This window comes from Serratia sp. NPDC078593 (assembly GCF_050268245.1).
Taxonomy (GTDB): Bacteria; Pseudomonadota; Gammaproteobacteria; order Enterobacterales; family Enterobacteriaceae; genus JBNNGK01.
Genome location: NZ_JBNNGK010000008.1, coordinates 57,672 through 114,700 on the forward strand (window position 1 = coordinate 57,672; position 57,029 = coordinate 114,700).

A 57,029-nucleotide genomic window follows, 5' to 3' on the forward strand; every position below is an offset into this window, starting at 1 on the left:
TAGCTGGGGTGGAGATCCAGTAACCGCCTGATGCAGCCATCCCGCCCATCGAAACAACGATGGGTTTGCCTGCCGCACGCACTGCCGCCAGTTCTGTGCGAATGACTTCCGATGCGCTTACGCTGCCGCCAGGGCTGTTCACACGCAAAACGACGGCTTTAATTTTCGGATCCAGACGGGCCTGACGCAATTGCGCAGCGGTGGTATCACCGCCAACCGTGCCAGGCGTTTGCGTACCGTCCATGATCGCGCCATTGGCAAACACGACCGCAATTTGCCCCCCCTGTTCCGGCGTAGGTTTCGGCTGGTAATCATAAATGCTGATGGCATTGAAATCGTTCGTTTGTTTATCCCAACCAAAAGCGTTAACCAGCTGATTTTCTATTGCCGGGCGCGAGGCCAGCTCATCGACCAGTTTGTTATCGAGCGCATATTTCGCCGTGTCGCCGCCGGTAGCTTGTAGACCGCTTAGCACACCCGCTGCGCCAGGGAATAGCTGTTGCGGGGTGATTTGACGGTTAGCCGCCACGGTGGTCAGATAGTTTTGCCACAGGTTACCTATCCAACGGCTATCGGCTTCACGCGCCGCAGGTGACATGTCGTCACGGATCATTGGCTCAACGGCAGATTTATACGTCCCGACCCGGAAGATATTGGTGGTCACTTTCAGCTTATCAAGCAAAGTCTTGTAATACAGATTGTTTGTTGCAAAACCGTGCAGATCGACGCTGCCTTGTGGCGACAGGTAAATCTTGTTGGCGTAACTGGCCAGATAATATTGCGTCTGGTTATAGCTGTCTCCGATGGCATAGATCGGTTTGCCACTGTCACGAAATTCACGCAGCGCTTTACCAATGTATTGTAGCGAGGGCTGGTCAGCCCCTGCGAAATCATTCAATTGCAACACCATGCCGGTAATGTTTTTATCGTCCCGGGCTTTGCGAATGCTGTCGACTAGGTCGAACAGTGAGTTCTCCTGTAGTTCGCTGGCAGACGCGCCAAGAAACTCACGGCTGCGTTGTAATAAACGGTTTTGCGTGTTGGGTTGATCAACCACCACACCGCTTAAGTTAACCAGTAATGCTCCGCGTGGTGCTTCCGTCGGCGTGCTGCTCTGGAAGGAAAAGTAGAGGCCAGCACCGACTAAAATCAACAAGATGACGATAAGGTTAAGAATAAATTCTCTGATAAAGTTCAGCAGACGCCATGTCCACCTGAAAATGTCGGCAAGGGTACGCCACAAAGTATGCATGTTTTCTCCAAACATGAGCCGAGGATGTCCCGCTATCGTAATGAGCAGCCGACAAAATGTCAGCTTTAAATCATCGTTCACAGTCGTTATTGTGCAAGCTGTAACAGATGATTTAGCTATGTTACCGTGATTGTAATGAAAACCGTTATCAGGAGTTTACTATGGATGCGCTGGATCTTTTACTGAACCGTCGTTCGGCCTCACGCCTTGCCGCGCCTGCGCCAACCGGTGAAGTACGGCAGAATATCATCAATGCTGGCCTGCGGGCGCCGGATCACGGGGCGTTGCAGCCGTGGCGTTTTGTGATGATTGAAGAGCAGGGCTTAGCGCGTTTCAGTCAATTGTTACAAGCTGCTGCGAAGCATGATGAATTGGATGAGACTGCGGTAGAAAAAGCCAAACAGGCGCCGTTTCGTGCACCGCTTGTCATCACCGTCATTGCCCATTGCAGCGAACATCCCAAAGTGCCACGCTGGGAACAGATAGTGTCGGCGGGTTGCGCGGTGCAGGCGATGCAAATGGCAGCCTTGGCGCAAGGATTCAACGGCATCTGGCGCACCGGTTCTTGGACTGAACACCCGCTGGTACGGGAGGCATTTGGGTGTCGTGAACAAGATGAAATTGTGGGTTTTCTGTATCTCGGCACGCCACAGTTAAAAGCATCTACGCGCGTTATAGCGCCTGACAGCACTCCATTCGTGAGCTATTTCTGATTTCCTGATGGGCAGAAAATGCGCTATAACCCGCAGTTCTGTACCGTTTTTGAGCAGGTCGTGAGTATATCGACGACCCGCTCTTATCAATTCCTTCGGCAAGCGCTACCCTAGAGCCAACAAGTTGATATTGCCGCTGACGGCAGATGATGTTCATCGTGATGAGCAGCCATCGGCGACGATGCGCCACGTATACACAGGTAATATCAACGATGACGGGTATATATTTTCTTGAAGGCTGTTAACCGAAGGAAGTGGACTATGACATCGCCAGCGATCCGTTTAACCCAGTACAGCCATGGTGCTGGCTGCGGCTGCAAAATCTCACCTCAGGTTCTTGAAACTATTTTGCACAGCGAGCAAGCAAAATTTGTCGATCCGCAGTTGCTGGTCGGTAATGAAACCCGCGACGATGCAGCCGTCTATGACATTGGCAACGGTGTTGGCATCATCAGTACCACCGATTTCTTCATGCCTATCGTCGATAGCCCATTTGATTTTGGCCGTATTGCCGCGGCCAATGCTATCAGTGATGTATATGCGATGGGGGGCAAGCCCATCATGGCGATAGCGATTTTGGGGTGGCCGATCGCCGCGCTGGCACCAGAGATAGCGCAGCAGGTGATTGATGGCGGTCGTTATGCTTGCCAACAGGCTGGCATCGCGTTGGCCGGTGGTCATTCGATTGATGCACCAGAGCCGATCTTCGGTCTGGCTGTGACCGGTGTGGTGAGCACCGATCGCGTGAAGAAAAACAGCGCCGCGCAAGCGGGCAGCAAACTTTTTCTGACCAAACCGCTGGGGATTGGCGTGTTGACGACCGCCGAGAAAAAAAGCCTGCTGCGTGCGGAACACTTTGGCGTGGCGACAGACATCATGTGCCAGTTGAATAAGCCGGGTGCGGAATTTGCCAATGTTGCTGGCGTGACGGCAATGACGGACGTGACCGGTTTTGGCCTGCTGGGCCACCTGAGTGAAATGTGTCAGGGGTCAGCATTGCAGGCGACAGTGTGGTTTGACAAGGTGCCGAAACTGCCGGAGGTTGAACGTTATATCGCTGAAGGATGTGTGCCGGGAGGAACCGCACGTAACTTCGAAAGCTACGGGCATCTGATTGGGCCGATGAGCGATATACAGCGACAGCTATTATGTGATCCGCAAACGTCGGGCGGATTGCTACTGGCGGTGCAGCCGGAAGGCGAAGAGGCGGTGCAGGCCATCGCTACCAGCCATGGTATATCGCTTGAGGCCATTGGCGAACTGCATCGTGCCGTTGCCGGTAAGCCGATGATTGAGGTCGTGTAGTGGCATTGTCACAGCAACGGGCAGACACTCATGCTTATCGCCACCTTTTTCTCAATGATATTCCGTTGATTGACGTGCGCGCGCCCATCGAGTTTAACAACGGCGCCTTTCCGCAGGCGATTAATTTACCGTTGATGAATGACAGTGAACGTCAAGCGGTTGGCACCTGTTATAAACAACACGGTCAGCAGCAGGCGATAGCGCTAGGGCACAATTTGGTTAGCGGAAAAATCCGACAACAGCGTACCGAAGCTTGGCTGGCAGCGTGCGCTAGCAAACCTGAGGGGTATCTGTATTGTTTTCGTGGCGGACTGCGATCGCAATTGGTGCAGCAATGGTTACGGCAGGCGGGCGTCGAGTATCCTCGGGTGATCGGGGGATACAAAGCCCTGCGCCATTATTTATTGAACATCCTCGAGTACAGCGCAGAATTGCCGATGGTGATTGTGGGTGGTAATACCGGCTGCGGTAAAACGCTGATGGTAAACGAGCTGGCCGCGGGGGTGGATCTGGAAGGTTTAGCCTGCCATCGCGGCTCATCATTTGGCCGAACCTTGGCCGGTCAGCGTGCACAGATTGATTTTGAGAATCGTCTGGCAGTGTTGTTGCTAAAAAAACAGCATGGTGGCTGTCGTCAATGGATACTGGAGGACGAAAGCCGGATTATTGGCTCTAACAACGTGCCGCTGCCGATCTTCAATGGCATGCAACAGGCGCCCGTGGTGGTCATTGACGATCCGTTTGACGTTCGCGTCGCACGTCTGCAAGCAGAATATATTGACCAGATGCGTTTGGAATTTGAACGCGCGTTTGGCGATGAGGCCGGTTGGCAGCATTACGATGAATATTTGCATCACGGCCTGTTTGCCATTCGCCGCCGCTTGGGAATGGAGCGTTACCAGCTATTGAATCAGCGGCTGGAATGGGCGCTGCAGTTCCAGCGTGCCAGCGGCAATAGTGATGCACATCAGGAATGGTTGGTGCCGTTATTGCAGTATTATTACGATCCGATGTATCACTATCAATTGGAAAAAAAATCTCAACGGATTGTGTTCCGTGGAGATTATGCTGAAGTAAGAGAATTTCTAATGACGTACAGCCAGAATAACGGTGAATAATGCGACTGTTCATAGCCGAAAAACCGAGTTTGGCGCGCGCCATTGCTGATGTATTACCCAAGCCGCATCGTCGCGGGGAAGGGTTTATTGCCTGTGGTAGCAACGATGTGGTTACCTGGTGTGTGGGGCACCTGTTAGAGCAGGCGCAGCCTGATGCGTACGATAGCCGCTATGCCCGTTGGTCACTGGCGGATCTTCCTATCATTCCTGAAAAGTGGCAGTTAAAACCACGTCCTTCCGTCAGTAAACAGTTAAATGCAATAAAAAAACTGCTGCAAGAGGCCGATGAAGTAGTACACGCAGGTGACCCGGATCGCGAGGGACAATTGCTGGTAGATGAGGTACTGGATTATTTGTCGCTGAAGGCTGAAAAGCGGCAGTCGGTGAGGCGTTGCCTGATCAACGATCTTAATCCGCAGGCGGTGGAGCGTGCCGTTGAACGCTTACGCGACAACCGTGATTTCATTCCGTTATGCGTGTCAGCGTTGGCACGCTCACGTGCCGACTGGCTGTACGGCATCAATATGACGCGCGCTTACACGCTGTTGGGGCGTAATGCTGGTTACGATGGTGTGTTATCGGTTGGACGAGTGCAAACGCCCGTATTGGGCTTAGTGGTGCGTCGTGACGAAGATATTGAAAATTTTGTGCCGAAAGACTTCTTTGAAGTAAAAGCGCATATCGTTACGCCGAAGGATGAACGTTTTGTCGCACTGTGGCAGCCAAGCGATTCGTGCGAGCCGTATCAGGATGAGGATGGCCGCCTGTTACACCGTGCGCTGGCAGAACATGTGGTCACACGTATCGAAGGCCAACCGGCGCGTGTAACCTCTTATAATGATAAACGGGAATCAGATACGGCACCGCTGCCGTTTTCGCTTTCGACCTTGCAGATTGAAGCGGCTAAGCGCTTTAATCTCAGCGCGCAACAGGTGTTGGATATTTGCCAGCGACTTTACGAAACCCACAAGCTAATCACTTATCCTCGCTCGGATTGCCGCTATCTGCCTGAAGAGCATTTTGCCGGCCGTCACGCGGTGCTGAATGCGATTAGTGTGCATCAACCGGATTTGTATCCGCAGCCGGTGATTGATAGTGAGCGTCGTAATCGCTGTTGGGATGATAAGAAAGTGGATGCGCACCATGCGATTATTCCCACCGCCCGCGCCAGCAAAGCGAGTCTCACTGGTGATGAGTTAAAAGTGTATGGTTTAGTCGCGCGTCAATATCTCATGCAATTTTGCCCGGATGCCATGTTCCGTAAATGTGTTATTGAGCTGGATATTGCCGGTGGGAAATTTATCGCCAAGGCACGGTTCTTGGCGGAGGCCGGATGGCGTACGTTGCTGGGTAGTAAAGAGCGTGATGAGGAAAATGAGGGTGCGCCACTGCCGGTAGTGGCTAAAGACGACCAACTGTTGTGTGAGCGTGGTGAGGTGGTTGCACGGCAGACTCAACCACCGCGCCCTTTTACCGATGCCAGCCTGCTGTCAGCCATGACCGGCATTGCACGCTTTGTGCAAGATAAATCTTTAAAGAAAATACTGCGAGCGACCGATGGTTTGGGCACTGAAGCCACGCGCGCGGGGATTATCGAATTATTGTTTAAGCGAGCATTTTTATACAAAAAAGGGCGTTATATTCATTCCAGTGAAACCGGTAGGGCATTAATTCATTCACTGCCGGATTTGGCGGCGCGCCCCGATATGACGGCCCATTGGGAAGCGACGCTTACGCAAATCAGCGAGAAAGCCTGCCGTTATCAGGATTTCATGCAACCGCTGGTGGGAACCCTGCAGGAGTTGATTTATCAGGCAAAACAAAGCCGTGCGAGTATGGCATTTCGTGGTTTACCGCCGCCACCAAACGCGCGGGGGAAAAAGCGTCATAAACGTGTCGGTAAGGCGCGGGAGGAGAGTGAATGAAACAGGGTTGGTTGATGCTGGTTGCTGGCGTATTGGTATGCTCGGCTGCGGCCAATGCGCACCGTAGTGATGTCGATGTGGTGTTGCCGGTGTCGCCGGAAATTTGGGGAGCGGCAAAAGGCACTGCTGCGGTCGCCCCGCAACCGTGTCAGCGCTGTTGTACTTATCAAAGCCAGACCTATTCGGAAGGTGCGGTGTTGAAAGTGGAAGGGGAGATACTACAGTGTACGCGCGATAGCACCGTAGTTGGCACCAATCCGCTGGTTTGGAAGCGTTTGCCTAAGTGACAATGTCACTGATTGGCGATGTCGCCAATCAGTGTTTCAGCGGTTGCGGTAGGCGGCTAATAACGGGACGTCGGCGGGAGCCAGCGAATACCGTTCTGCTTGTTCGGGCGTTACCCAGACAAACGCGGTGTGGCAATGGCAGCGTAATTCACCTTCGAAAGCGTCAATCTGCCACGCATGTAAACGAATTATTTTCTCTGTAAGTTGCCACTGATTGCTGGCGACGTATGCTCCAACCTGAGCGTTAATACCTAGCTCTTCCGCCAGTTCGCGTGTTAACGCTTGCGGCTGAGTTTCACCAGGTTCAACTTTGCCACCAGGAAACTCCCATAGACCCGCCTGATCGCTATTCGTGTCCCGCTGTGCCAATAAAATTTTGCCGTCCCGCTCAATAATAGCGGCGACTACGTCGATGATTTTCATGTTTTTACGGGTGTGAACCCCCCGGTTAATACCGGGGGTGGGGGTTACAGGGTGAACTCAGCCCATACCGGGGCGTGGTCGGACGGTTTTTCCATGCCACGGATTTGATAGTCGATACCGGTTGCCACACAGCGGGCTGCCAACGGTGTGCTAGCCAACAGCAGGTCGATACGCAGGCCGCGATTATCATCAAAGCCTTTAGAGCGGTAGTCGAACCACGAGAATTCATCATTGCGTTCTGGATTGGCGTGGCGGTAAGTGTCTACCAAGCCCCAATTCAGTAAGCGTTCCATCCATTCGCGTTCTTCAGGTAGGAATGAGCATTTACCGGTACGCAACCAACGCTTGCGATTGTCTTCACCGATTCCGATGTCGTAATCCGATGGGCTGATATTCATATCCCCCATGATAAGCACCGGGTTATCTACGGATAGCTGTTGTTCCAGGTAGTTCTGTAGATCCTGATAAAAGCGGGTTTTTGCGGGGAATTTGATCGGATGATCACGGCTTTCACCCTGCGGGAAATAGCCGTTAATCACCGTCAGCGTACCCTGCGGGGTGGCCAAATCGGCCATGATGATACGGCGCTGAGCGTCCTCCTCATCGGTAGGGAATCCACGGCGTACGGCGAGAGGAGCGGCTTTGGTGAGTAAAGCAACGCCGTAGTGGCCTTTTTGCCCGTGATAAAAGACGTGATAACCGTGTTTGCTTACGTCTTCTAGTGGAAACATATCATCGTGAACTTTAGTTTCCTGCAAACCGATTACGTCGGGCTGGTGTTGTTCGATGATGGCGGCCAGTTGATGTGGACGTGCACGCAGTCCGTTGATATTAAAGGAGACAAACTTCATGAGCGATGCCGTTTTCACAAGAAAAATGTGTGAAGATAGTAGCAGAGTTTAGCAAAAAAAGTAACGCAGGCCAGCGACCTTTGCCGCTGGCGTCGGCACGTTATTTCGCCCAACGGTCGTAGTTTTTAACTTGGTAATCGTCGAATTGCTGCAACAATGTTTGTGGTGAATCACTCAGATGCAGGGTGCTGAGATAGTCGTGGCGCATGAAACCCTGATCGGCAACGTGTTGAAGAAAGGCGTTCAGAGGGTGGTAGAAGCCGTTGACGTCTAATAACCCGACAGGTTTGCTATGATAGCCGATTTGCCCCCATGTCCAGATTTCAAACAACTCTTCCATGGTGCCGATGCCGCCGGGTAAGGCGATAAATCCATCGGCCATCGCCGCCATACGTGCTTTGCGGGTATGCATATCCGGCACGACTTCCAGTGATGTCAACCCACGATGCGCCGTTTCAGCTTCGACCAGCCGTTCTGGGATGATGCCTACCACTTCACCACCGGCTTCAAGCACCGCATCGGCCACGATCCCCATCAAACCTTTTTTTCCGCCGCCGTAGATTAAACGGCGACCTTGGGTTGCTAACGTATGCCCAAGCTTACGGGCATTCTCGGCATAATCGGAAGTAACGCCTTCGCTAGCGCCGCAAAAAACGCAAATGTTACTACGCATGTACAGTTCCTTACTGCATCAAAGAAGCATTTTGTATAGCTAATTGTGCTCAGGAGTTCAAGTTTATGGGGCGGAAAGACGGTTCGACGTTAGCGGTTATCATCCCACTCTGATAAGGCTCGAAATGATGCAATAAGTGATATTTTTTCTGAGAGGGATATTGCAAAGATGGTGGTGGGGGAAGGATGACTCGTCGCGGTGCGCCTCGCCCTGCGGGCCGCGCTAAGGCGCGTTGTTTCGCGTAGCTCAACACGAACCTTGTCGAAGGTTCTCGTCCTTCCCCGATGCGGAGAAAAATGATGCTGAGAGTCTTATATTTGCTACGGGGGTAATGCAAAGATGGTGGTGGGGGAAGGATGACTCGTCGCGATGCGCCTCGCCCTGCGGGCCGCGCTAAAGCGCGTTGTTTCGCGTAGCTCAACACGAACCTTATCGAAGGTTCTTGTCCTTCCCCGATGCGGAGAAAAATGATGCTGAGAGTCTTATATTTGCTGCGGGGGATATTGTAAAGGATGGTGGTGGGGGAAGGATTCGAACCTTCGAAGTCTGTGACGGCAGATTTACAGTCTGCTCCCTTTGGCCGCTCGGGAACCCCACCATGATATTCATGGATTTGCTGATTTTATTCGTAATCTCTTTCCGTATGCGGAAAGTTGGTGGTGGGGGAAGGATTCGAACCTTCGAAGTCTGTGACGGCAGATTTACAGTCTGCTCCCTTTGGCCGCTCGGGAACCCCACCACGATAATTCGTGGATTTAACGAATTTTAACGTTCAGGAAGCTGACCGGCTTCCTTTGCTATCGAGGCTGCGTAAACGCTGTCTCGGTAAGCGGGGCGCATCATATCAAATGAAACGCGAGTGTAAAGCATTGAAATGAAAAAAATGAATCGTTTGTCGGTTTTTTATTCGTGGCGGTGTTTCCGTGAGCAAAAACACCGCCGCGCTGATGCCTAATTACAGAATAACGGTGCGATTACCGTAAACAAAGACCCTTTGCGCTAATACGCGATACAACGCACGGCTGAGTACATTTTTCTCAACGTCTCGGCCAGCACGCATCATATCATCTGCGGAATAGGTGTGATCGACATGGATCACGTCCTGCATGATGATTGGGCCTTCATCTAAACTATCATTGACATAGTGTGCGGTCGCACCAATGATTTTTACCCCACGTTCATAGGCTTGATGATACGGCCGTGCGCCGATAAAGGCGGGTAAAAATGAATGGTGAATGTTGATTACTTGATTAGGATAATGCTGCACAAATGCTGGCGTCAGTACGCGCATATATTTGGCTAGCACCACGTAATCCGGTTGATATTGATCGATTTGTTCGATGAGTTTCTGGTCGTGCTGTTCACGCGTGAGCCCTTCGTGGCTCACTAGATGGAATGGAATATCGAAGCGTTCGACCAGCGTTTTCAGCGTATCGTGGTTGCCAATAACCGCCGCGATTTCTACCTCTAGGCCACCGTAGGCGCTTTTCATTAGCAAATCGCCCAGACAGTGGGCTTCTTTCGTCACCAGCACCACAATCCGGCGACGCCCCGTGCTGTGCAACTCACGTACAGACCCTTCAGGCAGCGCGCCATCTAAGTCGGCCAACAGCGTGGTATCGTTGAAAATCCCTTCAAGCTCGGTTCGCATAAAGAAGCGGCCAGTAAGATGATCAACGAACTCATTATTCTGCACGATATTAAGCTGATGCTTATAGCAGATGTTAGTAATCTTGGCGATCAGCCCCTTGGCGTCAGGGCAGATGGTGCGTAGAACTTTTTTTTGTATATTTTGGTGCGGCATGGGCGTGATGATCCTGTCTGATACGGAACGCCTGATCTGGCAGGCGAGAATGAACGTCTAGCAACGAGCTCATCGCCCGCAGCATTTTTTATATTTTTTGCCAGAACCACAGGGGCAGAGAGCATTTCTGCCACGTTGTGGTTTAGTACCGTCGATATAGTACCAGCGTTGTTCAACTCGAAGAAAGCGTGAGCGTTCGTGCATCGCTTTGGCTTCTCCATGAGTGCCATCTATAAAGCGTGCGACGAATTCAACAAAGCCTTCATCAGGTGCATTACTGCTGGTTTCTTCTGTTACCGTTAAGCCGAGCCATTCTGTGTTGGCAAAGCTGGCGACAATAGCGCTCCGCCATTCATCAGCATGGCAATCCGGATGCCAAGTGGCAATCAGATAATCCACATGATGTTTGACGTAGGCGGTATAACGGGATCGCATCAGCGTGCCAGGCGTTGGCGCATGTTTGATACCGCTAATATACGTTTCGCAGCATGCGCTATACTCCAGCCCGCTGCCGCAAGGGCATAATTCAGACAAGTTAACTCCAAAAAATTGAGGACAATGTGAATACTGACCAAAGCAACGCTAAATTTAGCGCATATGTTACCTAACAATATTCGAGCGTGACAATGTACCTTGATGTAATAAGTGGAACAATTCACCGAATCAAAGGAGCGAACTTTACATGCGACAAATCAAAGTCGGGCTGGCGTTGGGTGCAGGTTCGGCCAAAGGATGGGCGCATATTGGCGTCATTAATGCATTGAAGAGAATGGGCATCGAGGCCGATATTGTTGCGGGCTGTTCCGTCGGCTCGCTGGTCGGTGCGGCGTATGCAAGCCATCGCTTGCCAGCGATGGAAAAATGGGTGCGCTCTTTTAGCTATTGGGATGTGATTCGCTTGATGGATCTTTCCTGGCAGCGTGGGGGATTGCTTCGCGGTGAACGGGTATTTAATGCTGTCGGCCAACTATTGAATATCAATGATATTGCTGAGTGTTCGCTAAAATTCGGTGCGGTAGCCACCAATTTGAGTACGGGGCGCGAGTTGTGGATAACTAACGGGGATATTCATCGGGCGATACGCGCGTCTTGCAGTATGCCAGGGTTGTTAGCGCCAGTGTGGTTCGATGGTTATTGGCTGGTTGATGGTGCCGTGGTCAATCCAGTACCGATTTCATTGACCCGAGCAATGGGTGCCGATATCGTTATCGCAGTTGACTTACAGCATGACGCCCACTTGATGCAGCAAGATTTACTGTCGGTACGCAGTGAATCCGACGAACCCGCGACGTTATCGATACCCAACTGGCGCGGTAGGCTGCGCGAGCGCATCGGCAAGATGACGCGGAAGAAATCAAATGTGGCTCCCACTGCTATGGAGATAATGAGCACCTCGATTCAAGTATTGGAAAACCGATTAAAGCGTTTTCGAATGGCAGGTGACCCGCCAGATGTTCTGATTCAACCCTATTGTCCGCAAATATCCACGTTGGATTTTCATCGCGCTGCCGAAGCTATTGAGGCGGGACGATTGGCGGTAGAAAAACAGCGTGATGTACTGTTACCACTGATAAAAAATAAATGAATAGCGATATTTAGCGCTAAAACGTGTTTTGTGACCATTTTCTAGCAAGCGTAAGTGCTCATTTTGAGCCACTATTACATCATGACAAGGGAAGAGGCTCGGCTAATGGCATTACCACTGACAGACAAGCACATTTTGATTGTTGAAGACGAACGGGTATTTCGTTCAGTGCTTGTTGGCTACCTGAGATCGTTGGGCGCAGAAACCCATGAGGCGACCAATGGTTTACAGGCGTTGAGTGCCGTTGATGACATCAACCCGGATCTGATTTTGTGCGATTTAGCGATGCCGGAAATGGATGGTATCGAGTTCGTAGAGCACTTGCGTTTGCAGGGGCTCAAGACCCCGGTACTGGTTATCTCTGCCACCGATAAAATGGCAGATATCGCCCAAATGCTACGGTTAGGAGTACAAGATGTTTTGCTCAAACCGTTGACCGATCTTAATCGTTTACGTGAGGCCGTATTTGCCTGTTTATATCCCAATATGTTTACTTCGCCCGCGCTTGAAGAAGTCGAGTTGCTACACGATTGGGATGCGTTGAGTAAGAATCCTTCGGAAGCGGCCAGATTGCTCAAGCAACTCCAACCGCCAGTGCAGCAAACTATTGCCAATTGTCGAATTAATTACCGTCAATTGACAACGGGCGAGAATCCGGGGTTGGTGCTGGATATTGCCGCGTTATCAGAAAAAGACTTGGCCTTTTATTGTTTGGATGTTACCCGGGCTGGCGACAATGGCGTATTAGCGGCATTATTATTGCGCGCATTATTCAATGGCTTATTGCAAGATCATTTAGCTAATCAGCGGCATCGACTGCCGCAAATGACCACATTGTTAAAACAAGTTAATCAATTATTGCGTCAAGGTAAGTTGGAGGGACAGTTCCCGCTATTGGTCGGTTATTATCACGCCGAATATAAAAACCTGATATTGGTTTCAGCCGGTTTACATGCCAACATTAATACCGGTGATAATCAAATCCATCTTAGCAACGGGGTGCCGTTAGGCACGCTGGGTGCTACCTACATGAACCAAATCAGCCAGCGCTGCACGGCGTGGCAGTGCCAGATATGGGGCGCTGGGGGACAATTACGTTTGATGCTCAGTGCCGAATAGGTATCTATTGTCAGTAAATAGTCGTCTCAAATGAGTCATTGTAAAATGATATTTCAAGGCGAATAATGGCGATTAGGTAATAGTCCTAAAGTGTTTCTATTTCAGCACGGTGTAATATTCCTTAGTATTTAACTGGTATACTCCATGAGTTTGTATGTCTGCTTATGCTCATAATTTGAGCGCGCTTCAAGTGAGGAAATAATGTCTGCTTTAAATCGTAAAGTCAGAAAAGCGGTGATCCCGGTTGCGGGATTGGGAACTCGGATGTTGCCAGCGACAAAAGCTATTCCTAAAGAGATGCTGCCGTTGGTAGATAAGCCACTGATCCAGTATGTCGTAAATGAATGTATTGCGGCAGGAATCAACGAAATCGTTTTAGTGACACATTCCTCCAAAAATTCGATTGAAAATCATTTTGACACCAGCTTTGAACTCGAAGCGATGCTTGAAAAGCGAGTTAAACGCCAGCTATTAGATGAAGTGCAATCTATCTGCCCAAAAGGTGTGACGGTAATGCAAGTGCGCCAAGGGGTAGCGAAAGGTCTTGGGCACGCGGTGATGTGTGCTTATCCCATGGTGGGGGATGAGCCGGTTGCCGTCATATTGCCAGACGTTATTTTAGATGAATATAGCGCCGATCTGAGTAAAGACAATTTACATGACATGTTAGTGCGATTTGAACAAACCGGCATCAGCCAGATTATGGTTGAACCGGTACCTCATAAAGATGTCAGCAGCTATGGTGTGGCTGATTGCAAAGGCTATGATTTGCAGCCAGGGGAAAGTGCACCGATGGTGAGCGTGGTTGAAAAGCCATCACTGGATAAAGCACCGTCTAATTTAGCCATTGTCGGTCGTTATGTACTTTCCGCTGATATTTGGGCATTGCTTGCTAAAACCCCGCCGGGAGCGGGTGATGAAATTCAATTAACCGATGCTATCGACATGCTGATGCAAAAAGAACCGGTTGAGGCTTATCATTTGAAAGGCATGAGCCATGACTGTGGCAATAAACTGGGATATATGCAGGCATTTGTCGAGTATGGACTGCGTCACGCCAGCTTAGGTAAGGATTTTTCCCAGTGGCTACAACAACTGGTCGCCGCTGAAAAAAAATAAATCTCTCTATCTTTCGTCTTAATTTGAAAAACTAGGATTTTCCCATGAAAGTAACAGTTTTTGGTATTGGCTACGTTGGTCTGGTGCAGGCTGCGGTATTGGCTGAGGTTGGTCATGACGTTATGTGTATTGATGTCGACGAACAAAAAGTTGAAAATCTAAAAAAAGGTAATATCCCTATTTTTGAACCCGGCTTGACACCGCTGGTGCAGCAGAATTTTGAAGCTGGTCGCCTACATTTCAGTACTGATGCGAAAGCGGGTGTGGCTCATGGTGCTATTCAGTTTATTGCGGTTGGCACCCCTCCTGACGAAGATGGTTCTGCCGATCTAAAATACGTAACCGCAGTTGCGCGCACCATTGCAGAGCATATGACCGAACGTAAGGTGGTCATCGACAAATCTACGGTACCGGTCGGCACCGCAGATAAAGTACGTCAAGTGATGAGTGAAGCGTTACAAAAACGTGGCAGCAATGTGCTATTCGATGTGGTATCCAACCCTGAATTTCTAAAAGAAGGTGCTGCAGTTGCCGATTGTATGCGCCCTGAACGTATTGTTATCGGTACTGACAATAAAGATGTGATCGAACCGATTCGCGAATTGTATGAGCCATTTAACCGCAATCACGATCGTATAATCTTGATGGATATCCGCAGTGCGGAGCTGACTAAATACGCCGCTAACTGTATGTTGGCGACAAAAATCAGCTTTATGAATGAAATTTCCAATTTGGCTGAATTGCTTGGTGCAGATATCGAGAAAGTCCGTCAGGGTATTGGTTCTGATTCACGCATTGGCTATCACTTTATTTATCCTGGCTGCGGCTATGGTGGTTCTTGCTTCCCTAAAGATGTTCAGGCGCTGATCCGTACCTCTGAACACATCGGGTACCAGCCAAAGCTGTTACAGGCTGTGGAACAGGTGAACTATCAGCAAAAATACAAACTTACCCAGTTTATCAAACATTACTTCGGTGAAAATTTGAGTGGAAAAACCTTCGCGCTGTGGGGCTTGGCATTCAAGCCAAACACCGATGATATGCGCGAAGCCTCCGCACGGGTGTTGATGGAGACGCTGTGGGCGGCAGGTGCGTCGGTACAGGCTTACGATCCAGAGGCAATGAATGAGGCGCAGCGCATCTACGGTCACCGCGACGATCTGAAACTGATGGGGACCAAAGAAGCCGCGTTGCAGGGGGCCGATGCACTGGTCATCTGTACTGAGTGGCAGAATTTCCGCGCCCCGGATTTTGATATAATCAAGTCAGCTTTAAAGCAGCCGGTCATCTTCGACGGACGCAACCTGTATGATCCTGAACGTCTGGAGAGTCGCGGTTTCACTTATTATGCGATTGGTCGGGGTGCATCGGTGCAACCGGTCCTCTAAGAGGGTAAACATGAAATTCTTGGTTACGGGCGCAGCTGGATTTATTGGTTATCATGTCGCTGAGCGACTGTTAGCCGCAGGGCATCAGGTTATTGGTATCGATAATCTAAATGATTATTATGATGTTAGTTTGAAAACAGCGCGTCTTGACTTGTTGGCCGGGAAACCGGCCTTTCAATTTATTAAGCTGGATTTAGCTGACCGTGAAGGTATGGCTCAGTTATTTGCTGAGCAGCAATTTCAACGTGTAATACACCTCGGCGCACAAGCCGGGGTACGTTATTCGTTGGAAAATCCGATGGCTTATGCTGACTCAAATTTGATCGGGCATTTAAACGTCTTGGAAGGCTGCCGCCATAATAAAGTTGAGCACTTGTTGTATGCCTCATCCAGTTCTGTTTATGGATTAAACCGTAAGTTGCCATTTTCAACGGAAGACTCTGTTGACCATCCGGTGTCTTTGTATGCGGCGACTAAAAAAGCGAATGAACTAATGGCACATAGCTATTCGCACTTATATGGTCTGCCAACTACCGGTTTGCGCTTTTTTACCGTTTATGGCCCTTGGGGGCGTCCAGATATGGCGCTGTTTAAATTCACTAAGGCGATATTGGCGGGTGATAGCATTGATGTATATAACCATGGTGAGATGCACCGTGACTTTACTTACATTGATGATATCGCTGAGGCGATAGTACGTTTGCAGGATGTTATCCCACAAACGAATGATAACTGGACTGTAGAGCAGGGGGCGCCAGCAACCAGTTCTGCACCTTATCATGTGTATAATATCGGCAATAGTAGCCCAGTGAAGCTGATGGAATATATCAGTGCGTTAGAGGGAGCGTTAGGTATCACGGCGCGTAAGAATATGCTGCCAATGCAGCCTGGTGATGTTTTAGATACCAGTGCAGATACTGCTGAGCTCTATCGCGATATCGGTTTTAAACCGACAACCAGCGTACAGGAAGGGGTAGCGCAGTTTGTAAGCTGGTATAAGACCTTTTACAACGTGCGGTAAACCAACAATCCTATTAGGAAATGAAGGGGCTTTTGCCCCTTTTTATTACGTTATCGTACGGTTGAAGCAAAAACAAAAAGGCTCCCATAAGGAGCCTTTAAGATGTGTAATTATATTGCCATTACAGCAGGAAATCGTCCAAAGACTTACCTTGCTCTTCAATAGCTTTTTTAATAACTGCTGGAGTACGGCCCTGGCCAGTCCAGGTTTTCATTTCGCCATTTTCATCTTTATACTGGTATTTTGCTGGGCGTGCAGCACGCTTAGCTTTACCCGCTGCTTTATTGGCAGCCATTGTTTGCAACAGTTCGTTAGGATCAATACCGTCAGCAATCAGCATTTCACGATATTGCTGTAATTTACGTGTGCGCTCTTCAATTTCTGCTTGAGCCTGGCTGTCTTCTTCGCGACGTTCGTTCACAACAACTTCCAGTTTCTCAAGCATCTCTTCCAGCGTTTCCAGGCTACATTCTCTTGCCTGTGCGCGTAGAGTACGGATGTTGTTCAAAATCTTTAATGCTTCGCTCATTGTACTAGTCTCAAATTATATTGGTGGGGGCGTCTGGATAATAATAGAGTGCTATTTTCTTTTCTGCAATAGCCAAATTGCTATGAATACTAAAATTTACTCGTTTAAAAACCATTAACCGGAATCATTTGGAGAATATCACGGTTTATGTTCAGTTTTAATACTGGGGTTTTTAAGCCAAATTTTCAACAGTCGCAGTATGAATTTTTTCGCTAACGCTCTTTCATCACCTAGATATAATTGTGTTTTGAAGCAATATTAGATGAAATTTTGTGGGCACAATCCGCGACTGAACGTAGGCAAACATTGTAAATACTAAGGGTATATTCGTAAAGATAGTGCCAGTCATCGCTGATAAGTAAGTCTGTTTATAAAAAATTGTGTTTGCGTGAGGGCATATTTACGTAAGGAGAGAGGTTTCATCTATTCGATGAAGTGACTCCGTAAGGGGGATAGATCATCGCTTTAATGTCGCTATCAAATCATTAGCATTTATTAATGATTCAATCGCAGTTGAGGGGGGAATAGATGCGAACACATTCTTTCATTGCTATATGTTTCATTCGAAACCTTACCGCGAGCGGGAAAGCTATTGCCGACAAGCTACTGAGCTGGTCTGTGCCTTATGATATACTTAATCCGCAGACATCTATTTGAATATTTCTTATACCATTGGAATTGCTGACCCATGGCTCAACTTTATTTTTATTACTCTGCTATGAATGCAGGTAAGTCTACCGCGTTATTACAATCTTCATATAATTATCAAGAACGTGGTATGCGTACACTAGTATTTACTGCCGAGATCGATCACCGATTTGGTGTCGGCAAGGTCAGTTCAAGAATAGGGCTGTCCTCGCAGGCACAACTCTATAATGATCAGACGGCATTGTTCGCTATGATTAATCAAGAACACCAGCAACAGCCAGTGCATTGCGTTTTAGTGGATGAGAGTCAGTTTCTGACTAAAGAGCAGGTGGGGCAGCTGTGTGAGGTGGTAGATCAACTGGATATCCCCGTACTGTGTTATGGGCTTCGTACCGACTTCCTCGGTGAGTTGTTCGGTGGCAGCCAGTATCTGCTAGCCTGGGCGGATAAGTTGGTTGAATTGAAAACTATCTGCCATTGTGGTCGCAAAGCGAATAGGGTGCTGCGGCTCGACGAGAGTGGCCAGGCGATGCAAGCCGGCGAGCAGGTGGTGATTGGTGGTAATGAAAGTTACGTTTCAGTGTGTCGCAAGCATTATAAAGAAGCGATGCATGCGATAGAGTAACCCGTTAGTGGCATGTTGCGTTAGCCACCTTAGACAATAATGGATAACGACTCTTCCCTTCGATTTTTCAAACTAACGGTTCCCTGTAGGGAGCCGTTTCTTTTGCCTATTCATTAGCGGCGTATAACCGTTGCCAACAGATTTCATTTTAAACTGGGATTGGCTTCTGACAATGGAACAAAAATTTTTAGCGAAAGGGGGCTGGCGGGACACACTTCAAGATATTGCTACAGGATTGATAAAGTTATAAGGATGGATATTGATAAACAGCCCCCGACCTTAATGGCCGAGGGCTGTTTAGATATCTAAACCCAACCGTCATACACATCGCTTAAATGAGGGTATCACGGTTTTTGTGGGTTTTATGAGTTCAACATACCGTTACTTCTTTGCTTTTTTTTCCGCTTTAGCCGCCACCGGTGCTGTAGCGCCGGCCTCATCTTCAGATTCACTAAATTTGCGGCCGTAGAAGGTATCCAACATGATTTGTTTCAATTCAGCAATCAGTGGATAGCGAGGGTTGGCACCGGTACATTGGTCATCAAACGCGTCTTCAGACAGCTTATCGACTTTAGCCAAGAAATCAGCCTCTTGCACGCCAGCCTCACGGATGGAAGCCGGGATACCTAACTCTGCTTTGATCTCGTCAAGCCAAACCAACAGCTTCTCAATTTTTTGCGCGGTACGGTCACCAGGCGCAGAAAGACCGAGGTGATCGGCGATTTCAGCATAGCGACGGCGAGCCTGCGGACGGTCATACTGGCTGAATGCGGTCTGCTTGGTTGGGTTGTCGTTAGCGTTATAACGGATAACGTTGGAGATCAACATTGCGTTGGCTAAACCGTGCGGAATGTGGAATTCGGAGCCCAGTTTGTGAGCCATCGAGTGACATACCCCGAGGAAGGCGTTAGCAAAGGCAATACCGGCAATTGTCGCAGCATTGTGAACGCGTTCACGTGCTACCGGATTTTTCGCACCTTCTTTATAACTTGCTGGCAGATATTCCTTCAGCAGTTTCAATGCTTGCAGTGCCTGACCATCGGAGTACTCGTTCGCCAGTACTGACACGTAAGCTTCAAGAGCGTGGGTAACCGCATCAAGACCGCCAAACGCGCACAGTGATTTTGGCATGTTCATGACCAAGTTGGCATCGACAATTGCCATGTCGGGAGTCAACGCGTAGTCGGCCAACGGATATTTCTGGCCTGTTTGATCGTCGGTTACTACGGCGAATGGCGTAACTTCAGAACCGGTACCCGAGGTGGTGGTAACCGCAACCATTTTCGCTTTAACGCCCATTTTGGGGAATTTATAGATACGTTTGCGGATATCCATAAAGCGCAATGCCAAATCTTCGAAGTGAGTCTCAGGGTGTTCGTACAGTACCCACATGATTTTAGCAGCATCCATCGGAGAACCCCCGCCTAACGCGATAATCACGTCCGGCTTGAAGGAGTTCATCTGCTCGGCACCTTTGCGTACTACGCTGAGCGTTGGGTCGGCTTCAACCTCGAAGAACACTTCGGTTTCAATGCCATGTGATTTGAGCACCTTGGTGATTTGGTCGGCATAACCGTTGTTAAACAGGTAACGGTCAGTCACGATGAATGCGCGTTTGGCACCGTCGGTCGCCACTTCTTCTAGCGCAATCGGTAATGAGCCGCGGCGGAAGTAGATAGATTTCGGAAGTTTATGCCACAACATGTTTTCTGCTCGCTTCGCTACAGTTTTCTTGTTGATCAAGTGTTTTGGACCAACGTTCTCGGAGATGGAGTTCCCCCCCCATGAGCCGCAACCCAGCGTCAGAGACGGAGCGAGTTTAAAGTTATACAGGTCACCGATTCCCCCCTGAGAGGCCGGGGTGTTAATCAGAATACGCGCAGTTTTCATCTTGTCGCCAAAGAAAGCGATGCGTTCTTGCTGGTTGTCTTGATCGGTATACAGACAAGATGTGTGACCGATACCGCCCATTGCTACCAGTTTTTCCGCTTTGCTAACGGCATCCTCGAAGTCTTTGGCTCGATACATTGCCAGCGTGGGTGACAGTTTTTCATGAGCAAATGGCTCAGATTCGTCAACCAGTTTCACTTCACCGATCAGTACCTTGGTGCTGGCTGGGACTTTAATTCCGGCCATTTCAGCAATTTTCACTGCGGATTGCCCGACAATGGCGGCATTGAGCCCGCCATTTTTCAGGATGATATCCTGCACGGCCTTCAGTTCCTTGCCTTGAAGCATGTAGCCGCCGTGAGTAGCAAAGCGTTCGCGAACGGCTTCATAGATGGAGTCGACCACGATAACGGATTGCTCAGAGGCACAAATTACGCCGCTGTCGAAGGTTTTCGACATCAAGATAGAAGCCACTACGCGTTTGATGTCAGCCGTTTCATCAACGACCACTGGAGTATTACCTGCACCTACGCCAATGGCGGGTTTACCTGAACTGTAGGCTGCCTTCACCATGCCAGGCCCACCGGTTGCCAGAATCAGGTTCAAGTCAGGGTGATGCATCAGTTGGTTGGACAATTCAACGGAAGGCTCATCAATCCAACCAATAATGTCTTTTGGCGCACCTGCGGCGATCGCTGCTTGCAGTACAATATCTGCGGCTTTATTTGTGGCGTTTTTCGCACGGGGATGCGGAGAGAAGATAATGCCGTTTCGGGTTTTTAGGCTAATCAGTGCCTTAAAAATTGCGGTAGAGGTAGGGTTAGTTGTGGGAACAATACCGCAGATCAATCCGATGGGTTCAGCAATGGTGATGGTGCCGAAAGTGTCATCTTCAGACAGGATACCGCAGGTTTTTTCGTCTTTGTAGGCATTGTAGATATATTCAGAAGCGAAGTGGTTTTTAATAACCTTGTCTTCAACAATGCCCATACCGGATTCTTCGACGGCCATTTTAGCCAAGGGAATGCGTGCATCGGCGGCGGCGAGGGCAGCAGCGCGGAAGATTTTATCAACTTGCTCTTGGGTGAAGTTGGCATACTCACGCTGGGCTTTTTTGACACGTGCAACAAGCTCGTTCAATTCAGCGACATTTGTTACAGCCATGGTGCTCTCCTGATAATGTTAAACTCTTTCAGTAAATAAGCCGTGCGAGCAACCAGTATAGACAATCCGATAGGAAATGTGATGAAACACAAATAATTTCCGATAGTTAGCTGCATATACTGCTGATTTACTTAAAGAGCTTTACCAAGCGTGAGGCTGGTAGAAGTCAGTATAGAAACGGGCTTACCTCGTTGGTTCTACTCCCTGACTACGACTAAGAGCTTAACTATTCTTGAGTAGTTATTTTGTGATTTAAATCATAAAAAATGCAAGCTGACTCCATTCAGCAATGCTTTTTTGAGATTAATTCTCATTTAAGTGTTCGGTCAGGTATGTCGTAACATAATCAATGTTTGATGGTACGTTGGGTTAACCGCTGTGTAACCATCAATTCACATTACTATCCCGGAGTGAAAATGCTGCTGTTAGCTGATGGATTACCCATGCCATTTCTATTACATTAGCGCGCGTAGGCAACCTCTCTTTGATAAAGCTATTCATGCGGAGTTATTCGTGGGTCAATCTCTGTTGGACTTTTCCGGCTACATAAAATTTTTTGTTGGCCTTTTTGCACTGGTCAACCCGGTAGGTATTCTGCCGGTATTCATCAGTATGACCAGCTATCAGGCTGAAGCGGGGCGGAATAAAACCAACCTGACTGCCAACCTGTCGGTAGCGATCATTCTTTGGACGTCGCTGTTCCTGGGTGAAGGTATATTGCATCTATTCGGGATCTCAATTGATTCGTTTCGCATTGCCGGTGGCATCTTGGTCGTAACCATTGCTATGTCGATGATCAGTGGCAAATTAGGGGAAGATAAACAGAACAAGCAGGAAAAATCAGAGAGTGCGATTCGTGAAAGCATTGGTGTGGTACCACTGGCTTTGCCGCTGATGGCAGGACCGGGGGCGATCAGTTCGACCATTGTTTGGAGCTCGCGTTACCACAGCTGGCAAAACCTGTTGGGCTTTACGCTAGCGATTGCGCTTTTCGCCTTCTGTTGTTGGTTGCTGTTCCGGGCCGCGCCATTATTGGTGCGATTGCTGGGGCAGACGGGAATTAACGTTATTACGCGAATCATGGGGCTATTATTGATGGCGTTAGGCATCGAGTTTATTGTTACTGGTATCAAAGCTATTTTCCCTGGATTGTTGTGAGTCACTCTGTGGGCTGCGCAATGAATGATTCGTAAGTAAAATAAATTTTAAATTTTAAATCAATTTAGTAATTCGCATTAATACAGTGCATATAATGGCGAGTCTATCGGCAGATGCACTGTTTTATGGCATAAATCCGCCTCTATTGCTCGATATGCGCGCTTCGCGTTATTTTTTGCTCTTTTCTTATCCTTTTTCCACCTCATTCTTCGGTTTTGTTACCATTTTGCTGTTAATTTAGTCACATGATTCTATGGGGCTTGTCTGGCTTCAATCCAGATGTTATTAGTGATTAATCCCCATGAGATAGGCATTTATTCTTCATTAGCCTAATTTGTTAAATAAATGTTTGCTTGTTGGCTTCTGTTACTTAAACGATAACGTCACGGCGGCCTTGCTTTATATTATGTTAATTTTAATCAATAACTTAGATTGTAACGTCGAGTGGCTTCTCGCGTAGTGTGGTTTGGGGTTTCACTGGCTAAAAGAGAATTACTTAACATTTTTGTAAAAAACATTGGCTATGAATTTTTGCATCTGCTAATTTTCGAGCTGCTTTCCTACGGTTAATTCGTGTGACTGCGAGCAAGTGGGAATGATTTTTGCTGGTATCCGTTTAATTAGAATTCTTATAAATACTTCACAAAGATCAATAAACCATACTTGTAGGTAAAAAGGAGCCACGACGATGCAGTATCCCTTGAAACGTCAACCTTTATCCGTTCTTATCGCCGTCCTGGCAAGCATAACGGTGAGTCATGCGGTTAACGCGGCTAGCGTGCCTGTCGGTGTACAATTAGCGCAGCAGCAGAACATTGTGATTAATAACGGTTCAGAAGTCGCTTCACTGGATCCCCATAAAGTCGAGGGCAATCCTGAAAGTAATATTATTCTTAACCTGTTGGAAGGCTTGGTCAGTACCGATGCCAATGGCCACGTTGTGCCAGCAGTCGCGGAACGTTGGGAAAATAACGGTTTCAAAACGTGGACTTTCCATTTACGAAAGGATGCGGTGTGGAGTGACGGTTCGCCCGTTACCGCCCAAGATTTCGTTTACAGTTGGCAACGGTTGGCTGATCCTAACGTTGGTTCGCCTTACGCCAGTTACCTGCAATACGCAAAAGTTGAAAATGCCGATGAGGTTATCGGTGGGAAAAAGTCCCCGCATGCGTTGGGAGTCAAGGCTATTGACCAACGCACGTTGCAACTTACCTTAAGCGAACCTGTGCCGTATGTGCTGAGTATGCTCACTCATACCTCAATGAAGCCGGTCAAACAATCGGTGGTTGAGAAGTTTGGCGATAAGTGGACGCTGCCTGAAAATTACGTAGGTAACGGTGCTTATCGGTTGAAAAACTGGGTAGTGAATGAACGTATTGTGCTGGTACGTAATCCCGCCTATTGGAATAATAAGGCGACGGTTATTGAGCAGGCCACTTTTTTGCCAATAGCGTCTGAGGTCAGTGACGTAAACCGTTATCGTAGTGGTGAGATAGATATCACCAACAGCGCTATCCCGCCCACGTTGTTTAACAAGATGAAGCGCGACATCCCTGACCAACTGCACGTTAATCCCTATCTCTGTACATTCTATTATGAAATTAACAATCAACGTGCGCCGTTTAGCGATGCTCGCGTTCGTGAAGCCATTAAGTTAACGCTCGACCGCGATATCATCGCCAACAAGATTATGGGGCAAGGGCAGATTCCTGCTTACCGTTTCACGCCGAGCTTTACCGAAGGCGGTCACTTCACGCAGCCAGCATGGGCAGGTTGGACGCAAGAACAACGTAACCAGCGAGCCAAGCAGCTATTAGCAGCGGCGGGGTACAACGCGGCTAAACCACTTAGCTTTAAATTGCTTTACAACACGTCAGATCAGAATAAACAGCAGGCGATTGCCGCAGCCTCAATGTGGCAGAAAAACCTTGGTGCGAATGTCACGTTGGAAAATCAGGAATGGAAAACGTCATTAGAAAGTCGTCGCCAAGGCCAATTCGATGTGGCGCGAGCAACGTGGTGCGGCGATTATAATGAGCCAAGCGCCTTCCTCAATCTGGCGCTTTCAAACAGCAGCAATAATACCCTGTTCTATAAAAATGCCTCTTTTGATGCGCTGATGGCGACCAGTTTGCAGGCGCCGGACGCCAACGCGCGTGCCGTCATTTATCAGCAGGCGGAAAATTTATTGGATAAAGATTCAGCATTAATCCCGGTTTATTATCGCGTCAGCGCACGTTTGATTAAGCCGACGGTGGGTGGGTTCTCCGGGAAAGATCCGCAGGATTACATCGATGTGAAGAACTTATACATCATCAAGCAGTGAGGGTATTACACCGCGCCAACGGCGTGAGTAATATGGGGCGTTCGGTTGCTGCATTCGTTCCGCAGCGGTCGAATAAACAAAGCCTGACTAACGGGCAACGCAGGTTCCATGATGAATCTGTGATAATAAAAACTGGAGTATATGAATGACCAACATCACGAAAAAAACATTGCTGGCTGCGGGCATTATTGCCGCGCTCGGTATCGCCAGTGCGGGAAGTGCATTTGCGGCCGTGGTGCCGTCAGGTGTACAGCTGGCCGAGAAACAAGAAATCGTCCGAAACAACGGTTCTGAAGTGCAATCGCTGGATCCACATAAAATTGAAGGGGTGCCAGAGAATAACGTCACCCGTGATTTGATCGAAGGGCTGACCAATAACGGCGTGAATGGGGAAATTAAACCCGGCGTAGCGGAAAGTTGGGATAATAAAGATTACAAAGTGTGGACTTTCCATCTGCGTAAAAATGCGAAATGGTCGAATGGTCAGCCAGTCACGGCGCAAGATTTTGTTTATAGCTGGCAGCGGCTGGTTGATCCGAATACGGCGTCACCTTACGCCAGTTATCTTCAATACGCGCACGTAGAAAACGTGGACGATATTATTGCCGGCAAAAAAGATAAATCCACGCTGGGTGTGAAAGCGATTGATGATCATACCTTCCAAGTGACATTGACCGAACCGGTGCCGTACTTGGTTGAAATGACGCCACACTACGCGATGAAACCCGTGAATAAAGACGTCGTAGAAAAGTTTGGTGAGAAGTGGACCCTGCCAGAAAACTACGTGAGTAACGGCGCTTACAAATTAAAAGACTGGGTGGTCAATGAACGTATCGTTCTAGAGCGCAACCCTGAATATTGGGATAATGCGAATACCATCATTAATAAAGTGACCTTCCTGCCTATTGCCTCTGAAGTGACGGACGTTAACCGTTATCGCACCGGCGAAATCGATATGACTTATAACAACATGCCGATCGAGTTGTTCCAGAAATTGAAAAAGGATATTCCTCAGGAAGTCCATGTTGATCCGTATCTTTGTACTTACTACTACGAAATAAACAACCAGAAAGCCCCGTTTACTGATGCTCGCGTGCGCGAAGCGCTGAAGTTAGGGCTGGATCGCGACATCATCGTTAACAAAGTGAAGAATCAAGGTGACCTGCCCGCTTATAGCTTCACTCCGCCGTATACTGATGGTGCCAAACTGACACCACCGGCATGGTTTGGTTGGACGCAAGAGAAACGTAACGAAGAAGCGAAGAAGTTATTAGCTGAAGCCGGTTATGGCCCGAATAAGCCGTTGACCTTCAGCCTGCTGTATAACACGTCCGATTTACACAAAAAACTCGCTATCGCGGCCGCGTCCATTTGGAAGCAAAACTTGGGCGTTAACGTCAAGCTGGTTAATCAGGAGTGGAAAACTTTCTTGGATACGCGCCATCAAGGAACCTACGATGTTTCCCGTGCTGGCTGGTGTGCTGATTACAATGAACCGAGCACCTTCCTCAATATGATGTTGTCGGATAGCAGCAGTAACACGCCTCACTATAAGAGTGAAACCTTTGATCGCCTGATGGCTGATGTCTTGACGGCCAAAACCAAAGACGAGCGTGCCGCGCTGTATCAAAAAGCCGAAGTTCAGTTGGATAAAGATTCGGCTATCGTTCCGGTCTATTACTACGTTAACGCCCGTTTAGTGAAGCCTTACGTTGGTGGTTATACCGGTAAAGACCCGTTAGATAACGTCTATAGCAAGAATTTGTACATTATCAAGCATTGATGCGGTGAGGGCCGTTGGCGATGCCAGCGGCTCAGTAAAAAATAATAAGCCGTTATCAGGCTAAAGCACAGGGTTAGGGCAATGCTCAAATTTATACTTCGACGCCTGCTAGAGGCGATCCCGACATTATTCATTCTTATTACCATTTCATTTTTTATGATGCGATTAGCGCCTGGCAGCCCGTTTACCGGTGAGCGGGCATTAGCGCCGGAAGTCTTGGCCAATATTGAAGCGAAATATCATTTAAATGATCCAATCTGGAAACAGTACGGCCATTATTTAGTGCAGCTTGCGCATGGCGATTTCGGTCCTTCCTTTAAGTACAAAGATTATTCGGTGAATGACTTGGTTGCGGGTTCATTCCCTGTATCGGCCAAGTTAGGGGCTGCAGCATTTATTTTGGCGGTGCTGTTTGGCGTTAGCGCAGGGGTGATCGCGGCGCTCAAACAAAATACCAAGTGGGATTATGCGGTGATGGGGTTTGCTATGACCGGGGTAGTAATACCCAGCTTCGTGGTTGCTCCTCTGTTGGTACTGGTGTTTGCGATTACCTTGAGGTGGTTACCGGGCGGTGGTTGGAATGGTGGCGCGCTGCAATACATGATTCTGCCAATGGTTGCATTATCATTGGCGTATATTGCCAGCATTGCGCGTATCACGCGTGGCTCGATGATTGAAGTGCTGCATTCCAATTTTATCCGTACCGCGCGCGCTAAAGGTTTGCCGATGCGTCGCATTATTTTCCGTCATGCATTAAAGCCTGCATTGTTGCCCGTATTGTCCTACATGGGGCCCGCATTTGTCGGCATTATTACCGGATCAATGGTGATTGAAACTATTTACGGTTTACCGGGGATCGGGCAATTGTTTGTGAATGGTGCACTAAACCGTGATTATTCGCTGGTGCTGAGCCTGACCATTTTGGTGGGGGGCTTGACGATCTTGTTTAATGCGATCGTTGATGTGCTGTATGCCGTAATCGATCCAAAAATTCGTTATTAAGCTGGAGCACGCCAATAATGTTGACTAAAAAGAACAGCGAAGCTCTGGAAAACTTCAGCGAAAAGCTCGAAGTAGAAGGGCGTAGCTTATGGCAAGATGCGCGCCGTCGGTTTATGAATAACCGTGCAGCCGTCAGCAGCCTGTTTGTACTGGTATTGATCGCGTTGTTTGTGATTGTAGCACCTTGGCTGTCACAATTTACCTATGACGATACCGATTGGGAGATGATGTCTGCGGCGCCAGACTTGGCGAGCTCGCACTATTTCGGTACGGATTCCTCCGGCCGCGATCTATTAGTGCGTGTGGCCATCGGCGGACGCATCTCGTTGATGGTGGGCATAGCCGCAGCGCTGGTGGCGGTCGTCGTTGGTACACTCTACGGATCGCTTTCCGGTTACCTTGGCGGTAAAACCGACTCGGTGATGATGCGGTTATTAGAGATCCTCAACTCCTTTCCGTTCATGTTCTTTGTGATCCTGCTAGTCACCTTTTTCGGTCAGAATATTCTGCTGATCTTTGTGGCGATCGGCATGGTGTCGTGGTTAGACATGGCGCGTATTGTGCGTGGACAAACGCTGAGTTTGAAACGCAAAGAGTTTATTGAAGCGGCGCTGGTCGGCGGGGTTTCCACCCGCAATATTGTATTGCGCCATATTGTGCCGAATGTGCTGGGTGTGGTTGTCGTGTATGCGTCGCTATTGGTGCCGAGTATGATCTTGTTCGAATCTTTCCTCAGTTTCTTGGGGCTGGGTACGCAGGAACCCTTGAGCAGTTGGGGTGCATTGCTGAGCGATGGCGCTAATTCGATGGAAGTGTCACCGTGGCTGCTGTTGTTCCCTGCGGGCTTCTTGGTTGTCACTCTATTTTGTTTCAACTTTATCGGCGATGGCTTGCGTGATGCCCTCGACCCGAAAGATCGTTAAGGAGTGGTACCATGAGCACGATTGAAACCCCCCAAGACCCAACGAGCCATGCGGAACAAGCATCCCCCTTATTAGATGTCCAGGATCTGCGTGTCACGTTTGCTACTCCGGATGGCGATGTCACCGCGGTTAATGATCTCAATTTCGATCTACGCGCGGGCGAAACGCTTGGTATCGTCGGTGAGTCGGGTTCAGGTAAATCACAAACCGCATTTGCTCTGATGGGCTTGCTAGCCAGTAATGGCCGCATTAGCGGTTCGGCTAAATTCAACGGCCGTGAAATTCTCAACCTGCCCGAAAATCAGCTCAATAAACTGCGAGCGGAAGAGATTTCGATTATTTTCCAAGACCCAATGACCTCACTTAACCCTTACATGCGCGTTGGCGAGCAACTGATAGAAGTGCTGATGCTGCATAAAAAAATGAGTAAAAGTGAAGCATTCGAAGAGTCGGTGCGTATGTTGGATGCGGTGAAAATGCCAGAAGCGCGTAAACGCATGCGTATGTATCCACATGAATTCTCTGGCGGGATGCGCCAGCGCGTTATGATCGCGATGGCATTGCTGTGCCGGCCAAAACTGTTGATTGCCGATGAACCGACGACCGCATTGGATGTGACGGTACAGGCGCAAATCATGACGTTGCTGAATGAATTAAAGCGTGAGTTCAACACGGCCATTATTATGATTACGCATGATTTAGGCGTGGTTGCGGGCATCTGTAATAAGGTGTTGGTGATGTACGCCGGTCGTACCATGGAATACGGTAGCGCGCGTGATGTATTTTATCATCCGAGCCATCCGTACTCGATAGGTTTGCTCAATGCAGTCCCGCGTTTAGACGCTGAAGGTGAATCCTTGATGACCATTCCTGGTAATCCACCCAACCTGCTGCGTTTGCCGAAAGGCTGTCCGTTCCAACCGCGTTGTCCTTACGCCATGGAGCAGTGCGCCAGCACACCGCCGTTAGAGCAATTTGGCGACCGACGCTTGCGCGCTTGTTTCAAACCGTTGGAGGCATTGGCATGAATACCGCAACTGAAAAGAAAGTGTTGCTTGAAGTCGCCGATCTTAAAGTGCACTTCGACATTTACGATGATAAACAGTGGTTTTGGCAGCCACCGAAAACCCTCAAGGCGGTTGATGGCGTAACGTTGCGCTTGTTCGAAGGTGAAACACTGGGCGTCGTGGGGGAATCCGGCTGCGGTAAATCGACATTTGCTCGTGCCATTATTGGTTTGGTGAAAGCGACCAGTGGCAGAGTGGCGTGGTTAGGCAAAGACTTGCTGGGTATGAACGATGCTGACTGGCGCAAAACCCGCAGCGATATTCAGATGATATTTCAGGACCCGTTGGCGTCGCTTAACCCACGCATGACCATCGGCGAGATCATTGCTGAACCGTTGCGCACTTACTATCCCAAAATGCCGCGCCAGGAAGTGAAAGACAAAGTTAAAGCGATGATGTTGAAAGTTGGCCTGCTGCCTAACTTGATTAACCGCTATCCGCATGAGTTTTCTGGTGGCCAATGTCAGCGTATTGGCATTGCGCGGGCATTAATACTGGAACCCAAACTGGTTATTTGTGATGAGCCCGTTTCCGCTCTAGATGTGTCCATTCAAGCGCAAGTGGTTAATCTGTTGCAGCAACTACAGCGCGAAATGGGTCTGTCGTTGATCTTTATTGCTCACGATTTGGCGGTAGTGAAGCATATTTCTGACCGCGTGCTGGTCATGTATTTGGGGCACGCCGTGGAGTTGGGCACCTATGATGAGGTGTACCATAATCCACAACACCCTTATACCAAAGCGCTGATGTCTGCGGTGCCGGTTCCCGATCCCGACAAAGAGCAGGTAAAGCAGATCCAGTTGCTGGAGGGGGAGTTGCCATCGCCGATTAATCCGCCGTCAGGTTGTGTGTTCCGCACTCGCTGCCCGATTGCCGGGCCGGAATGTGCGAAAACACGGCCGTTATTGGAGGGGAGCTTCTTGCACGCGGTATCGTGTTTGAAAGTGGATCCGTTGTAAACGTTAAATAAAAATTAGTTAAACGGCGAAGGCATCAACGCTTTTGTCTGCTATATCGGTATTTCGGTGATTATCAGCGCGGCAGAACGTAAACGCGCTGTGAAGTCATCGGTTCAGGGGCGAACATGTTCGCCCCTACCTTTTAGCAGAGCACCTCATTTGTGAGTAACCTGACTTAATCATACCCGCACACTTTCGTAGGGGTGTGGCATGCCGCGCCGGTTAATATCGCTCAATGTTCTATCGCTATGGTTCAGCAGCGAGCCTAATTTACCCGCAACCTGACTTAATCGTACCTGCTCACTTTCGTAGGGGCGTGGCAGCCGCGCCGGTTAATATCGCTCAATGCTCCATCGCTATGGTTCAGCAGCGAGCCTAATTTACCTGCAACCTGACTTAATCGTATCTGCTCACTTTAGTAGGGGCGTGGCAGCCGCGCCGGTTAATATCGCTCAATGCTCCATCGCTACGGTTCAGCAGCGAGCCTAATTTACCCGCAACCTGACTTAATCATACCCGTACACTTTAGTCGGGGCGTGGCACGCCGCGCCGGTTAATATCGCTCAATGTTCTATCGCTATGGTTCAGCAGCGAGCCTAATTTACCTGCAACCTGACTTAATCGTACCTGCTCACTTTAGTAGGGGCGTGGCATGCCGCGCCGGTTAATATCGCTTTGCGTTTGGAACGTGGCAAACATGTTCGATCCCTACGCGTGGCAATGAAGTCAAAATATCAGTTACCGGGGCATATTGTCTTAAAAGCGCAGCGAACGATGCCCGGTGGCAACGGATTCGAGGAGGGGGCGGTGAAACTAACTGGTCATCTTAAGCGGGGGGATGGCTCGGACCATTAACCAATACAAGAGGAAAGGGTGTTCAGAGCGAATAAGTCAATGAGAGAAGAATGGTGTTACAAAGCAATAAGTCATGCCGCTCAGGTTGAGCCGAACGGCAGATTCGTTTACATACAGAACGAATTTATTCTTTCCATAAGATATGGCAGAGCTTGTGATCTTTTTCACGGCACAGTAAAACGCGAGCATATACATCATTGATGGGTTCGCCATCGGAATCGGCCAAGCCAATAACGACTTCCGCAAAGAAATCTGGGTTCAGATCGAAATCTACATGCTCGCTCCAGTCTTCGGATGGATCGTACAACTCGGCACCACCCCGTTCTTCAAACTGAAGGTTAAACAGTAAAATATCCGCCGGATCCAGATTATCGCCAGCTAACTCCAAGAAAATATCGTATGCCTGTTCCAGCGTTTCATCTTCTGTAAGGCGGTTATTCAAATCCATAAAAAATCCTGACAACGAATGATTTGGCATTATTAAACCACGCTCGCATCATCATTTACAGCAGCGGGCTAAAAAAGTAAAACAGCCGCTCGACGATACGATGCCAGAATGGACGTTTTTGCCATTGTCTGGCTTCTAACAGTTTGGCGCGTGCAATGTAATCTTCCTGAACACAGGCAAGATCGCTGCCGAAACCGTCATCATCGATCACCAAGGTAATTTCGAAGTTTAGCCATAGGCTACGCATGTCCAGATTGACGGTGCCAACCAGACTCAACTGACCATCGACCAACACGCTCTTGGTGTGGAGCAGGCCGCCCTCAAACTGATAAATATTCACGCCGGCTTCCAATAACTCGGAGAAGAATGCACGGCTGGCCCAACGAACCATCATCGAGTCATTATCACGCGGTACGATGATGCTAACTTCAACCCCGCGCAGCGCTGCGGTACAAATGGCATGCAGTAGATCGTCGCTTGGAACGAAGTAGGGGGTCGTCATAATCAACTGCTCACGCGCAGAATAGACGGCTGTGAGCAATGCCTGATGAATCATCTCTTCCGGGAAGCCCGGCCCGGAGGCAATCACCTGAATGGTGTGGCCACTTTCCTGTTCGAACGGCATGATGTTCATGTCTGGCGGTGGCGGCAAAATGCGGCGACCGGTTTCTATTTCCCAATCACAGGCATAGACGATACCCATAGTCGTCGCTACCGGCCCTTCCATCCGCGCCATCAAATCAATCCATTGCCCTACGCCCGCGTCTTGTTTGAAATAGCGCGGATCGACCATATTCATGCTGCCGGTGTAGGCGATATAATTATCAATCAGTACGACTTTGCGGTGTTGGCGCAAATCCATACGGCGCAGGAAAACGCGAAACAGATTCACTTTCAGCGCTTCCACAACCTCAATGCCTGCATTACGCATCATGCCGGGATACGGGCTACGGAAGAACTGCAGACTACCGGCTGAGTCCAGTAGCAGGCGGCAATGTACGCCTCGGCGCGCAGCAGCCATCAGTGATTCTGCGACTTGATCGACCAACCCACCCGGTTGCCAAATATAGAACACCATTTCGATATTATGGCGCGCCAGTTCGATGTCGCGAATCAGGGCTTTTAACGTCGAGTCGGTGGTGGTCAGCAATTGCAATTGGTTGCCCTTTACGCCATCAATACCTTGACGACGATTGCACAGCTGAAAAAGAGGTTGTGCAACTTCGCTGTATTCTGTAGCAAATATACGGCGGCTTTCTTTTAATTCATTCAGCCAGCGGGCGGTGGAAGGCCACATCGCTTTTGCGCGTTCGGCTCGGCGTTTGCCCAGATGCAATTCGCCAAAAGATAAATAAGCCACGATGCCGACCAGCGGCAGAATATAGATAACCAGCAACCAAGCCATGGCTGAAGGCACCGTGCGGCGTTTCATCAAGATACGTAGGGTAACCCCGGCAATAAGCAGCCAGTAGCCGAATACTAAGAGCCAACTGATTACGGTATAAAATGTTGTCATAAAGGCGAAAAATCCCGTTCGCAAGCCACCAACAATGAGTGTACGCACAGAACTCAAATGGGGAAACCCTTTACCGAGAGTTAAGTGACATAAATATGATTGTCTTAAGGCACTTGGCGAAAGTAAAAACATCATTTTAGGATATTGACGTACAAGCTTGGCGGTGAATCGTGGACTTGGATCACACCTAGAAATGTCTATAATGCCAGCCGTCGGCATCGCAAGTATAAGTGGCAAAAATTATGAAACGCAGTAGAAATGAAGTGGCTCGTTGGCGAATGTTGCGTCAAACTCAACGTCGCAGACACCGTTGGTTGGAACGTCAATCATGCAGCAATCGGCATATTATTCGGGTGAGGCGACGTTTGGATGATCAACATCGTCGCGCATTGTTGTTTACTGTCTCTTGCGAGTGGTAGCACGAAAACAGTCCCGCTATGGGACTGTTTACATTGAGCTACGGTATTATTTACGCATTGCCAAGGTTAATGCGCCACCACCAAGTGCCATCAGCAAGCCGGCTGCGGTCAATACCCCTAAGAATGCGCGATCGAAAGCGGCGTGAGCCAGTGCGATCAGTTTATCGGCACTTTCCTTGCCTAAGGTGGTTGCCAGACGCAGCGCTTCGTCCAGGCTATCATAGGCTAAATCAGAAACGGTAATATCCGCTGGCAGATGAAGGCTGTGGCTATACATGGCTGTCATCAAACCACCGAGTAACGTGATGCCTAGTACCCCGCCCAATTCATAAGAAACCGTTTCGATCGACGCGGCCATACCGGATTTTTCCTCCGGTGCGTTGAGCATAATAGCAGTGGACGCGGCGGTAATGGCGCCACCCAACCCGAAACCGGCAATAAACAGCCACCCCAACTGCCACACTGGGGCCGTCTGATAGCTCAGCGCTAAACCGGCGATAGCTAAGGTTGTTAGTAAGAAACCGCCTAAAATCACCCGCCGTTCCCCCCAGCGTGGCAATAACAGGCCCGCTAGTGGGCCTGCAAGGGCAGAGGCGAGAGGAATGGGCATAATAAACAACCCAGCCTGCAACGGGGTGAGGCCAGAAACTAGCTGCAAACGTTGGCTCAAGACCAACTCTATGCCCACTAGGGCGACCATTGTCAGCATGGCCACCGCGACCCCGCTGGCAAAAAGCCGATTACGAAACAGAGAGAAATCAAGCATAGGGAATTCAGTGCGTCGCTGGCGGCGAATAAACAACGTCAGGAACAGTATGCCGAGTGCACCGGCTATCGTTAGCGCCAGCAATGAAGGCTGCGTTTTGCTGAGTTCTTTCAAAGCATAAATGATAGCAACTAGGCCGATCATGATTTGCATTGACCCCGTCACATCGTAGGGGCGCGTATTCTCCCCGCCGCAGTGAGGAATTAACCACCAAGCAAATGGCAGCACTATCATGACGATAGGCACGTTAATTAGAAAGACCGAACCCCACCAAAAATACTCTAACAATATCCCGCCGACTATCGGCCCGATTGCAGCCCCACCCGAGATAACCGCAGACCAGATACCAATCGCCAGGGCACGCTCACCAGGTTCAGTGAAAACATGTCTAACGATAGATAATGTTGCAGGCATCATCATGGCGGCACCCACCGCCAAAAATGCGCGTGATGCGATCAACCCTTCGGCGTTGATAGAGAAGGCGGCGCACAATGACGCAATAGCGAACACGGGTAAACCGGCAATAAATAATTTTTTGTGCCCCATTCGATCGCTGAGCATCCCTGCACCGGGGAGCAAACCGGCGACAACCAATGGATAGGCGTTCACGATCCATAATTTCTCTGATGCAGTTGCATCTAGCGCCTGGGTTAAACGCGGCAAAGCGGTATACAGTACCGTCATGTCAATGACGATTAAAAAAAGTGCGCTGGAGATCAAGCCCAGGATCAACCAGCGATTGTTTGCGTGCATAATATGTCCCACTTAAAGAAAGCAACGCGGCGAATGCTGCGCTTATGCCTAACTGGTGGTAAGCCAACGGTAATTGGCTATAATATAAATCCATACGTACGTATTGAAAAGAGGAATAATCAATGGGACGTCAACGAAGCATCGATCGCGACCGCGTATTGGATGTTGCTGAAGAGATTGTTGCCAGCCAAGGGGCTGCGGGATTAACCATTGATTCGGTGGCGAAAGCCATGGGTATTTCTAAAGGTGGCGTTCAGTATTGCTTTGGTAGCAAAGATGCGCTAATTGATGCGATGTACGATCGTTGGGGTAAAGCCTATGATGAGGTGTTTAACCAGATTGCGGGTCAGGATCCCTCGCCATTAACCACCGTTCGGGCACATAGCCAAGCGACGCGAAGTTCCGATCAGGCCTCAAGTGCCAAGGCCGCCGGGTTGATGGCCGCGTTGATCCAGACTCCGGAACATTTGACCAGCACCCGCAAATGGTATCGAGAGCGCATCGAGCGACTGGATTTGACCACCGAGGAGGGGAGGCGCGCCCGTTTGGCCTTCCTCGCCACTGAAGGCGCGTTTATGCTGCGTTTTTTTGGTTTGATGGATATTGAACAACAGGAATGGGAATCGATATTCGACGATATGCAGCACTATATTCTCGACGCGGCAGCGAAGTGAATTTTCTAGCCTCACAGAGGCTATTGAGTGGTGCAAGAGAGTCAATTTCTCCGACAGAAAACATAAATAAACTATTTAGCCAGCCTTACAAGCTGGCTTGGCCGCCTAAAAAACCTGCTTAAACGGTTTTACTACTACGTCACTGTACACGCCTGCGCTTACATAGGGATCTTGCTTTGCCCAGTCTTCGGCGGCCTCAAGCGAACTGAACTCAGCGATCACGGTTGAACCGCTAAAGCCAGCACTGCCTGGATCATTGCTGTCGATGGCTGGGTTAGGACCTGCGGTCAGCAGACGCCCTTCATCTCGCAGGGCTTGCAGACGAGCAAGGTGAGCGGGGCGTACGGACAAACGTTTTTCCAGTGAGTTTGGTTCGTCTTGCGCGTAGATTAGATAAAGCATTTTTCACCTTTTAAATCATTACTATAGAACAGGGTTTTTAAAGTAGCGTAAATTTTATGCCAAAGAAATGCTTTTTACTGGCGATGGCGCTTATGCCTTGAAGGCGCTACTTTTTATTCGTATAGTGCCGCCGGCGCGGTTAGGATAGCGAATGATATGGGGAGAGAAAATGACGGAACTGGTGAGAGAGAAACTGAATTTGCCCACGGGAAAGCGCAAATTGTTGCTGCATTCTTGTTGTGCGCCTTGTTCCGGCGAAGTAATGGAGGCGATTCAGGCGTCGGGTATTGAATACGCCATTTTCTTCTATAATCCCAACATTCATCCGCAAAAAGAATATCTACTGCGCAAGGATGAGAATATCCGCTTCGCCGAGCAGCATGGCGTGCCAATCATTGATGCAGATTATGATACCGACAATTGGTTTGCTCGCGCTAAAGGCATGGAGAATGAGCCTGAGCGTGGCATCCGTTGCACTATGTGTTTCGATATGCGTTTTGAGCGCACGGCACTGTACGCGCATGAACATGGTTATGACGCCATTTCCAGCTCGTTGGGTATTTCACGTTGGAAAAACATGCAGCAAATCACTGATTGCGGTATGCGAGCGGCAGAGAAATATCCTGACCTGGTTTATTGGGATTACAATTGGCGCAAGAAGGGTGGCGCGTCACGGATGATCGAAATCAGTAAGCGCGAGCGTTTCTATCAACAAGAATATTGTGGTTGCGTTTACTCACTGCGAGATACCAACTTACACCGCAAAGCGCAGGGGCGGCCGTTGATTAAGCTTGGTGTGTTATATTACGGTGATGATGAATAAGGGGATATTCCCCAGAGAAAACCCGCTGCGGCGGGTTTTTTTGTGGTGTTGGCCGTGACGGTGAGTAGTTAATAATAGGATAATTAGCGGTAAGAAAAAGCTAACAGAAGGTTACGTTTTGCGGCGGGGTGCTGGTAAAAGCAACGAATCATGGCGATTAAAGCGATAGTTTACTTTTCGTTATTGAATATGATTGCTATTTGCATTTAAACTTGGCGCACCAGAGGAAACAGAATCATTATGCCGCAAAAAAAGATGTTCCTTATTCGCCGTTTGTCAGTGCCGATTGTCCTCTCCGTTGGCTTACACAGTGCCTTGGTGGCAGCATTACTTTATGCTTCGGTTAAAGAGGTCATGGATTTGCCGAGGCCAGAGGATGCGCCTATCAGTGTCATGATGGTTAATACTGCGGCATTGGCTGAACCGCCGCCGCCAGCGCCCGCTGAACCGGAATCGGAACCCGAGCCTGAAGTGCAGCCTGAACCCGAGCCAGAGCCAATCCCTGAGCCACCGCCGGTGCCGAAAGCGATACCAAAACCGGAGCCAGTGAAGCCCAAGCCGAAACCAAAGCCAAAACCCAAGGTTGAGAAAACGGTAAAACGTGAGCCGAAAAAAGCGGAGCCCCGCGCTCCGTCTCCGTTTGAAAATGATGCTGAGGCTAAACCGGTCGCGAAGGCACCGGTAAAGCAAGCGCCGTCAGCACCGGTTACTGGCAATTCTCAAGAGTTGGGGCCTAAACCGCTCAGCCGTGTTTCGCCATTGTATCCTGCGCGTGCCCAAGCGTTACAGATTGAAGGGAAGGTCAGAGTGCAGTTCGACGTAGACAGCGACGGCCGTGTTAGTAATGTGCGTATTCTGTCTGCGCAACCGCGTAATATGTTTGAGCGCTCAGTGAAGCAGGCAATGCGAAAATGGCGCTATCAAGCTAAACAAGGGAAAGATCTGATCGTCAATATCCAATTTAAACTGGATGGCAGCGCTTCAGTGAATTGATTTGCTACGGCGTTTTAAACATAAAAGGGTCGCTAACTTAGCGACCCTTTTACGATCTTGTGTTTGGCTTACTCTGCAAAACCAACGCGGAAATTGCGTTTACCGTCCGGTAGTGGCCGCGAGTTGCCTTCATCATCCACTGCAACATAGGTGAATACTGCTTCAGTGGCGCGATAGCGTTGGCCGATTGGCGCAGAAGAGACTTTTTTGACCCATACCTCGACATTGATTGTGATTGAACTGCGGCCGCTGCGGATGCACTGGGCATAGCAGCATACGACATCGCCAACGGCGACAGGTTTCAGGAAGGTCATGCCGTCCACACGTACGGTTACCACGCGGCCTTCAGCTATCTCTTTGGCTTGAATGGCACCCCCGATATCCATCTGCGACATGAGCCAGCCGCCAAAAATATCGCCATTTGCGTTGGTATCCGCTGGCATAGCCAGTGTGCGCAGCACCAGTTCTCCACTGGGTAAAGGTCGTTGTTGTGTCATTGCAGTCTGCTTTTTGCTAAGTGATTCATATTATCTTGCCCGCAGAAAAGATTACGGGCATTAACAACTTTGTAACTATTTTTTCTGCTCTTCAGGCATATGTTTATAAATATAGACGCCGCTCAGCAATGTGAACACGAGCGTCAAAGCGGTTAGGCCAAAGACTTTAAAGTTAACCCAGACGCTTTGCGGTAGCCAAAACGCGACATAAATATTTGCCAGCCCGCAGACCAAGAAAAACACCGCCCAAGCTAAATTGAGGTTGTTCCATACGCGATCGGGCAGTGTCAGCTCTTTCCCCAGCATGCGCTGAATTAAAGGCTTCTTCAGTATCAGTTGGCTTACCAGCAACGCCAGCGCAAACAGTGCGTAAATGATCGAGACTTTCCATTTGATAAACAGATCGTTATGGAATACCAGTGTTAAGGTGCCGAACACCGCGACCATCAGGAAGGTGATCAATGTCATCTTCTCGACTTTGCGATATTTAAACCAGGTGAACACCAGTGCCAGTGCGGTAGCGACAATCAGTGCGCCAGAGGCAACGTAAATGTCGTAGAGTTTATAAAACGCGAAAAAAACAATCAGTGGGAGAAAATCAAGAAACTGCTTCATAAATCAATCCATCATCTATTCATCGGCCGACTATACCCTAAATCATTCCAATTGCATCGTTGCGGTTTGCCGTGGCTATTTAGGGCAATATGTGCGGATGGGCAACTAACAAAGATGCAGCTTGAAGTATGACGGGAATAGACCGGATTCGGCAAGACCTGCATACCTCAGAAAGCGGCTGATTATCGGTGTTTTGCCATGAGATTACTGCTTATTAGGTGATAATTTGCATAAACTTACGATTAGGGGCAAATGACGATTGCCAGGCCATCGTCGGACATCGCATGATACGCAGCGTGATAACCATAATTTTACCTCAGGAACTCGTATGCAGTGGAAATCGTTCCAGGCTTGGACGCCCGGTTTAACACATTTGTTAGCCTACGAACGCGGTTGGTTGAAGCCGGATGTGCGTGCGGGATTATCCGTCGCCGCCGTGGCGTTGCCGGTGGCTATTGCTTATTCCGAACTGGCAGGCGTCAGCCCGGTGGTGGGGTTATATTCGTGTATTTTACCCATGATTGCTTACGCGATTTTTGGTTCATCGCGTCAGTTAATTGTCGGCCCTGATGCGGCAACGTGTGCAGTTATCGCCGCCGTGGTGACGCCGTTGGCCGCAGGTAATATGGAACGACACTGGCAGCTCACCATCATGATGACCGCGATGATGGGGGCTTGGTGCCTGTTAGCCAGCCGTTTCAGGCTAGGTGCATTGGCTGATTTATTGTCACGGCCTATTTTAAGTGGTCTGCTGAACGGGGTGGCGATCACCATTATGGTTGACCAAATGGGTAAGGTGTTTGGTTTCTCCGTACCGCCCGCACAGTTAATTGAGCGAATCTATGCATTGCCTGGAAACCTATTGCGCAGTGATTGGCTAACGTTAGCAGTCTCTTTGTTGACCTTGATCACGCTGGTCGGTGTTAAAAAGTTACGGCCTAACTGGCCTGCGCCGTTGTTTGCCATTGTGGTAGCAACGTTTGCAACATGGGCTGCAAACTTACAGCAGTACGGTATTATTACCGTTGGTGGCTTCAGCGGTTTGTTGCCTATCGTACAATGGCCTGATTTCCAACCGGGGTTAATGCGCGATATGGTCATCCCTGCACTCAACCTAGCGGTGGTCAGTTTCGTTAGTATGATGCTGACGGCACGCAGCTTTGCGGCAAAAAATGGTTATGAAGTGAATGCGGATGCCGAGTTTCGCGCGTTGGGTTTGGTGAATATTGTCTCCGCATTGTCACAAGGTTTTGCTATCAGCGGGGCGGATTCACGTACAGCTGTTAATGATGCCAACGGCGGGAAAAGCCAGATGGTATCGATTATTGCGGCGCTCATGATCGCCCTGGTTTTGTTGCTACTTACGGGGCCGTTACAGTTTATCCCGCTTGCTGGGTTGGGCGTAGTATTGATGTATGCGGCGTGGTCATTGCTGGATATTCGTGGTATCTGGATTTTGCGGCGTCGTAATACTCAGGCATTTCGTTTAGCCTTGTTTACCTTATGCAGCGTACTGCTGGTGGGGGTAATCAATGGTATTGGCCTGGCAGTATTACTGGGATTAATGCAATTCTTGCGTACCGTGTTTCGCCCTACAGAACAACTGCTGGGGGTGAACCACGAAGGCATGATTCATTCGATGGGTAATAACAACGGTATCAAAGCGGTTGATGGCGTCATGATGTATCGTTTTAACTCACCGCTTACCTATTTTAATGTGGCTTATTTCAAGCGCCGAATTCTTAATTTGGTTGATGGTACGCCGTTTCAACCGCGTTGGGTGGTGATTGATGCCGTTGCCAGCTTTACCCATGCCGATATTAGCGTTCTGGCCGCGATCGACGAGTTGAAACGCGACTTGTTACAGCGTAACGTAAAATTGGTGTTGGCGGGACGGCGTACTGAATTGACACGCTGGTTTCGTATCAATCGCTTAGGGCGCGATCAGGATTTGATTTTTGTGCCGGACTTATATCTGGCGTTGAAGTTGATACAAAGTAAAGAGCAGGCGGAGCCGTTGCAAACAGCATAAAAAAAAGGGCACGTCGAAACGTGCCCTTGTGCTATTCATCTCGATTTTAGTTGCGCAGGAGCATATACAAGCGGAACAGGTAAATCAGTAACAGTGCGGAAACCAAGTTACTCAGAGCCGTCAAGACGACGCTGGCAATATTCGGTGTCAGCACGGATAAGTGACTAACTAAGAACAAGACTAACAACTTGGCCGCCAGCCATAACATCATTGCTGGCACAATGACGCGGGCATTAGCAAAAGCCAACTTAGCGCTCAGTTTCAGTGAAGCGAATACCCCTTTCTTTTCGGTAGAGCTGATCACGGGGGCTAATGAAAAAGCGATGGCCATAATGACCCCAGGTACAACAAACAGCGTCAAACCAAGCTGGATTAGCAGGGTGCAAATGAACAACAGCAATAACAGCCGAGGGAGTTCTGGTGCCGCCGCGCCAATAGCCCGCAGCGCGCTGACCGGTTGCCCCTGAGAGACTAAGCGAATCAACGTTAACATTCCGCCAACCAGCAACACATTGCCGACTAATGCCGAAAAGGTGGCGGCTGCCGATACCTTCAACAACACCATTTGCTGCTCAGGTGTCATTTGCTGAATAATATCCTGAATGCCCATCCCTGCGGATGAAGCAAAATCACTTTCCGTTGCGGTCAAAATCTTTAACTGCTCAACATCAGGGCTGAATACCTGATTTAGCAGTACCGAAATGAACGCAGTCAACAGAGCCATCAACAAGATGCTGGTGAGTTGATTACGGAAAAAGTTAAAACTGTCACGGTACAATGTGTTAGCCGTGATAGGCATGCAGACTCCTTGGCGTCAAGAACAGGGATAAATCAGTGGGTAATTGTACCTTGTTCCGGTTCAGTGTGGCACCCCGATAATGACATCGTGCTGATTTCTTCCGTAAATAGGGGCTCGGGTAATAGCAGTGGTACTGGCAGCGGCGGTAGGCCATAGCGTTCACGCGCCCGGTCGCAGGCTTCATTACGGATACCGTTCTCGCCGGATTGGTCAAACTCGCGGCACGGCGAAGGGCGTTCAAGGTAAATAGCACAGGATACCGCTTGGCCAATCTCACCCACCAGCGAGGTACAGCGTGGAGACGTGCTGTTCGTTCCTTGCATACAACGCAGAAATGGGGTCAAAGGTTCAGTAAGGGGCGTAGGCACGAGCCCGCCACCGTCATCGGCTTCAGCCCAATAGAATGATACGCGGAAATAGGCGCAACACGCGCCACAACTGACACAGGGATTGAGAAATTCGCTCATCTTGATTGCCCACCGACTCCTTACGGCCACCAACCAAAACCAACAGGAAGGAAAGAAATTACTGCGTCAACATGATGTTGGCAATTGAAATTTCTTGCTGCGTATCATTTGCGACAAACCGCTTTTTTTGATTCAGATCAATTCTAGATTTATTAGTCTCTTAGGTAACCTTGTTTTTAGTGGGAATTAAATTTTTTATACATAAGATGTGATCTCGATAAGATCACAAATACCCTGTAATAGGTATATTCATCGAGATTATAAACCACACTAATGGAATGGAAAATGAAAAAGACAACTTTGGTGGTAGTGGCAACGATGTTGGCTCCGATGTTGGCAAGTGCGCATCAAGCGGGTGATTTCCTGTTCCGTGCGGGGACAGCAACGGTTCGCCCGACAACAGGTTCGGATGATGTGCTTGGCCAAGGCTCATTCAAAGCAGACAATAATACGCAGCTTGGTCTGACCTTCGGTTACATGGTCACTGACAATATCGGCGTGGAATTACTGGCGGCTACGCCATTCCGTCATAAAGTTTCGCTGAACGGCCAGGCGGTGAGCGGTGATATTGCGACTGCGCATCAATTACCTCCTACCTTGATGGCACAATATTACTTTGGCGATCGGCAGGATAAACTGCGTCCTTATCTGGGCGTGGGCGTTAACTACACCACATTCTTTGATGAAAAATTCAATGATAACGGTAAGGCGATAGGCCTAAGCGATCTGAGCATGAAAGATTCTTGGGGAGTGGCGGCACAGGCGGGGTTAGATTATAACCTGGATGAGCACTGGATGCTGAATATGTCAGTGTGGTGGATGAACATCGAAACCAAAGTACGCTTCAATGATGCTGCCGGTGAGCATCACAGCATTGATACCCGGCTGGATCCGTGGGTGTTTATGTTTGGTGCAGGTTACCGCTTCTAATTTTTTTATGCAATGTGGAGGCGCGGTTCAGCGCCTCCTTCTGACGACTATTTAATGTGTATCACGTTTTCTACCGACTTCACGCCCGCGACGCCACGCGTAACTTGTACTGCACGGTGAGCATCAGCACTGGGGCTGAGGAAGCCACTCAGTTGTACTCGCCCTTTAAAGGTTTCACACTGATTTCGCGAGATTTAATGTTTTTATCCGCTAACAGCGCTGATTTTACCGTGGTAGTCATGGTCACGCTGTCTATATTCTCCCTGTATCTTCAGATTCTGTTGCTGGTGCACACCCACTGATAGCCATGGCTATTATCGTGACGGCAACCATGCCGAGCACTGGAAGGATTTTAAATAGTTTCATAACTTACTCTCCATGCAATGTTATTTGTTGAAACTGCTAACACAATCTATTTTACGCAAAGTTTTTTATTTTGCTATGTAGGTTGCGGCTTTCATTTCGCTGACAAATTTGCCCAGTTGAGCCAGCATTTCAGTCGGTTGCTGTTGGTATTGCTCAATGATTTTGACAATCGCAGAACCGGAGATTGCCCCGGCCGCCCCGGCTTGTAACGCATCACGTACCTGGGAAGGTTCAGAAATACCAAAACCCTGTAGCGATGGAGCGGCATGATACTCCTTCAGCGTATTGACCAGATGATGTAGCGGCAACTGCGCGCGGCTTTCGGTGCCGGTAACGCCGGCGCGTGAGAGCAGGTAAGTGTAGCCACGGCCGTGAGAGGCAATTTCGCGCAGGAGAGCGTCGTTTGCATTCGGTGGACAAATAAAGATTGGCGCAATATTATGGCGCAACGCTGCCGCACGGAAGGGGGCTGACTCCTCAAAAGGCACATCGGCGATTAACACCGAATCCACGCCGACATCCGCGCAGCGTTGATAGAACGTATCAATCCCTTTATGAAACACCAAGTTGGCATACATTAATAAGCCGATTGGAATGTCTTGGTGCTTTTGGCGAATGCTTGCCAGCATATCGAAACATTGACTTGGTGTGACACCCGCGGCAAATGCACGCAGCGCGGCATTCTGAATCGTTGGGCCGTCGGCGAGCGGATCGGAAAAAGGAATACCCAATTCCAGTGCATCAGCGCCGTTTTCAATCAGCGTGTCGATAATCTGCAGTGATAGGGCCGGGTTTGGATCGCCCAGAGTCACGAACGGGACAAAAGCCCCTTCACGTTGGTTTTCCAGACGCTTGAACAATTGCTGGTAACGCTCCATCAGATTTCTCCCCGAGCTTTCAGAATATCGTGGACGGTAAATATGTCTTTGTCGCCACGGCCGGATAGGTTAACGACCAGTATTTGTTCTTTCTGGGGTGTTTCCCGAATCATTTTGAGTGCGTGTGCGAGAGCATGTGATGATTCCAACGCTGGAATAATGCCTTCATGACGTGAAAGTTCTTTAAACGCATCAAGTGCTTCGTTATCGGTAACAGAGACGTACTCCGCGCGGCCAATGCTGTTGAGGTGTGCATGCTGCGGGCCAACGGAAGGGAAGTCCAACCCGGCAGAAATTGAATACGATTCCTCGATTTGCCCTTCAGCGGTTTGCATCATTGGCGCCTTCATGCCGAAATAGATGCCGACGTGTCCGTGTTTCAACGGCGCACCATGCTGGCCGGTTTCGATCCCCAAGCCCGCGGGCTCAACGCCAATCAGACCCACGCTGGTTTCATCGATAAAATCGGCAAACATGCCGATGGCGTTGGAGCCGCCACCAACACAGGCAAGTACCGCATCAGGCAGACGGCCTTCGCGCTCCAGCACCTGCGCTTTGGTTTCCTCGCCGATCATTCGTTGGAACTCACGCACAATCGTCGGGTAAGGATGAGGGCCAGCGGCGGTGCCAAGCATGTAGTGCGCTTGTTCATAGCTGCCGGACCAGTCACGCAGGGCTTCATTGCACGCGTCTTTCAGCGTAGATGAACCACTGTGCACCGGAATTACCTCAGCGCCCATCAAACGCATACGGAAAACATTGGGCGATTGACGCTCTACATCTTTAGCGCCCATGTAAACGCGGCATTTCAACCCCAACAATGCGCTGGCTAATGCTGAGGCGACACCGTGCTGACCGGCACCGGTCTCGGCAATAATTTCTGTCTTGCCCATGCGTTTGGCCAGTAACGCTTGGCCTAAAACCTGATTGGTTTTGTGCGCGCCACCGTGCAATAAGTCTTCACGTTTCAAATACAGTTTGGTTTTTGTACCTGCAGTCAGATTCTGGCATAGCGTCAATGCCGTTGGGCGACCCGCATAATTTTTTAGCAGATCGATAAACTCGGCTTGGAACTCTGGGTCGCGCTGTGCGCTGACGAAAGCGTCCTCTAGTTGGTTTAGAGCCGGCATCAGAATTTGTGGCACATACATACCACCAAACTCACCGAAGTAAGGGTTAAGCAGCGTCATTATGTTTCCCGTTCTATTTGTTTAAATGTATGCATTAGTAAGCGCGTAGGGTTTGAAACACCGCGGCAATACGGTCGGCATCTTTAATCCCCGGAGCGCTTTCAACGCCGGAGTTGAAGTCCAGCCCTGCGCAGCCGAGCTGTGCCGCCTCGATACAGTTGTCGGCGCTTAATCCACCGGCCAGCATCACGTTATCGAGATTCTCGCCAACCAGCGCGTTCCAATCGAAACGTTGACCGGTGCCGCCGGCACCGTTGTCGAGCAGGTAACGGTCAACCTGTTGTAGATCACGCGTCGGCACGCGGTCTTTTACACTTAATGCTTTCCAGATTTGGCATGATGGCGGCAGTTTTGCCCGCAGTGCCGTAATGTAAGCCTGATCTTCGTTGCCGTGCAGTTGCACCGCTTTTAAACCCAGACGCTCGACGGTTTGTACAACCGTGTCTACCTGCGCATCGCAAAATACGCCAACGTATTTTAGTGGCGCGCCAGAAATGACTTCGCGGGCGCGAGCGATATCAACATAGCGCGGAGAGCGGCCAACAAATATCAATCCGCCGTAATTGGCACCCGCTTTATAGGCGGCGGCGGCATCCTGCGCGCGGGTTAACCCGCACACTTTATTGTCACCTAAAAGTACCCGTCGAACCGCGGTGCGGAGATCACTTTCCGACATCAGCGCGCTGCCGATGAGGAAGCCGTTCGCGAAACGGCTCAGTTCACGGATCTGGGCATAGTGATTGATGCCCGATTCACTGATCACGGTGACACCTTGCGGAACGCGAGGAGCCAACGTCCGGGTACGTTCTAGATCGATACTCAGATCGCGTAGGTCGCGGTTGTTAATCCCGATTACCTTGGCTTCTAGCGTTATTGCACGTTGGAGCTCTTCTTCACTGATCACCTCGGTCAGCACGCCCATATTCAGGCTATGGGCAACTGCCGCTAACCGACGGTATTGTTCATCGCTCAGCACGGATAACATCAATAGAATGGCATCGGCGTGATAATGCCGCGCCAGATATATCTGATAAGGGTCGATGATAAAATCTTTGCACAGTACCGGTTGCGTTACGGTTTTGCTCACCAGCGGTAGAAAATCGAAGCTGCCCTGAAAGTATTTTTCATCGGTCAATACCGAAATAGCGGCAGCATAATCCTTATAGATTTCAGCAATCTCGACCGGATTAAAATCGTCGCGAATTAACCCTTTGGAGGGCGACGCCTTTTTGCATTCAAGAATAAAAGCCGTTCTGGTGCCCTGCAGTGCATGATAAAAACTGCGTTCGCTGGGGGCGATGTCATGTTGAAAGCTGGCGAGCGGTTGCTGTTGCTGTCGTGCTGCGACCCATTGCGCTTTATCACGAACAATCTTGTTGAGCACGGTTTCCTGCATCATTTATCCTCTTGCTGCCAGAGCGGTCACTCGCTCATAGGCTTGCCCGCTATGAATCATGTCCAATGCCTGCTGCGCATTATGGCGCAGGTCTTCTTGCCCGAATAACTTCAACAGCAACGCGACGTTAGCGGCGACTGCTGCGGCGTGTGCCGGTGCACCTTTACCTTGTAACAAGCTTGCCAGAATGTCACGATTTTCTTCTGGTGATCCTCCCAACAGTGCGTTAAGCGGATGGGTCTCCAATCCAAATGAGGCTGGTGTCAGGGTATAGCGGGCGATTTCACCGTTATTTAATTCCGCCACCTGGGTTGCAGTGTGAATCGCCACTTCATCCATGCCGCCACCGTGTACCACGGCGGCACGTTGATAGCCTAAGACGCGTAAGGTTTCTGCGATGGGCAGTACCAACTCAGGGCTGTAAACGCCAATCAGCGCCAGTGGTGGCCGCGCTGGATTAATCAGTGGGCCAAGTACATTAAATATGGTGCGAGTTTTCAACTGTTGGCGAACCGGCATTGCATGGCGAAACCCCGTGTGATACTGCGGCGCAAACAGAAAACAGACACCCAGCTCGTCTAATGCGCTACGTGCGGCTTCCGCCGGTAAATCCAGACGAATACCGAAGGCGGCCAGCAAATCGGAGGAACCCGAACGGCTCGAGACACTTCGGTTACCGTGTTTCGCGATTTTGACCCCGCAGGCTGCGGCTACGAAGGCGCTGGCGGTTGATATATTGATACTGTTGGTGCCGTCACCACCGGTACCGACGATGTCGGCAAAAAGGTAATCAGGCCGGGGGAAGGGTTGTGCATCAGCCAATAAGGCCTGCGCTGCCCCCGCTATTTCTGCAGGGCACTCACCGCGAATTTTCATGCTGATCAGCGCCGCAGCCAGTTGGCTGGGTTCCAGTTCGCCGCGTACGATGGCGCTGAATAAGTGTCGGCTTTCTTGCTGATCCATCGACTCTGAGCGATACAGCTTTTCAAGAATAGGTTGCATTAATGTCTCCCCCTTGGTTATTTCGCTAACGCCCAGGCTAGCGTTTGTTCCAGCAAACGTGCGCCCTGAGTAGTCAGAATGGATTCTGGATGGAATTGGAAGCCGCACACTTTGTCCTCATCGTTACGCACTGACATCACCATTTCCCCATAGCGTGCGTTGACCGTGAGTGCGGCGGGTATCTTGCTGCCGACCAGCGAATGGTAGCGAGCAACCGGTAGCGGATTGCTGATGCCGCTAAACATGGCTTCCCCATCATGGATGATGGTAGAGGCTTTGCCATGCAGGATTTCGCCAGCTTGGCCGACGTGGCCGCCGTAAGCCTCAACAATGGCTTGATGGCCGAGGCAAATACCGATAATCGGCAGTTGGCCGCGTAGCCGTTGCAATAATTCCGGCATGCAACCTGCGTCGGCGGGGGTTCCCGGCCCTGGTGAAAGCATCAGCACCGGTTGCTCCAATTGTTGTAACCGCGCGACGATGACATCGGCCGCGATTTGATTACGGTAAATCACCACCTGATGACCGCTGGCGCGCAGTTGATCGACCAAGTTGTAGGTAAAAGAATCGATGTTGTCGAGCAATAAGATATCGGCCATCAGAACATCTCCTTGGCGTGATGGGCAGTGGCGATGGCGCGTAACACCGCCCGCGCTTTGGTACGGGTTTCATCCGCTTCCGATTGTGGCACCGAGTCCAGCACCACTCCCGCCCCCGCCTGAACGGTGGCAATACCGTCTTCAACATAAGCGGAACGAATAACAATACAGGTATCAAGATCGCCCGTGGCGGTGAAGTAACCCACGGCACCGCCATAACTACCGCGGCGTGTGCCCTCGGAAGCCGCGATCAACTGCATCGCACGCACTTTAGGTGCGCCACTCAGGGTGCCCATATTCATGCAGGCTTGGTAAGCGTGTAGTACGTCAAGATCGTTTCGCAGAGTACCCACAACGCGGGAAACCAAATGCATCACGAAGGAGTAGCGATCCACTTTGGTTAAATCAGCGACATAGCGGCTGCCTGCTTCACAAATGCGCGCCAGATCGTTACGCGCCAAGTCGACCAGCATCAGGTGCTCCGCCAACTCTTTATGGTCGGTACGCATTTCCAGCTCAATGCGGCTGTCGAGATCTAAATCCAGCGAACCATCAGTGCGCCGACCGCGCGGGCGCGTACCGGCAATCGGATAAATTTCAATTTGACGGTTGCTGGCGTCGTATTTCAACGCGCTTTCTGGTGAAGCGCCAAACAAAGTGAAATCGTTATCCTGCATGAAGAACATATAAGGGCTCGGGTTGTTGTCCTTCAGCGTTTGGTAGGCCGCCAGCGGCGACGGGCAGGGCAGAGAGAAGCGACGGGATGGCACGACCTGGAAAATTTCACCTTGGCGGATTGCCTGCTGCATTTCATTGACGACTGCGCCGTACTCTTCATCACTTTGGTTACAACTGAGCTGCATGTGTTCTCGCGTTTGATGCGGAATAGCCTGTGGGGGCTGTTTCAACGCTATTTGCAGTTGATCCAAGCGCTGTTGTAAGCGGTGTTGCTCGGCGCTATCGCTGGTAAACACACTGGATTGCAGGCGGGCAACACTATGTTGGTGATCTAGAACCAGCAAGGTTTCAGCCAGATAGAAGCAGAAGTCTGGGCAGCGCTGGTCGTGGCGTAATGCTGGCAGATCTTCAAAACCAGCAACCAAGTCATAGGCAAACAGGCCGCCAAGCAGCATGGCTTCACGCTCGTTTGCCGGGGAGTCAACGACGGTCAATAAGGTACGCAGTGCGTCGAATACTGAAAGCGAACGCAGGCGGGCATCTTCATCTTGAACGGCGTCAATTGATGGGAAAATCAATTCGCGGCCATTTGGGCGTACATTAATTTCTACCGACGATGGCAACGCTTCATCCAGCAGGGGGAGTAGGGCTGCGCCGTTAGCGGTCAGCGCATCCAGACTGACATGACGGCCCAGAGCCGTGATGCGCAGCGCGCTGTCAATAACGAGCAGGCTTTGCAGGTTTTGCTTGCTATTGATTTCCGCAGATTCCAGCAGCAGAGTTGCCGGACGAGCCCCACATAGCTGATGAAAAATACGGGTCGGATCGCCGCGATAGCTGGCCTCGGCTTTGAGCAATGTCAGTTTGGGTTTGTTCATTGTCGGTGGTTCCAGTTAAATAGTGTCCATAAAAAAGCCCGCATGCTGGCGGGCTTAGGGAATCTACAGTGTCAGATGACAGATATGCGATTACGCCGCCCGAAAAGGGGAGGTATGCCACCAACGAAGAAGAGATGTTTGCTTGCTCATTTTTGTGCACTCTCTGGCTATTCATCCAACACATTATTTAACACGGCATTGCCGTGAACTTGTGTACTAGTTAACTGGTTCGCGATAAAAAAGTCAACCTTGTTTTTGAACAATGTTTTCACAATAACAATGAAATTTTTTCATGATGGTGGGCGAGCAGTACAACACTGCAGTTGGCAGAATAGAGTTCCGTCTAACCCTCAATAGACGATATAATAGAAGACCAAGCCATAGCCGGATATCTCTTTTGACAGACAGTAATCCCCCATCCTCCGCATTCACGTTATACGATCTCCATAGCCATACTACCTCGTCTGACGGCCTTCTTACGCCGACTCAACTGGTACAGCGGGCAGTGGAAATGCGTGTGGGCGTATTAGCCATTACCGATCATGACACCACGTCAGGCCTGTCCGAAGCCGCAACAGCCATTGCCAGCTTAGCTTTGCCGCTGCAGTTGGTGGCGGGGGTGGAAATCTCCACGCTGTGGGAAAATCATGAAATTCATATTGTTGGGTTGAATATTGATGCCGTACACCCGTCGATGGTGAGCCTACTGGCGGAACAAACGGAGCGGCGTCATCTACGTGCTCAGGAAATAGGCGTTCGGTTAGCGAAGGCGCGAATAGATGGCGCTTATGAAGGTGCACAACGGCTGGCAAATGGTGGTGCGGTGACGCGTGGGCATTTTGCCCGTTATTTGGTGCAGCGTGGTGTTGCCAGCAATATGGCACAGGTATTCAAAAAATATCTGGCAAAAGGGAAAACCGGCTACGTTCCGCCACAGTGGTGTACAATAGAACAAGCTATTGATGTGATTCATCAATCCGGCGGGCAGGCGGTACTAGCACATCCTGGCCGCTACGATTTGACAGCCAAATGGTTGAAACGCCTGTTGGCACACTTTGCAGAACAGGGCGGAGATGCGATGGAGGTTGCCCAATGCCAGCAAGCGCCGCACGAGCGAGCGCAACTCGCGGGATACGCGCAGGACTTCCATCTGTTGGCGTCGCAAGGCTCAGACTTCCATCAGCCGTGTTCGTGGATTGAGCTCGGACGTAAACTATGGCTACCCGGTGGCGTTGAGCCCGTTTGGCGTGATTGGCCATCAGTACATCCGGCGTGAATGTCATCTGTCATGCATTAAACGTAGGCGGAGTGGTCTGCGCGCACTATTTTAGGAGTGATAAATGAGTCAGCTTTTTTATATTCATCCGGATAACCCGCAGCCGCGATTAATCAATCAGGCCGTGGACGTGTTGCGAAAGGGCGGGGTGATTGTTTATCCGACGGATTCGGGTTATGCGCTGGGCTGTAAACTGGAAGAAAAATCTGCAATGGAGCGTATTTGCCGTATTCGTCAGTTAGATGGCAATCATAATTTTACGTTGATGTGCCGAGATTTATCTGAACTGTCAACCTACGCCTATGTGGACAATACTGCATTTCGTCTGATCAAGAATAATACGCCTGGTCATTACACCTTCATCCTCAAAGCGACGAAAGAGGTGCCTCGCCGTTTGATGAATGATAAACGTAAAACCATTGGCCTGCGTGTACCGTCTAATCCGATTACGCTGGCATTGTTGGCAGCACTCAATGAACCCATGATGTCGACAACGTTGATGTTACCCGGTAATGATTTTGCTGAATCCGATCCAGAGGAAATCAGCGAGCATTTAGGCAAGCAGGTTGATTTGGTCGTTCACGGTGGTTTCCTTGGCCAACAGCCGACCACCGTGGTGGATCTCACTGAAACCTCACCAGTAGTCGTGCGTGAGGGGGCTGGCGATCCGATGCCGTTTCGCTGATTTCAGGAAGGTTTGACTGCATAAATTCTGAAAAAAGTGACTCACGGCGGAAAACGCCGTGAAAAGCGCTATTCTACAATCATAAAACTGATAATGGCAGGATGCGTGGTAATGATAAAACAGGTTTTATTGATAACGGCCTTAATGGCTTCTTCGGTGGCGCACGCGGGTTTTTACTCCGGTAGTGCGTTGCTTTCCGAAAGCGAAGGTTATGTGAAGAATAAAAGTGGTGTAGCGACCGTCGCCGAGGCAGTGAATGGCGGTATGTTTATGGGTTACATCGCTGGTGTTTTTGATACTTATGCAATGCAAGGAAATCGTAATATTTGCCCTAAAGCGGGTCTGAGCGTGGGCTCTGCCTCAGATGCCGTGATGCAGTATCTCAACGAACATCCGGAACAGCTAAATTACTCTGCCCCGTCGGTGATCATGTTGGCGTTGACCGCGACATTCCCGTGTGAACGTCATTAATCCTGGTCAGGTTACTGGCCCACATTACAAAAAGTCTTTATGGCTGAATAAGTAATCAATTATTTTCGCACAACGTAACGTTTGTGCGAAAATATTTAAATTATCGATGGGTTAAATTAATCTCACACAATGAGCTATATAACTTACACCAATTCTATCGTTGTCAATCATAGTCATCTTTTGGTGCACGTAATTATTGGGATTTTATGCTCTTTGACTAAAAGAATATCACCCTTAATTCTATAAAGTGTAAAATTATATTTAAAAGCAGCCGGACTGATCTCGTGCCACAATTTTTTAGGTGTATTGTCGTTCAATTTTCTTATTTCTTTATCGTAAATCATAGTATAATGATCGCTGTGTTTTTCATAGTTAAATATTATATCTCTATCGATTATGTGTTTTTTATCCCCTATCTGTATTTCTCCAAAGCTTGAAATAAGACCCGTTTTTTTATACAGCTTAAGGTTTATTTTTTGTTTTATTGAAAAATCATGTGTATTGATGATAAGATCATAGTTGCATGAAAATAAAACATTCTTTTTTTGATGTTGAATGTAAAAAAATGCGGCTACAAATACGATTAATGCAATAGCCAGACAGATAAATATAATGTTTATTTTTTTCATTTTGTGAAGTTCCTTAAATTTTTACAGGCTGTGTGTTTGCCTTCATTTGTTATGTAACATCCACTAATGAACAGGCGATCGCCGACTTCACCGAGATTACTAAAAAAAATATCGTAGGGTAATTCTTTGCATGACTGCCCAAAATCAGTTTTATTTTTTATCGTATTTATAATTTCATCTTTATTTTGTAAAAATGGTAAATCAAGTGAGTAAATGGAGCATTTATCAATTACGCCGACTGGTGTTATTTCTGTGGTTCTCATTTCAATGTCATTTGTATTTATTAGATGAAGTATTAATGCTAATGAAGCAACGAAGAAAAGTGCTCCTACAAGGTAGCTTGTCTGTTTTCTTTTGTTTGTGACAATTTTTTTTGAATTGCAGGTGTACTATTTTCGAACGTCTCAATGCTACAATTAAATTCAAAGCCAGTTTTAGGAATGGTGGTAATCACTTTTTCTGTCATTCCTAATGCAGAGAATGCCTTACGTATTTCGCTTACGGCAGCATAGAGATTATTATTAGATGGCGTTAACCCAAAGTCTTCCCATACATGTTTCAACATGTACTCTCTGCTAAGGCAGCTGTTAGAGTTTTTTATTAACTCCATAAGCAAGCGCGATCCTTGGTTAGATAAAACCACTGAGTTTTCTTCTTCTTCAAGCAGAGACAGTACTCTGTTGCTTGGTGAGTATTTGATGGTTTTATTAATGATATAGAACATAAGATTCTTCCTAAATCCGCAGGTGAAGGGGCTTTTTATCTCTATTTAATCGGTTAGTCAAATCGTTATGCGTGTGTTCTTTATATAGTCTAAAAATATAAATCTACCAAGTTTTGTTATGAGCTGCTTTTCCATGCTTTGTTATGAAAAAAAATGCTTTTTTTATATAAAAATCTATTTATTTGATTTTTACAGTGATAAATTCCTTTGTTTTTAATTTTTAGGTAACTTTGTGTCGAAGTGATTTTATCCGTGTCAGATAACGCATCATGTGATGGCATGCAGCAATGCTCCATCGGTTGCTGAAGTGCCCCATTGTTGCAGATATCAATAACCATGCTATCTGCAGTGATATTGTGGCACTGAGTAAGGCGGATGCGTGTTATTGAGTGAAAAGTGCTCCCACCAATCAGAGAAATGTATGAGCCACACACTGTGTAAAGCCTGTGGGGGAGAGTGCATCACGAGCATTACAAACAAAATAACATTAAAAAATACGGATAGGCTGAGGATTACTAAAAATACAGTGTTTGTTCGTGGGCTCTTTGGTGCTACTGAGCAGGCACAGTAAAAATGATAATGTGAGTAATATTTATGAATGTAAAATATCATAAAAAAATAGGAGGGTTAATTGCTATTTTACTTTTCCTTAATCCATTGGTGGCTTCAGCCATTATCAAAACGGTTGCTGTGAAAATCACAGTCTTAGCCCCACCTCCTTGTGTGATTAATGATAATAGTCCGATAGTGGTGGACTTTGGTTATGTCAAGACCAATGAGGTTGATGGCCATCACTATCGTATGCCAATAGATTTTCAACTTGTGTGCAATGGGGGCATCAAAAATATGATGAAGTTGCAAATCAATGGCTACAGTACTGAATTTGACAATACGCTTCTTCGAACCAATAAATCCGGCCTCGGAATCAAGTTTCAACAAGGAATGGGAAACTTACCCATAAACAGTTGGCTGAACTTTACTTATCCGAATAAGCCAGAGTTATGGGCTATTCTAGCTAAGCAAGACGATGTGTCTTTAACCAGTGGCGCATTTAGTGCTAGCGCGACGATGCATGTATTATATCAATAATATACATGCTACTAGGTGATGTTTATTATTTATGCGGCTTGGTGGTTTGGTGGTTTGATGGTAATTATATTTCGTTTTTAGTATACGTGTTTTCAAGATAGGAATCAGATGGATGTATAGTGTGTTTATTATTCGAAGTATAATAGCGGCCACCTTTGCACTTAGCGTATTTATGCCGACCACCTCATATGCTTGGTGGGTGACTACGATTGAGAGTGTCGAGTCCAGTATGGATGGGGGTGAAGAAATGGTAACCATTCGAGCTTCGTATGCTTTTGGTCCATATGAAGACTATGACCATGCGAGCTGTAATTTTGGTAAGTACTACCCATGCAGATTTGGACTCTATTTGGCACAAAATTGCCGGGGAGGCCATGGTAGAGGCAAGTGCAAATATATAAATTTAAATCGCTTTGGAAAATATCATTATCATGGATCTGATCAGTGGCTAACGATAATGCAAGGATTGATTGATGTATTGGGGCACAGCGGAACAGTGACCTATAAAAATAAATTATCAAGTGGGTTGCATCCTCCTGATTTATGCCTGACCCTAGGGTTCTATTATAGCGATTATGATACGTTTCATACGGTTCCTGGAGGAAGAGGCTGTACGGACGCCCCTCCTATAAACTTAACCTGCTCGCTTAATGCGCCAACAGACATCGATTTGGGGGTTGCGCCTCAATCAGCGTATGGTGTGTTCAGCGGGCGCAGCATGGGGCAGGTTAGCTGTAATCAAGCAGCCACACTGAGTGTTACTTTGCTTGCTCCCACCAAGTTAGACGAAAAACCCATTGCGTTTAAAATCAATAACCAAACTGTTAAACCGGGGGAAGATACGTTGCTCCGCGTTGAAAAACCACTCGATCTGCTCCTCGATGCGACGGTTGTCGGCCGCTTTGATACGCCGGGGCAATATCAATCAAAGGCCGTATTAGTTTACACCTTTCAATAAACACGAAAAACATGAAGTTGCCCATGTTCGCAACGCTTAGCGGTTAAATTCGCTATACGTATATCGCGACGTCTTTCCGTTTCGGGCGTTGTTGAGGAGAAATATTAGCTCGTAACTCTCACGCGATGAGATAAACGTGTCGCCTTAACTTTTTAGCATCATTGAGCTAAAAATTTGTGTAGAATGTCCGGTCACATTGGTGCGTATAGGTTTTTTCAGACTATAACGCATTAAAAAATGTGTGCAAGATTATAGGGTTATGGCTTCTTGCCGTAACTGATTGAAAGTATAGTGAACGTTGACGTCTGTGAAGGCGACACTCGAGGTTGCTCAATGAGCGAGAAGTTACAGAAAGTCTTAGCGCGTGCCGGCCACGGTTCGCGTCGTGAAATCGAAACCATGATTGAAGCAGGGCGCGTTAGCGTTGACGGCAAAATCGCCAAATTGGGCGATCGTGTCGAGGTGATTCAGGGGATGAAAATCCGCTTGGATGGCCACGTTGTTTCGATTAAAGAGTCTGAAGAGGCGGTGTGCCGGGTTCTGGCCTATTATAAGCCGGAAGGT

The 57,029-nt window shown here is 48.9% G+C and carries 55 protein-coding genes, 2 tRNA genes, 2 other RNA genes, 1 pseudogene and 1 other annotated feature (2 of these 61 cut by a window edge); of the genes and pseudogenes, 30 read left to right on the forward strand and 30 right to left on the reverse strand.

Annotated elements, in window-relative coordinates:
* Positions 1-1,252: the 5' portion of a signal peptide peptidase SppA gene (sppA, locus tag ACQKDS_RS10875; protein WP_399669925.1), read on the reverse strand. It extends 602 nt beyond the left edge of the window; only the first 1,252 of its 1,854 coding nucleotides appear in the window; it begins with the start codon at positions 1,250-1,252; its stop codon lies beyond the left edge, outside the window.
* 161 nt (positions 1,253-1,413) lie between these two features.
* Between sppA and ACQKDS_RS10880 the strand changes: the two genes are divergently transcribed.
* From ACQKDS_RS10880 to ACQKDS_RS10900, 5 genes are all read left to right on the forward strand, one after another.
* The gene (locus ACQKDS_RS10880) at positions 1,414-1,965 is read left to right on the forward strand and encodes an NAD(P)H nitroreductase (protein ID WP_399669927.1); all 552 of its coding nucleotides are present in this window, start codon (positions 1,414-1,416) and stop codon (positions 1,963-1,965) included.
* Between the two features lie 261 nt (positions 1,966-2,226).
* The gene (gene selD / locus ACQKDS_RS10885; protein ID WP_399669929.1) at positions 2,227-3,270 is read left to right on the forward strand and encodes a selenide, water dikinase SelD; all 1,044 of its coding nucleotides are present in this window, start codon (positions 2,227-2,229) and stop codon (positions 3,268-3,270) included.
* Entirely contained in the window at positions 3,270-4,388 is a 1,119-nt protein-coding gene (mnmH, locus tag ACQKDS_RS10890; RefSeq protein ID WP_399669932.1) for a tRNA 2-selenouridine(34) synthase MnmH, read from the forward strand. Before selD ends, mnmH begins: the two co-directional genes overlap by 1 nt.
* Complete coding sequence (locus ACQKDS_RS10895) at positions 4,388-6,313, forward strand: DNA topoisomerase III (protein ID WP_399669935.1); 1,926 nt, start codon at positions 4,388-4,390, stop codon at positions 6,311-6,313. Before mnmH ends, ACQKDS_RS10895 begins: the two co-directional genes overlap by 1 nt.
* Positions 6,310-6,600, forward strand: coding sequence for a DUF1496 domain-containing protein (locus ACQKDS_RS10900; protein ID WP_399669937.1), 291 nt, complete (start codon positions 6,310-6,312; stop codon positions 6,598-6,600). The genes ACQKDS_RS10895 and ACQKDS_RS10900 overlap by 4 nt, the downstream gene beginning before the upstream one ends.
* A gap of 36 nt (positions 6,601-6,636) precedes the next feature.
* Here ACQKDS_RS10900 and ACQKDS_RS10905 read toward each other — a convergent pair whose 3' ends face one another.
* The 9 genes from ACQKDS_RS10905 to ACQKDS_RS10945 all read right to left on the reverse strand — a co-directional run bounded on the left by ACQKDS_RS10905 (position 6,637) and on the right by ACQKDS_RS10945 (position 10,885).
* Positions 6,637-7,023, reverse strand: coding sequence for a pyrimidine (deoxy)nucleoside triphosphate diphosphatase (locus ACQKDS_RS10905; RefSeq protein WP_399669939.1), 387 nt, complete (start codon positions 7,021-7,023; stop codon positions 6,637-6,639).
* Positions 7,024-7,067: 44 nt separating this feature from the next.
* The gene (gene xthA / locus ACQKDS_RS10910; RefSeq protein ID WP_399669942.1) at positions 7,068-7,874 is read right to left on the reverse strand and encodes an exodeoxyribonuclease III; all 807 of its coding nucleotides are present in this window, start codon (positions 7,872-7,874) and stop codon (positions 7,068-7,070) included.
* Between the two features lie 100 nt (positions 7,875-7,974).
* Positions 7,975-8,547: a TIGR00730 family Rossman fold protein gene (locus tag ACQKDS_RS10915; RefSeq protein ID WP_399669945.1), complete on the reverse strand. Its 573-nt coding sequence runs from the start codon at positions 8,545-8,547 to the stop codon at positions 7,975-7,977.
* Positions 8,548-8,716: 169 nt separating this feature from the next.
* Positions 8,717-8,843, reverse strand: a non-coding RNA gene (locus ACQKDS_RS10920) — RtT sRNA.
* Between the two features lie 44 nt (positions 8,844-8,887).
* A non-coding RNA gene (locus tag ACQKDS_RS10925) (RtT sRNA) lies at positions 8,888-9,014 on the reverse strand.
* 46 nt (positions 9,015-9,060) lie between these two features.
* A tRNA-Tyr gene (locus tag ACQKDS_RS10930) sits at positions 9,061-9,145 on the reverse strand.
* A 56-nt stretch (positions 9,146-9,201) separates the two neighbouring features.
* A tRNA-Tyr gene (locus ACQKDS_RS10935) sits at positions 9,202-9,286 on the reverse strand.
* 216 nt (positions 9,287-9,502) lie between these two features.
* A complete protein-coding gene (gene purU, locus ACQKDS_RS10940) occupies positions 9,503-10,351 on the reverse strand; it encodes a formyltetrahydrofolate deformylase (protein WP_399669948.1) in 849 nt (282 codons plus the stop codon).
* A 69-nt stretch (positions 10,352-10,420) separates the two neighbouring features.
* Complete coding sequence (locus ACQKDS_RS10945) at positions 10,421-10,885, reverse strand: YchJ family protein (RefSeq protein WP_399669951.1); 465 nt, start codon at positions 10,883-10,885, stop codon at positions 10,421-10,423.
* Between the two features lie 148 nt (positions 10,886-11,033).
* Between ACQKDS_RS10945 and rssA the strand changes: the two genes are divergently transcribed.
* The 5 genes from rssA (at position 11,034) to ACQKDS_RS10970 (ending at position 16,583) form a co-directional block, all read left to right on the forward strand.
* Positions 11,034-11,936 (forward strand): patatin-like phospholipase RssA, encoded by a 903-nt coding sequence (rssA, locus tag ACQKDS_RS10950; RefSeq protein WP_399669954.1) that lies wholly within the window; start codon positions 11,034-11,036, stop codon positions 11,934-11,936.
* A gap of 105 nt (positions 11,937-12,041) precedes the next feature.
* Entirely contained in the window at positions 12,042-13,055 is a 1,014-nt protein-coding gene (gene rssB, locus ACQKDS_RS10955; RefSeq protein ID WP_399669957.1) for a two-component system response regulator RssB, read from the forward strand.
* A 201-nt stretch (positions 13,056-13,256) separates the two neighbouring features.
* Positions 13,257-14,174 carry a UTP--glucose-1-phosphate uridylyltransferase GalU gene (gene galU, locus ACQKDS_RS10960; protein ID WP_399669960.1) on the forward strand — a complete coding sequence of 306 codons (918 nt, stop codon included), beginning with the start codon at positions 13,257-13,259 and terminating at the stop codon, positions 14,172-14,174.
* Between the two features lie 44 nt (positions 14,175-14,218).
* Positions 14,219-15,562, forward strand: coding sequence for a UDP-glucose dehydrogenase family protein (locus ACQKDS_RS10965; RefSeq protein ID WP_399669963.1), 1,344 nt, complete (start codon positions 14,219-14,221; stop codon positions 15,560-15,562).
* A 10-nt stretch (positions 15,563-15,572) separates the two neighbouring features.
* A complete protein-coding gene (locus tag ACQKDS_RS10970; RefSeq protein ID WP_399669966.1) occupies positions 15,573-16,583 on the forward strand; it encodes an NAD-dependent epimerase in 1,011 nt (336 codons plus the stop codon).
* Between the two features lie 121 nt (positions 16,584-16,704).
* Here the strand turns inward: ACQKDS_RS10970 and hns are convergent, their stop codons facing one another.
* A complete protein-coding gene (hns, locus tag ACQKDS_RS10975; RefSeq protein ID WP_004962351.1) occupies positions 16,705-17,112 on the reverse strand; it encodes a histone-like nucleoid-structuring protein H-NS in 408 nt (135 codons plus the stop codon).
* A 688-nt stretch (positions 17,113-17,800) separates the two neighbouring features.
* Here hns and ACQKDS_RS10980 point away from each other — a divergent pair.
* Positions 17,801-18,385, forward strand: a complete 585-nt coding sequence (locus ACQKDS_RS10980) for a thymidine kinase (RefSeq protein ID WP_399669969.1) — start codon at positions 17,801-17,803, stop codon at positions 18,383-18,385.
* Positions 18,386-18,766: 381 nt separating this feature from the next.
* Here the strand turns inward: ACQKDS_RS10980 and adhE are convergent, their stop codons facing one another.
* A complete protein-coding gene (gene adhE / locus ACQKDS_RS10985) occupies positions 18,767-21,439 on the reverse strand; it encodes a bifunctional acetaldehyde-CoA/alcohol dehydrogenase (protein WP_399669972.1) in 2,673 nt (890 codons plus the stop codon).
* 513 nt (positions 21,440-21,952) lie between these two features.
* On the opposite strand from adhE, the gene ACQKDS_RS10990 reads away from it, so the two are divergent.
* The 7 genes from ACQKDS_RS10990 to oppF all read left to right on the forward strand — a co-directional run bounded on the left by ACQKDS_RS10990 (position 21,953) and on the right by oppF (position 30,657).
* Positions 21,953-22,597 carry a YchE family NAAT transporter gene (locus ACQKDS_RS10990; protein ID WP_004962365.1) on the forward strand — a complete coding sequence of 215 codons (645 nt, stop codon included), beginning with the start codon at positions 21,953-21,955 and terminating at the stop codon, positions 22,595-22,597.
* A gap of 688 nt (positions 22,598-23,285) precedes the next feature.
* Positions 23,286-24,923 carry an ABC transporter substrate-binding protein gene (locus tag ACQKDS_RS10995; RefSeq protein WP_399669976.1) on the forward strand — a complete coding sequence of 546 codons (1,638 nt, stop codon included), beginning with the start codon at positions 23,286-23,288 and terminating at the stop codon, positions 24,921-24,923.
* A gap of 145 nt (positions 24,924-25,068) precedes the next feature.
* Entirely contained in the window at positions 25,069-26,706 is a 1,638-nt protein-coding gene (gene oppA, locus ACQKDS_RS11000) for an oligopeptide ABC transporter substrate-binding protein OppA (RefSeq protein WP_399669979.1), read from the forward strand.
* An 81-nt stretch (positions 26,707-26,787) separates the two neighbouring features.
* Positions 26,788-27,708, forward strand: a complete 921-nt coding sequence (gene oppB / locus ACQKDS_RS11005) for an oligopeptide ABC transporter permease OppB (RefSeq protein WP_399669982.1) — start codon at positions 26,788-26,790, stop codon at positions 27,706-27,708.
* Positions 27,709-27,722: 14 nt separating this feature from the next.
* The gene (gene oppC, locus ACQKDS_RS11010) at positions 27,723-28,631 is read left to right on the forward strand and encodes an oligopeptide ABC transporter permease OppC (RefSeq protein ID WP_399670280.1); all 909 of its coding nucleotides are present in this window, start codon (positions 27,723-27,725) and stop codon (positions 28,629-28,631) included.
* A gap of 11 nt (positions 28,632-28,642) precedes the next feature.
* Positions 28,643-29,659 (forward strand): ABC transporter ATP-binding protein, encoded by a 1,017-nt coding sequence (locus tag ACQKDS_RS11015; RefSeq protein WP_399669985.1) that lies wholly within the window; start codon positions 28,643-28,645, stop codon positions 29,657-29,659.
* Positions 29,656-30,657: a murein tripeptide/oligopeptide ABC transporter ATP binding protein OppF gene (gene oppF, locus ACQKDS_RS11020; RefSeq protein WP_399669988.1), complete on the forward strand. Its 1,002-nt coding sequence runs from the start codon at positions 29,656-29,658 to the stop codon at positions 30,655-30,657. Before ACQKDS_RS11015 ends, oppF begins: the two co-directional genes overlap by 4 nt.
* Before the next feature lie 979 nt (positions 30,658-31,636).
* On the opposite strand, the gene ACQKDS_RS11025 is transcribed toward oppF, so the two are convergent.
* Together ACQKDS_RS11025 and cls are read right to left on the reverse strand one after the other, a co-directional pair.
* Complete coding sequence (locus ACQKDS_RS11025) at positions 31,637-31,960, reverse strand: HI1450 family dsDNA-mimic protein (protein WP_399669991.1); 324 nt, start codon at positions 31,958-31,960, stop codon at positions 31,637-31,639.
* Positions 31,961-32,015: 55 nt separating this feature from the next.
* Positions 32,016-33,476 (reverse strand): cardiolipin synthase, encoded by a 1,461-nt coding sequence (cls, locus tag ACQKDS_RS11030; RefSeq protein WP_399669994.1) that lies wholly within the window; start codon positions 33,474-33,476, stop codon positions 32,016-32,018.
* A 242-nt stretch (positions 33,477-33,718) separates the two neighbouring features.
* On the opposite strand from cls, the gene ACQKDS_RS11035 reads away from it, so the two are divergent.
* The gene (locus tag ACQKDS_RS11035; RefSeq protein ID WP_399669997.1) at positions 33,719-33,895 is read left to right on the forward strand and encodes a YciY family protein; all 177 of its coding nucleotides are present in this window, start codon (positions 33,719-33,721) and stop codon (positions 33,893-33,895) included.
* A gap of 46 nt (positions 33,896-33,941) precedes the next feature.
* On the opposite strand, the gene ACQKDS_RS11040 is transcribed toward ACQKDS_RS11035, so the two are convergent.
* Complete coding sequence (locus ACQKDS_RS11040) at positions 33,942-35,414, reverse strand: MFS transporter (RefSeq protein WP_399670000.1); 1,473 nt, start codon at positions 35,412-35,414, stop codon at positions 33,942-33,944.
* Positions 35,415-35,536: 122 nt separating this feature from the next.
* Here ACQKDS_RS11040 and ACQKDS_RS11045 point away from each other — a divergent pair, with 122 nt between their 5' ends.
* On the forward strand, positions 35,537-36,088 hold the full coding sequence (locus ACQKDS_RS11045; protein ID WP_399670003.1) for a TetR/AcrR family transcriptional regulator: 552 nt from the start codon (positions 35,537-35,539) through the stop codon (positions 36,086-36,088).
* Positions 36,089-36,193: 105 nt separating this feature from the next.
* Here the strand turns inward: ACQKDS_RS11045 and ACQKDS_RS11050 are convergent, their stop codons facing one another.
* A complete protein-coding gene (locus ACQKDS_RS11050) occupies positions 36,194-36,490 on the reverse strand; it encodes a YciI family protein (protein WP_399670007.1) in 297 nt (98 codons plus the stop codon).
* Positions 36,491-36,659: 169 nt separating this feature from the next.
* Here ACQKDS_RS11050 and ACQKDS_RS11055 point away from each other — a divergent pair, with 169 nt between their 5' ends.
* A complete protein-coding gene (locus ACQKDS_RS11055) occupies positions 36,660-37,313 on the forward strand; it encodes an epoxyqueuosine reductase QueH (RefSeq protein ID WP_399670009.1) in 654 nt (217 codons plus the stop codon).
* A gap of 240 nt (positions 37,314-37,553) precedes the next feature.
* Complete coding sequence (tonB, locus tag ACQKDS_RS11060) at positions 37,554-38,306, forward strand: TonB system transport protein TonB (RefSeq protein ID WP_399670012.1); 753 nt, start codon at positions 37,554-37,556, stop codon at positions 38,304-38,306.
* Between the two features lie 68 nt (positions 38,307-38,374).
* Here tonB and yciA read toward each other — a convergent pair whose 3' ends face one another.
* Together yciA and ACQKDS_RS11070 are read right to left on the reverse strand one after the other, a co-directional pair.
* Positions 38,375-38,803: an acyl-CoA thioester hydrolase YciA gene (gene yciA / locus ACQKDS_RS11065; protein WP_399670015.1), complete on the reverse strand. Its 429-nt coding sequence runs from the start codon at positions 38,801-38,803 to the stop codon at positions 38,375-38,377.
* A gap of 75 nt (positions 38,804-38,878) precedes the next feature.
* Positions 38,879-39,418: a septation protein A gene (locus ACQKDS_RS11070; RefSeq protein WP_399670017.1), complete on the reverse strand. Its 540-nt coding sequence runs from the start codon at positions 39,416-39,418 to the stop codon at positions 38,879-38,881.
* Between the two features lie 328 nt (positions 39,419-39,746).
* On the opposite strand from ACQKDS_RS11070, the gene ACQKDS_RS11075 reads away from it, so the two are divergent.
* Complete coding sequence (locus ACQKDS_RS11075) at positions 39,747-41,450, forward strand: SulP family inorganic anion transporter (RefSeq protein ID WP_399670020.1); 1,704 nt, start codon at positions 39,747-39,749, stop codon at positions 41,448-41,450.
* Positions 41,451-41,496: 46 nt separating this feature from the next.
* Here the strand turns inward: ACQKDS_RS11075 and ACQKDS_RS11080 are convergent, their stop codons facing one another.
* Positions 41,497-42,249, reverse strand: coding sequence for a YciC family protein (locus ACQKDS_RS11080; protein WP_399670025.1), 753 nt, complete (start codon positions 42,247-42,249; stop codon positions 41,497-41,499).
* Positions 42,250-42,281: 32 nt separating this feature from the next.
* Positions 42,282-42,716, reverse strand: a complete 435-nt coding sequence (locus tag ACQKDS_RS11085; protein WP_399670028.1) for a YkgJ family cysteine cluster protein — start codon at positions 42,714-42,716, stop codon at positions 42,282-42,284.
* 285 nt (positions 42,717-43,001) lie between these two features.
* Between ACQKDS_RS11085 and ompW the strand changes: the two genes are divergently transcribed.
* Positions 43,002-43,646: an outer membrane protein OmpW gene (ompW, locus tag ACQKDS_RS11090; RefSeq protein ID WP_399670031.1), complete on the forward strand. Its 645-nt coding sequence runs from the start codon at positions 43,002-43,004 to the stop codon at positions 43,644-43,646.
* A gap of 47 nt (positions 43,647-43,693) precedes the next feature.
* On the opposite strand, the pseudogene ACQKDS_RS11095 reads toward ompW, so the two are convergent.
* From ACQKDS_RS11095 to ACQKDS_RS11125, 7 genes and pseudogenes are all read right to left on the reverse strand, one after another.
* Positions 43,694-44,012 (reverse strand): annotated as a pseudogene (locus ACQKDS_RS11095) (BON domain-containing protein).
* Between the two features lie 65 nt (positions 44,013-44,077).
* Positions 44,078-44,890, reverse strand: a complete 813-nt coding sequence (trpA, locus tag ACQKDS_RS11100) for a tryptophan synthase subunit alpha (protein WP_399670034.1) — start codon at positions 44,888-44,890, stop codon at positions 44,078-44,080.
* Positions 44,890-46,083, reverse strand: coding sequence for a tryptophan synthase subunit beta (trpB, locus tag ACQKDS_RS11105; RefSeq protein ID WP_399670283.1), 1,194 nt, complete (start codon positions 46,081-46,083; stop codon positions 44,890-44,892). Before trpB ends, trpA begins: the two co-directional genes overlap by 1 nt.
* 31 nt (positions 46,084-46,114) lie before the next feature.
* Positions 46,115-47,476: a bifunctional indole-3-glycerol-phosphate synthase TrpC/phosphoribosylanthranilate isomerase TrpF gene (gene trpCF / locus ACQKDS_RS11110; RefSeq protein WP_399670286.1), complete on the reverse strand. Its 1,362-nt coding sequence runs from the start codon at positions 47,474-47,476 to the stop codon at positions 46,115-46,117.
* Positions 47,477-47,479: 3 nt separating this feature from the next.
* Entirely contained in the window at positions 47,480-48,478 is a 999-nt protein-coding gene (trpD, locus tag ACQKDS_RS11115) for an anthranilate phosphoribosyltransferase (RefSeq protein WP_399670037.1), read from the reverse strand.
* Between the two features lie 17 nt (positions 48,479-48,495).
* Entirely contained in the window at positions 48,496-49,077 is a 582-nt protein-coding gene (locus ACQKDS_RS11120) for a glutamine amidotransferase-related protein (RefSeq protein ID WP_399670040.1), read from the reverse strand.
* Positions 49,077-50,633, reverse strand: a complete 1,557-nt coding sequence (locus ACQKDS_RS11125; RefSeq protein WP_399670044.1) for an anthranilate synthase component 1 — start codon at positions 50,631-50,633, stop codon at positions 49,077-49,079. Before ACQKDS_RS11125 ends, ACQKDS_RS11120 begins: the two co-directional genes overlap by 1 nt.
* A 28-nt stretch (positions 50,634-50,661) precedes the next feature.
* Positions 50,662-50,762 (reverse strand) — a sequence feature (Trp leader region).
* A 268-nt stretch (positions 50,763-51,030) separates the two neighbouring features.
* Here ACQKDS_RS11125 and rnm point away from each other — a divergent pair.
* The 3 genes from rnm to ACQKDS_RS11140 all read left to right on the forward strand — a co-directional run bounded on the left by rnm (position 51,031) and on the right by ACQKDS_RS11140 (position 53,065).
* Positions 51,031-51,909 carry an RNase RNM gene (gene rnm / locus ACQKDS_RS11130; protein ID WP_399670047.1) on the forward strand — a complete coding sequence of 293 codons (879 nt, stop codon included), beginning with the start codon at positions 51,031-51,033 and terminating at the stop codon, positions 51,907-51,909.
* 64 nt (positions 51,910-51,973) lie between these two features.
* Positions 51,974-52,594 carry an L-threonylcarbamoyladenylate synthase gene (locus ACQKDS_RS11135; protein WP_399670050.1) on the forward strand — a complete coding sequence of 207 codons (621 nt, stop codon included), beginning with the start codon at positions 51,974-51,976 and terminating at the stop codon, positions 52,592-52,594.
* Between the two features lie 111 nt (positions 52,595-52,705).
* A complete protein-coding gene (locus ACQKDS_RS11140; RefSeq protein ID WP_399670053.1) occupies positions 52,706-53,065 on the forward strand; it encodes a Rap1a/Tai family immunity protein in 360 nt (119 codons plus the stop codon).
* A 173-nt stretch (positions 53,066-53,238) separates the two neighbouring features.
* On the opposite strand, the gene ACQKDS_RS11145 is transcribed toward ACQKDS_RS11140, so the two are convergent.
* From ACQKDS_RS11145 to ACQKDS_RS11155, 3 genes are all read right to left on the reverse strand, one after another.
* Positions 53,239-53,694, reverse strand: a complete 456-nt coding sequence (locus tag ACQKDS_RS11145) for a hypothetical protein (protein ID WP_399670056.1) — start codon at positions 53,692-53,694, stop codon at positions 53,239-53,241.
* Positions 53,691-53,957 carry a hypothetical protein gene (locus ACQKDS_RS11150; RefSeq protein ID WP_399670059.1) on the reverse strand — a complete coding sequence of 89 codons (267 nt, stop codon included), beginning with the start codon at positions 53,955-53,957 and terminating at the stop codon, positions 53,691-53,693. The genes ACQKDS_RS11145 and ACQKDS_RS11150 overlap by 4 nt, the downstream gene beginning before the upstream one ends.
* 65 nt (positions 53,958-54,022) lie before the next feature.
* On the reverse strand, positions 54,023-54,418 hold the full coding sequence (locus tag ACQKDS_RS11155) for a transcriptional regulator (protein WP_399670062.1): 396 nt from the start codon (positions 54,416-54,418) through the stop codon (positions 54,023-54,025).
* Between the two features lie 594 nt (positions 54,419-55,012).
* On the opposite strand from ACQKDS_RS11155, the gene ACQKDS_RS11160 reads away from it, so the two are divergent.
* From ACQKDS_RS11160 to rluB, 3 genes are all read left to right on the forward strand, one after another.
* A complete protein-coding gene (locus ACQKDS_RS11160; protein WP_399670065.1) occupies positions 55,013-55,507 on the forward strand; it encodes a fimbrial protein in 495 nt (164 codons plus the stop codon).
* A gap of 121 nt (positions 55,508-55,628) precedes the next feature.
* Positions 55,629-56,465, forward strand: a complete 837-nt coding sequence (locus ACQKDS_RS11165; RefSeq protein ID WP_399670068.1) for a hypothetical protein — start codon at positions 55,629-55,631, stop codon at positions 56,463-56,465.
* Positions 56,466-56,798: 333 nt separating this feature from the next.
* Positions 56,799-57,029: the 5' portion of a 23S rRNA pseudouridine(2605) synthase RluB gene (rluB, locus tag ACQKDS_RS11170; protein ID WP_399670071.1), read on the forward strand. 675 nt of this gene lie beyond the right edge of the window; 231 of the gene's 906 nt are visible here — the first part of the coding sequence; the start codon lies at positions 56,799-56,801; its stop codon lies beyond the right edge, outside the window.

What these genes read in the sequence shown, in the direction of transcription:
- ACQKDS_RS10880 (WP_399669927.1), top strand. Translation starts at nt 1,414, where the DNA reads ATGGATGCGCTGGATCTTTTACTGAACCGTCGTTCGGCCTCACGCCTT.
- selD (WP_399669929.1), top strand. Translation starts at nt 2,227, where the DNA reads ATGACATCGCCAGCGATCCGTTTAACCCAGTACAGCCATGGTGCTGGC.
- ACQKDS_RS10895 (WP_399669935.1), top strand. Translation starts at nt 4,388, where the DNA reads ATGCGACTGTTCATAGCCGAAAAACCGAGTTTGGCGCGCGCCATTGCT.
- ACQKDS_RS10900 (WP_399669937.1), top strand. Translation starts at nt 6,310, where the DNA reads ATGAAACAGGGTTGGTTGATGCTGGTTGCTGGCGTATTGGTATGCTCG.
- ACQKDS_RS10905 (WP_399669939.1), bottom strand. Translation starts at nt 7,023, where the DNA reads ATGAAAATCATCGACGTAGTCGCCGCTATTATTGAGCGGGACGGCAAA.
- xthA (WP_399669942.1), bottom strand. Translation starts at nt 7,874, where the DNA reads ATGAAGTTTGTCTCCTTTAATATCAACGGACTGCGTGCACGTCCACAT.
- ACQKDS_RS10915 (WP_399669945.1), bottom strand. Translation starts at nt 8,547, where the DNA reads ATGCGTAGTAACATTTGCGTTTTTTGCGGCGCTAGCGAAGGCGTTACT.
- purU (WP_399669948.1), bottom strand. Translation starts at nt 10,351, where the DNA reads ATGCCGCACCAAAATATACAAAAAAAAGTTCTACGCACCATCTGCCCT.
- rssA (WP_399669954.1), top strand. Translation starts at nt 11,034, where the DNA reads ATGCGACAAATCAAAGTCGGGCTGGCGTTGGGTGCAGGTTCGGCCAAA.
- rssB (WP_399669957.1), top strand. Translation starts at nt 12,042, where the DNA reads ATGGCATTACCACTGACAGACAAGCACATTTTGATTGTTGAAGACGAA.
- galU (WP_399669960.1), top strand. Translation starts at nt 13,257, where the DNA reads ATGTCTGCTTTAAATCGTAAAGTCAGAAAAGCGGTGATCCCGGTTGCG.
- ACQKDS_RS10965 (WP_399669963.1), top strand. Translation starts at nt 14,219, where the DNA reads ATGAAAGTAACAGTTTTTGGTATTGGCTACGTTGGTCTGGTGCAGGCT.
- ACQKDS_RS10970 (WP_399669966.1), top strand. Translation starts at nt 15,573, where the DNA reads ATGAAATTCTTGGTTACGGGCGCAGCTGGATTTATTGGTTATCATGTC.
- hns (WP_004962351.1), bottom strand. Translation starts at nt 17,112, where the DNA reads ATGAGCGAAGCATTAAAGATTTTGAACAACATCCGTACTCTACGCGCA.
- ACQKDS_RS10980 (WP_399669969.1), top strand. Translation starts at nt 17,801, where the DNA reads ATGGCTCAACTTTATTTTTATTACTCTGCTATGAATGCAGGTAAGTCT.
- adhE (WP_399669972.1), bottom strand. Translation starts at nt 21,439, where the DNA reads ATGGCTGTAACAAATGTCGCTGAATTGAACGAGCTTGTTGCACGTGTC.
- ACQKDS_RS10995 (WP_399669976.1), top strand. Translation starts at nt 23,286, where the DNA reads ATGCAGTATCCCTTGAAACGTCAACCTTTATCCGTTCTTATCGCCGTC.
- oppA (WP_399669979.1), top strand. Translation starts at nt 25,069, where the DNA reads ATGACCAACATCACGAAAAAAACATTGCTGGCTGCGGGCATTATTGCC.
- oppB (WP_399669982.1), top strand. Translation starts at nt 26,788, where the DNA reads ATGCTCAAATTTATACTTCGACGCCTGCTAGAGGCGATCCCGACATTA.
- ACQKDS_RS11015 (WP_399669985.1), top strand. Translation starts at nt 28,643, where the DNA reads ATGAGCACGATTGAAACCCCCCAAGACCCAACGAGCCATGCGGAACAA.
- oppF (WP_399669988.1), top strand. Translation starts at nt 29,656, where the DNA reads ATGAATACCGCAACTGAAAAGAAAGTGTTGCTTGAAGTCGCCGATCTT.
- ACQKDS_RS11025 (WP_399669991.1), bottom strand. Translation starts at nt 31,960, where the DNA reads ATGGATTTGAATAACCGCCTTACAGAAGATGAAACGCTGGAACAGGCA.
- cls (WP_399669994.1), bottom strand. Translation starts at nt 33,476, where the DNA reads ATGACAACATTTTATACCGTAATCAGTTGGCTCTTAGTATTCGGCTAC.
- ACQKDS_RS11035 (WP_399669997.1), top strand. Translation starts at nt 33,719, where the DNA reads ATGAAACGCAGTAGAAATGAAGTGGCTCGTTGGCGAATGTTGCGTCAA.
- ACQKDS_RS11040 (WP_399670000.1), bottom strand. Translation starts at nt 35,414, where the DNA reads ATGCACGCAAACAATCGCTGGTTGATCCTGGGCTTGATCTCCAGCGCA.
- ACQKDS_RS11045 (WP_399670003.1), top strand. Translation starts at nt 35,537, where the DNA reads ATGGGACGTCAACGAAGCATCGATCGCGACCGCGTATTGGATGTTGCT.
- ACQKDS_RS11050 (WP_399670007.1), bottom strand. Translation starts at nt 36,490, where the DNA reads ATGCTTTATCTAATCTACGCGCAAGACGAACCAAACTCACTGGAAAAA.
- ACQKDS_RS11055 (WP_399670009.1), top strand. Translation starts at nt 36,660, where the DNA reads ATGACGGAACTGGTGAGAGAGAAACTGAATTTGCCCACGGGAAAGCGC.
- tonB (WP_399670012.1), top strand. Translation starts at nt 37,554, where the DNA reads ATGCCGCAAAAAAAGATGTTCCTTATTCGCCGTTTGTCAGTGCCGATT.
- yciA (WP_399670015.1), bottom strand. Translation starts at nt 38,803, where the DNA reads ATGACACAACAACGACCTTTACCCAGTGGAGAACTGGTGCTGCGCACA.
- ACQKDS_RS11070 (WP_399670017.1), bottom strand. Translation starts at nt 39,418, where the DNA reads ATGAAGCAGTTTCTTGATTTTCTCCCACTGATTGTTTTTTTCGCGTTT.
- ACQKDS_RS11075 (WP_399670020.1), top strand. Translation starts at nt 39,747, where the DNA reads ATGCAGTGGAAATCGTTCCAGGCTTGGACGCCCGGTTTAACACATTTG.
- ACQKDS_RS11080 (WP_399670025.1), bottom strand. Translation starts at nt 42,249, where the DNA reads ATGCCTATCACGGCTAACACATTGTACCGTGACAGTTTTAACTTTTTC.
- ACQKDS_RS11085 (WP_399670028.1), bottom strand. Translation starts at nt 42,716, where the DNA reads ATGAGCGAATTTCTCAATCCCTGTGTCAGTTGTGGCGCGTGTTGCGCC.
- ompW (WP_399670031.1), top strand. Translation starts at nt 43,002, where the DNA reads ATGAAAAAGACAACTTTGGTGGTAGTGGCAACGATGTTGGCTCCGATG.
- trpA (WP_399670034.1), bottom strand. Translation starts at nt 44,890, where the DNA reads ATGGAGCGTTACCAGCAATTGTTCAAGCGTCTGGAAAACCAACGTGAA.
- trpCF (WP_399670286.1), bottom strand. Translation starts at nt 47,476, where the DNA reads ATGCAGGAAACCGTGCTCAACAAGATTGTTCGTGATAAAGCGCAATGG.
- trpD (WP_399670037.1), bottom strand. Translation starts at nt 48,478, where the DNA reads ATGCAACCTATTCTTGAAAAGCTGTATCGCTCAGAGTCGATGGATCAG.
- ACQKDS_RS11120 (WP_399670040.1), bottom strand. Translation starts at nt 49,077, where the DNA reads ATGGCCGATATCTTATTGCTCGACAACATCGATTCTTTTACCTACAAC.
- ACQKDS_RS11125 (WP_399670044.1), bottom strand. Translation starts at nt 50,633, where the DNA reads ATGAACAAACCCAAACTGACATTGCTCAAAGCCGAGGCCAGCTATCGC.
- ACQKDS_RS11135 (WP_399670050.1), top strand. Translation starts at nt 51,974, where the DNA reads ATGAGTCAGCTTTTTTATATTCATCCGGATAACCCGCAGCCGCGATTA.
- ACQKDS_RS11140 (WP_399670053.1), top strand. Translation starts at nt 52,706, where the DNA reads ATGATAAAACAGGTTTTATTGATAACGGCCTTAATGGCTTCTTCGGTG.
- ACQKDS_RS11145 (WP_399670056.1), bottom strand. Translation starts at nt 53,694, where the DNA reads ATGAAAAAAATAAACATTATATTTATCTGTCTGGCTATTGCATTAATC.
- ACQKDS_RS11150 (WP_399670059.1), bottom strand. Translation starts at nt 53,957, where the DNA reads ATGAGAACCACAGAAATAACACCAGTCGGCGTAATTGATAAATGCTCC.
- ACQKDS_RS11155 (WP_399670062.1), bottom strand. Translation starts at nt 54,418, where the DNA reads ATGTTCTATATCATTAATAAAACCATCAAATACTCACCAAGCAACAGA.
- ACQKDS_RS11160 (WP_399670065.1), top strand. Translation starts at nt 55,013, where the DNA reads ATGAATGTAAAATATCATAAAAAAATAGGAGGGTTAATTGCTATTTTA.